Annotated in this window: 52 protein-coding genes and 3 tRNA genes (1 of these 55 cut by a window edge); 26 read left to right on the forward strand and 29 right to left on the reverse strand. The window is 65.4% G+C overall.

Going from position 1 to position 54,840, the window contains the following annotated elements; translation table 11 throughout:
• The 5 genes from AC10V3_RS07035 to AC10V3_RS07055 form a co-directional block, all read left to right on the forward strand.
• Positions 1–248, forward strand: partial view of a hypothetical protein gene (locus tag AC10V3_RS07035; protein ID WP_490923398.1) — the 3' portion only. Its footprint begins 7 nt before the window's first position; only the last 248 of its 255 coding nucleotides appear in the window; its start codon lies beyond the left edge, outside the window; it ends in the stop codon at positions 246–248.
• Positions 249–437: 189 nt separating this feature from the next.
• Positions 438–725, forward strand: a complete 288-nt coding sequence (locus tag AC10V3_RS07040; protein WP_490923399.1) for a glycoside hydrolase family protein — start codon at positions 438–440, stop codon at positions 723–725.
• A complete protein-coding gene (locus tag AC10V3_RS07045; protein WP_490923401.1) occupies positions 722–1,081 on the forward strand; it encodes a ubiquitination-like system serine protease family protein in 360 nt (119 codons plus the stop codon). Before AC10V3_RS07040 ends, AC10V3_RS07045 begins: the two co-directional genes overlap by 4 nt.
• Positions 1,078–1,614: a DUF2514 family protein gene (locus AC10V3_RS07050; RefSeq protein ID WP_490923403.1), complete on the forward strand. Its 537-nt coding sequence runs from the start codon at positions 1,078–1,080 to the stop codon at positions 1,612–1,614. The genes AC10V3_RS07045 and AC10V3_RS07050 overlap by 4 nt, the downstream gene beginning before the upstream one ends.
• Before the next feature lie 2 nt (positions 1,615–1,616).
• Positions 1,617–1,844 carry a hypothetical protein gene (locus AC10V3_RS07055; protein WP_490923404.1) on the forward strand — a complete coding sequence of 76 codons (228 nt, stop codon included), beginning with the start codon at positions 1,617–1,619 and terminating at the stop codon, positions 1,842–1,844.
• Between the two features lie 113 nt (positions 1,845–1,957).
• Here AC10V3_RS07055 and AC10V3_RS07060 read toward each other — a convergent pair whose 3' ends face one another.
• The 6 genes from AC10V3_RS07060 to AC10V3_RS07085 form a co-directional block, all read right to left on the reverse strand.
• Positions 1,958–3,097, reverse strand: a complete 1,140-nt coding sequence (locus AC10V3_RS07060; protein ID WP_490923405.1) for an acyltransferase family protein — start codon at positions 3,095–3,097, stop codon at positions 1,958–1,960.
• Between the two features lie 271 nt (positions 3,098–3,368).
• Positions 3,369–4,004, reverse strand: a complete 636-nt coding sequence (locus AC10V3_RS07065) for an ATP-dependent DNA ligase (protein ID WP_490923406.1) — start codon at positions 4,002–4,004, stop codon at positions 3,369–3,371.
• A gap of 4 nt (positions 4,005–4,008) precedes the next feature.
• Positions 4,009–4,230 carry a DUF2188 domain-containing protein gene (locus AC10V3_RS07070; RefSeq protein ID WP_349609180.1) on the reverse strand — a complete coding sequence of 74 codons (222 nt, stop codon included), beginning with the start codon at positions 4,228–4,230 and terminating at the stop codon, positions 4,009–4,011.
• A 55-nt stretch (positions 4,231–4,285) separates the two neighbouring features.
• A complete protein-coding gene (locus tag AC10V3_RS07075; RefSeq protein ID WP_490923408.1) occupies positions 4,286–4,651 on the reverse strand; it encodes a hypothetical protein in 366 nt (121 codons plus the stop codon).
• Positions 4,652–4,667: 16 nt separating this feature from the next.
• Positions 4,668–4,958 carry a DUF2471 family protein gene (locus AC10V3_RS07080; RefSeq protein WP_490923409.1) on the reverse strand — a complete coding sequence of 97 codons (291 nt, stop codon included), beginning with the start codon at positions 4,956–4,958 and terminating at the stop codon, positions 4,668–4,670.
• A 215-nt stretch (positions 4,959–5,173) separates the two neighbouring features.
• A tRNA-Pro gene (locus AC10V3_RS07085) sits at positions 5,174–5,241 on the reverse strand.
• A 65-nt stretch (positions 5,242–5,306) separates the two neighbouring features.
• On the opposite strand from AC10V3_RS07085, the gene AC10V3_RS07090 reads away from it, so the two are divergent.
• Positions 5,307–6,260: an HNH endonuclease gene (locus AC10V3_RS07090; RefSeq protein WP_490923410.1), complete on the forward strand. Its 954-nt coding sequence runs from the start codon at positions 5,307–5,309 to the stop codon at positions 6,258–6,260.
• 143 nt (positions 6,261–6,403) lie between these two features.
• On the opposite strand, the gene AC10V3_RS07095 is transcribed toward AC10V3_RS07090, so the two are convergent.
• Positions 6,404–6,682, reverse strand: a complete 279-nt coding sequence (locus AC10V3_RS07095; protein WP_022534413.1) for a hypothetical protein — start codon at positions 6,680–6,682, stop codon at positions 6,404–6,406.
• Positions 6,683–6,984: 302 nt separating this feature from the next.
• Between AC10V3_RS07095 and AC10V3_RS07100 the strand changes: the two genes are divergently transcribed.
• A complete protein-coding gene (locus AC10V3_RS07100; RefSeq protein ID WP_022534415.1) occupies positions 6,985–7,206 on the forward strand; it encodes a hypothetical protein in 222 nt (73 codons plus the stop codon).
• A gap of 317 nt (positions 7,207–7,523) precedes the next feature.
• On the opposite strand, the gene AC10V3_RS07105 is transcribed toward AC10V3_RS07100, so the two are convergent.
• Both AC10V3_RS07105 and AC10V3_RS07110 read right to left on the reverse strand, forming a co-directional pair.
• Complete coding sequence (locus tag AC10V3_RS07105; protein WP_490923668.1) at positions 7,524–8,531, reverse strand: RNA-guided endonuclease InsQ/TnpB family protein; 1,008 nt, start codon at positions 8,529–8,531, stop codon at positions 7,524–7,526.
• A 46-nt stretch (positions 8,532–8,577) separates the two neighbouring features.
• Positions 8,578–9,843, reverse strand: coding sequence for an IS256 family transposase (locus AC10V3_RS07110; protein ID WP_022540107.1), 1,266 nt, complete (start codon positions 9,841–9,843; stop codon positions 8,578–8,580).
• Between the two features lie 640 nt (positions 9,844–10,483).
• On the opposite strand from AC10V3_RS07110, the gene AC10V3_RS07115 reads away from it, so the two are divergent.
• Positions 10,484–11,182 (forward strand): GDSL-type esterase/lipase family protein, encoded by a 699-nt coding sequence (locus AC10V3_RS07115; protein ID WP_349604708.1) that lies wholly within the window; start codon positions 10,484–10,486, stop codon positions 11,180–11,182.
• A gap of 177 nt (positions 11,183–11,359) precedes the next feature.
• Here AC10V3_RS07115 and AC10V3_RS07120 read toward each other — a convergent pair whose 3' ends face one another.
• From AC10V3_RS07120 to AC10V3_RS07135, 4 genes are all read right to left on the reverse strand, one after another.
• Complete coding sequence (locus AC10V3_RS07120; protein ID WP_022534418.1) at positions 11,360–11,653, reverse strand: hypothetical protein; 294 nt, start codon at positions 11,651–11,653, stop codon at positions 11,360–11,362.
• A gap of 3 nt (positions 11,654–11,656) precedes the next feature.
• The gene (locus tag AC10V3_RS07125; RefSeq protein ID WP_349604706.1) at positions 11,657–11,905 is read right to left on the reverse strand and encodes a hypothetical protein; all 249 of its coding nucleotides are present in this window, start codon (positions 11,903–11,905) and stop codon (positions 11,657–11,659) included.
• A 174-nt stretch (positions 11,906–12,079) separates the two neighbouring features.
• Positions 12,080–12,595, reverse strand: a complete 516-nt coding sequence (locus AC10V3_RS07130; RefSeq protein WP_041681327.1) for a cupin domain-containing protein — start codon at positions 12,593–12,595, stop codon at positions 12,080–12,082.
• Between the two features lie 42 nt (positions 12,596–12,637).
• Positions 12,638–12,898, reverse strand: a complete 261-nt coding sequence (locus AC10V3_RS07135) for a hypothetical protein (protein ID WP_022534421.1) — start codon at positions 12,896–12,898, stop codon at positions 12,638–12,640.
• A gap of 214 nt (positions 12,899–13,112) precedes the next feature.
• Between AC10V3_RS07135 and AC10V3_RS07140 the strand changes: the two genes are divergently transcribed.
• From AC10V3_RS07140 to AC10V3_RS07155, 4 genes are all read left to right on the forward strand, one after another.
• Positions 13,113–13,496, forward strand: a complete 384-nt coding sequence (locus AC10V3_RS07140) for a hypothetical protein (protein WP_041680993.1) — start codon at positions 13,113–13,115, stop codon at positions 13,494–13,496.
• A 44-nt stretch (positions 13,497–13,540) separates the two neighbouring features.
• On the forward strand, positions 13,541–13,774 hold the full coding sequence (locus AC10V3_RS07145) for a hypothetical protein (RefSeq protein ID WP_022534423.1): 234 nt from the start codon (positions 13,541–13,543) through the stop codon (positions 13,772–13,774).
• 91 nt (positions 13,775–13,865) lie between these two features.
• Positions 13,866–14,054 carry a hypothetical protein gene (locus AC10V3_RS07150; protein WP_022534424.1) on the forward strand — a complete coding sequence of 63 codons (189 nt, stop codon included), beginning with the start codon at positions 13,866–13,868 and terminating at the stop codon, positions 14,052–14,054.
• A gap of 97 nt (positions 14,055–14,151) precedes the next feature.
• Positions 14,152–14,535 carry a hypothetical protein gene (locus AC10V3_RS07155; RefSeq protein WP_022534425.1) on the forward strand — a complete coding sequence of 128 codons (384 nt, stop codon included), beginning with the start codon at positions 14,152–14,154 and terminating at the stop codon, positions 14,533–14,535.
• A gap of 25 nt (positions 14,536–14,560) precedes the next feature.
• Here the strand turns inward: AC10V3_RS07155 and AC10V3_RS07160 are convergent, their stop codons facing one another.
• A complete protein-coding gene (locus tag AC10V3_RS07160; protein ID WP_490923412.1) occupies positions 14,561–19,432 on the reverse strand; it encodes an NAD-glutamate dehydrogenase in 4,872 nt (1,623 codons plus the stop codon).
• 236 nt (positions 19,433–19,668) lie between these two features.
• The gene (locus AC10V3_RS07165) at positions 19,669–20,229 is read right to left on the reverse strand and encodes a hypothetical protein (protein WP_022534427.1); all 561 of its coding nucleotides are present in this window, start codon (positions 20,227–20,229) and stop codon (positions 19,669–19,671) included.
• Between the two features lie 373 nt (positions 20,230–20,602).
• Here AC10V3_RS07165 and scpC point away from each other — a divergent pair, with 373 nt between their 5' ends.
• The gene (gene scpC, locus AC10V3_RS07170; RefSeq protein ID WP_349604704.1) at positions 20,603–22,111 is read left to right on the forward strand and encodes a succinyl-CoA:acetate CoA-transferase ScpC; all 1,509 of its coding nucleotides are present in this window, start codon (positions 20,603–20,605) and stop codon (positions 22,109–22,111) included.
• Positions 22,112–22,192: 81 nt separating this feature from the next.
• Here the strand turns inward: scpC and AC10V3_RS07175 are convergent, their stop codons facing one another.
• From AC10V3_RS07175 to AC10V3_RS07185, 3 genes are all read right to left on the reverse strand, one after another.
• The gene (locus AC10V3_RS07175; RefSeq protein ID WP_022534429.1) at positions 22,193–22,552 is read right to left on the reverse strand and encodes a hypothetical protein; all 360 of its coding nucleotides are present in this window, start codon (positions 22,550–22,552) and stop codon (positions 22,193–22,195) included.
• A 325-nt stretch (positions 22,553–22,877) separates the two neighbouring features.
• Complete coding sequence (locus AC10V3_RS07180; RefSeq protein WP_041680994.1) at positions 22,878–23,858, reverse strand: tripartite tricarboxylate transporter substrate binding protein BugE; 981 nt, start codon at positions 23,856–23,858, stop codon at positions 22,878–22,880.
• Positions 23,859–24,202: 344 nt separating this feature from the next.
• Positions 24,203–24,278, reverse strand: a tRNA-Lys gene (locus AC10V3_RS07185).
• Positions 24,279–24,439: 161 nt separating this feature from the next.
• Here AC10V3_RS07185 and AC10V3_RS07190 point away from each other — a divergent pair.
• Both AC10V3_RS07190 and AC10V3_RS07195 read left to right on the forward strand, forming a co-directional pair.
• Positions 24,440–25,348: a LysR family transcriptional regulator gene (locus tag AC10V3_RS07190; RefSeq protein WP_022534431.1), complete on the forward strand. Its 909-nt coding sequence runs from the start codon at positions 24,440–24,442 to the stop codon at positions 25,346–25,348.
• A gap of 130 nt (positions 25,349–25,478) precedes the next feature.
• Positions 25,479–26,867: an 8-oxoguanine deaminase gene (locus tag AC10V3_RS07195; protein WP_454751784.1), complete on the forward strand. Its 1,389-nt coding sequence runs from the start codon at positions 25,479–25,481 to the stop codon at positions 26,865–26,867.
• Between the two features lie 145 nt (positions 26,868–27,012).
• On the opposite strand, the gene AC10V3_RS07200 is transcribed toward AC10V3_RS07195, so the two are convergent.
• Positions 27,013–27,088 (reverse strand) — tRNA-Lys (locus AC10V3_RS07200).
• Positions 27,089–27,312: 224 nt separating this feature from the next.
• Here AC10V3_RS07200 and AC10V3_RS07205 point away from each other — a divergent pair.
• Positions 27,313–27,576, forward strand: coding sequence for a DUF1488 family protein (locus tag AC10V3_RS07205; RefSeq protein WP_022534433.1), 264 nt, complete (start codon positions 27,313–27,315; stop codon positions 27,574–27,576).
• A gap of 217 nt (positions 27,577–27,793) precedes the next feature.
• Here AC10V3_RS07205 and AC10V3_RS07210 read toward each other — a convergent pair whose 3' ends face one another.
• From AC10V3_RS07210 to folD, 4 genes are all read right to left on the reverse strand, one after another.
• Positions 27,794–29,620, reverse strand: a complete 1,827-nt coding sequence (locus AC10V3_RS07210; protein ID WP_022534434.1) for a SulP family inorganic anion transporter — start codon at positions 29,618–29,620, stop codon at positions 27,794–27,796.
• A 57-nt stretch (positions 29,621–29,677) separates the two neighbouring features.
• Positions 29,678–30,508, reverse strand: coding sequence for an exodeoxyribonuclease III (gene xth, locus AC10V3_RS07215; RefSeq protein WP_022534435.1), 831 nt, complete (start codon positions 30,506–30,508; stop codon positions 29,678–29,680).
• Positions 30,505–32,598: a M3 family metallopeptidase gene (locus AC10V3_RS07220; protein WP_490923414.1), complete on the reverse strand. Its 2,094-nt coding sequence runs from the start codon at positions 32,596–32,598 to the stop codon at positions 30,505–30,507. The genes xth and AC10V3_RS07220 overlap by 4 nt, the downstream gene beginning before the upstream one ends.
• Before the next feature lie 142 nt (positions 32,599–32,740).
• Complete coding sequence (folD, locus tag AC10V3_RS07225) at positions 32,741–33,592, reverse strand: bifunctional methylenetetrahydrofolate dehydrogenase/methenyltetrahydrofolate cyclohydrolase FolD (RefSeq protein ID WP_022534437.1); 852 nt, start codon at positions 33,590–33,592, stop codon at positions 32,741–32,743.
• Positions 33,593–33,712: 120 nt separating this feature from the next.
• Between folD and AC10V3_RS07230 the strand changes: the two genes are divergently transcribed.
• Entirely contained in the window at positions 33,713–34,417 is a 705-nt protein-coding gene (locus AC10V3_RS07230; RefSeq protein ID WP_490923416.1) for a hypothetical protein, read from the forward strand.
• A 115-nt stretch (positions 34,418–34,532) separates the two neighbouring features.
• Here AC10V3_RS07230 and AC10V3_RS07235 read toward each other — a convergent pair whose 3' ends face one another.
• A complete protein-coding gene (locus AC10V3_RS07235) occupies positions 34,533–35,165 on the reverse strand; it encodes a response regulator transcription factor (protein WP_022534439.1) in 633 nt (210 codons plus the stop codon).
• Between the two features lie 157 nt (positions 35,166–35,322).
• Positions 35,323–37,866 (reverse strand): PAS domain S-box protein, encoded by a 2,544-nt coding sequence (locus AC10V3_RS07240; protein WP_374063651.1) that lies wholly within the window; start codon positions 37,864–37,866, stop codon positions 35,323–35,325.
• 482 nt (positions 37,867–38,348) lie between these two features.
• Between AC10V3_RS07240 and aceE the strand changes: the two genes are divergently transcribed.
• The 4 genes from aceE (at position 38,349) to lpdA (ending at position 45,559) form a co-directional block, all read left to right on the forward strand.
• Entirely contained in the window at positions 38,349–41,036 is a 2,688-nt protein-coding gene (gene aceE / locus AC10V3_RS07245; protein WP_022534441.1) for a pyruvate dehydrogenase (acetyl-transferring), homodimeric type, read from the forward strand.
• 168 nt (positions 41,037–41,204) lie between these two features.
• Positions 41,205–42,875, forward strand: a complete 1,671-nt coding sequence (gene aceF, locus AC10V3_RS07250; protein WP_490923419.1) for a dihydrolipoyllysine-residue acetyltransferase — start codon at positions 41,205–41,207, stop codon at positions 42,873–42,875.
• Between the two features lie 178 nt (positions 42,876–43,053).
• On the forward strand, positions 43,054–43,740 hold the full coding sequence (locus AC10V3_RS07255; protein WP_022534443.1) for an Ntn hydrolase family protein: 687 nt from the start codon (positions 43,054–43,056) through the stop codon (positions 43,738–43,740).
• 34 nt (positions 43,741–43,774) lie between these two features.
• On the forward strand, positions 43,775–45,559 hold the full coding sequence (gene lpdA, locus AC10V3_RS07260; protein ID WP_490923420.1) for a dihydrolipoyl dehydrogenase: 1,785 nt from the start codon (positions 43,775–43,777) through the stop codon (positions 45,557–45,559).
• A 503-nt stretch (positions 45,560–46,062) separates the two neighbouring features.
• Here the strand turns inward: lpdA and phaP1 are convergent.
• On the reverse strand, positions 46,063–46,647 hold the full coding sequence (gene phaP1 / locus AC10V3_RS07265; RefSeq protein ID WP_022534445.1) for a TIGR01841 family phasin PhaP1: 585 nt from the start codon (positions 46,645–46,647) through the stop codon (positions 46,063–46,065).
• A 365-nt stretch (positions 46,648–47,012) separates the two neighbouring features.
• On the opposite strand from phaP1, the gene AC10V3_RS07270 reads away from it, so the two are divergent.
• From AC10V3_RS07270 to pbpG, 5 genes are all read left to right on the forward strand, one after another.
• Complete coding sequence (locus tag AC10V3_RS07270; RefSeq protein WP_490923669.1) at positions 47,013–47,939, forward strand: histone deacetylase family protein; 927 nt, start codon at positions 47,013–47,015, stop codon at positions 47,937–47,939.
• Entirely contained in the window at positions 47,936–48,889 is a 954-nt protein-coding gene (locus AC10V3_RS07275; protein WP_490923421.1) for a DMT family transporter, read from the forward strand. Before AC10V3_RS07270 ends, AC10V3_RS07275 begins: the two co-directional genes overlap by 4 nt.
• Positions 48,890–48,973: 84 nt before the next feature.
• Positions 48,974–49,420: an acyl-CoA thioesterase gene (locus AC10V3_RS07280; protein WP_022534450.1), complete on the forward strand. Its 447-nt coding sequence runs from the start codon at positions 48,974–48,976 to the stop codon at positions 49,418–49,420.
• A gap of 23 nt (positions 49,421–49,443) precedes the next feature.
• Positions 49,444–50,157 (forward strand): nitroreductase, encoded by a 714-nt coding sequence (locus tag AC10V3_RS07285; protein WP_490923422.1) that lies wholly within the window; start codon positions 49,444–49,446, stop codon positions 50,155–50,157.
• A 273-nt stretch (positions 50,158–50,430) separates the two neighbouring features.
• Positions 50,431–51,660, forward strand: coding sequence for a D-alanyl-D-alanine endopeptidase (gene pbpG, locus AC10V3_RS07290; RefSeq protein WP_022534452.1), 1,230 nt, complete (start codon positions 50,431–50,433; stop codon positions 51,658–51,660).
• Between the two features lie 70 nt (positions 51,661–51,730).
• On the opposite strand, the gene AC10V3_RS07295 is transcribed toward pbpG, so the two are convergent.
• From AC10V3_RS07295 to AC10V3_RS07305, 3 genes are all read right to left on the reverse strand, one after another.
• A complete protein-coding gene (locus AC10V3_RS07295) occupies positions 51,731–53,143 on the reverse strand; it encodes an FAD-binding oxidoreductase (RefSeq protein WP_349604685.1) in 1,413 nt (470 codons plus the stop codon).
• 15 nt (positions 53,144–53,158) lie between these two features.
• Positions 53,159–53,917, reverse strand: a complete 759-nt coding sequence (locus AC10V3_RS07300) for a FadR/GntR family transcriptional regulator (RefSeq protein ID WP_454751790.1) — start codon at positions 53,915–53,917, stop codon at positions 53,159–53,161.
• A 135-nt stretch (positions 53,918–54,052) separates the two neighbouring features.
• Positions 54,053–54,838, reverse strand: coding sequence for an IclR family transcriptional regulator (locus AC10V3_RS07305; RefSeq protein ID WP_022534455.1), 786 nt, complete (start codon positions 54,836–54,838; stop codon positions 54,053–54,055).
• Between the last annotated feature and the right edge of the window lie 2 nt (positions 54,839–54,840).

Genomic DNA, 54,840 nt, shown 5'->3' on the forward strand with positions numbered 1-54,840 from the left:
AAGAGAACTTTCAGGCGTTGGTAGCACGGGTCAACACAATCGAGTCGGAGCTGAAGCTCAACACCGAGGCGACCGCCCGAGTCGAGTCGAACACTGCGGACATTGTCGAGGCCTTCCAGGCAGCAGCCGGAGCATTCAAGGCGCTGAACTGGATCGGCAGAATCGCGCGCCCGGTGAGCTATGTCGCGGCCGCGGTGGCTGGAGTATCGGCTGCTTGGTCCGCCATCAAGGGCGGAATAGGCCGATGAAATCCGCTATGCGCAATCGCTTGGTTGCCGTTGTCGGGGCGGTGGCTGCCACTGTCCTCATGAACCTCGTGCCAGCGAACGAGGGCACGGTCTACAAGACATATCGGGACATCGGCGGCGTTCTGACTTACTGCACGGGCGCCACAGAGGATGCACAGTGGGGCAAGACCTATACGCCCGATGGGTGCCGTGCGCCAGCTTGAGAAGGACCTGGCGCGGCATGCCGAAGGCGTCATGGCTTGCGTGCACGTGCCCCTGACGGACGGGCAGAAGGTGGCTTTCGTCGATACCGCATACAACATCGGCGTGGACGCCTTCTGCAGCAGCAGCATGGCACGCAAGGCGAACGCGGGCGATATGGCCGGTGCGTGTGCGGCGCTGTCACTCTGGGTCAACGTCAAAGGCAAGGTGGTGCGTGGGCTCGTGGCGCGGCGCCAAATAGCCCGAGCGTTCTGCGAAGGGAGGAAGGCCACATGAGCAAAGCAAAAATCCACCGCGACGGCGAAGGCCGCTTCTACGGCATCCAGATCCGCTGCCCGGGGTGCCTGTACTCGAACGGCAGGCCGCAAGAACACATTCTGCCGATTGCGAATCCTCCCGCCGGCGAAGAGATGTCTCCGCACATCTCGTGGAAGGATCGCTGGGGGTTCAACGGCGACTACGATCGCCCGACATTCACACCGAGCCTGAATACCTGGTGGGGCGGGGAAGGGACGGGAATTCCCTTGCATCGCTGCCACTCGTTCATCACGGACGGCAAGATCCAATTCCTCGGCGACTGCACGCACGCGCTCGCCGGCCAGACGGTCGACCTTCCGGAGATGGAAGAGTGATTCCGATCTCCGCCAACATCCCATGGCGCGCCATCGGCGCCGGCGTCCTTGCCGCCGCGCTGTTCGCCGTCGGCTGGGCGGCCAACGGCTGGCGCAAGGATGCCGAGATTGCCGGCATCGAGGCGGACCGCGCCCGCGAGCGTCGCGATCAGGCGTTCGCTCAGGTCAAGGCGGTGGACGACGCCCGCGTCGAGGAACAACGCCGCACCGCGGCTCAAACGGAGATTGCCAATGCCGCTACGAAGGAACTTGAGGCTGCGCGCGATGACGCTCGCAGTGCTGGCGACGCTGCTGAGCGGCTGCGCGTGCGAGTTGCCCAGCTCATCGCGGCCGCCCGCGCCGCCGGCAATACCGCCGCTGCAGGCACAGGCCAGACAGCCGGCGACCCCCTCGATGTGCTTGCCTACATGTTCAGCCGGCTTGACCGCCGAGCGGGAGAACTTGCTGGGTACGCGGACTCAGCCCGTATCGCCGGCCAAGCCTGCGAGCGGTCATACGACGCCCTGACGAGTGGGGCGAAGCCGGGGAAGTGACCATGCGCCGATACCTCTGGAACCTGCTCATCTCGCTGGACCAGCTCGCCAACACCGTCGCGGGCGGCAGTCCCGACGAGACGATCTCAAGCCGGGCCGGCAAGGCCATGCAGCAGGGCAGGAGATGGGGCTGTATCCTCTGCCGATTCCTGAACTGGATTGATCGCGATCACTGCGCAAAGTCCATTGAGCCGGATGAGGGTGTCGACTCGGCGGTGAGCGCCGAATAGAAAAAGCCCTCCGCCTTTGAGGTCGAGGGCTGCAAGTGTTTCGGGCGGATTGCGAGAACCGCCCGTCAGCGATGATTGCTACAGGCATGGCAGCGGCATCGGAAGCTGCTACTTCAACGAGGTTGGCTTTGGCGGGGACTGTCGTGGCGATCCTGCGCAGTAGCTTCGTTGGTTTGACGGTTGAGCAAGCGTTGGAACAGTTTTCGCCCGGGGCTCTCAATTCCCTTGTGGCAGTAGTAGCTCAGTGTCACGACTGCGGCTAGTGTTGCGATCGTCGATATTGCTGCGGCACCGGGGATGGAAATTGAATGGAGGAGTCCTCCAAGTTGATACTGTGCGGCAACGAAAGGGTGGTGCAGAAGGTAAATCGAGTATGACCAAACGCCAAGCATATAAACTGCTTTACTGCTGAGGATTCTTGCCACAATGTTGTGCTTGTAGGATAGGCCAATTATCAAGACGGGAAAAATCAACACCACCGCTACGTCAGTGTCCTGCACGCACAGGAGGCCAATTACGGTAGCAGCAAGGGTGGTCGTAACTGTAGTGCTACCCACAATCCTTTCCATTTCTCCTGTCTGCCGAACACGATAAGCCAGGACGCCAAGCACAAAACCACTCAGGCATCGCACAATTGGGCCAATCGAATCGAACCAATATAGCGCGAGTGGGCCATCGCGGGTATCTTGTGAGCCCAACACGAGAGGCGAATCCATTACCGAAATCGCCACAAGTGCAGAGACGCAGATCAAGCCGGCAGCAACGGCGAATGCCCTACGGCTATACAGGACGTTTCGGACAATGAATGGAAATAGAAGATAGGCAGCCCATTCTGTGCTGATTGACCATGATGCCAACACAATCGGCATGGCTAGGCCCCATGCCTGCATCATGAGCAAATTCACTACGAAGACGAGTAGAAAATTACTCCCATAAAAACCCGTAACTCCCTTGAGCAGGATGAGCGTTGCCGTGGTAATAGTGAGGAGCAGATAGAGCGGGTAAAGACGTGCAATTCTCTTGATCAAGAAGGCACGATAGGCGATTCCGGAAAATCCGTTGCGAAACATCTCGGCGTAGGTCAATGCCATGACGAAGCCGCTCAGGACAAAGAACAGATCGACTGCTAGGTATCCGTGGAGGATGAACGTCGGAGTTTGTTCGTTGCCTATGGGTCTATGTACATGAAGGATTGCCACGTACATTGCAGCGATGCCTCGGAGACCCGTTAGTGACCTGATTTCGTTTTGCATTTTCGGCTCACCCTCGCTCTAAACTGGCGGATTCTGGCGGCCATGTTACGCGTTCGCTCACGAATCAGTACCATCCATTTGGCTGAGTCGTAGATGGGAGAGTTTCCCCTCGATAGGAGGGTGCCAGCGGACAACGCTGGCACGCGCGCACCCCGCGCGCCTCGACTCGCCTCTTTTGGCGACACGGCGCTGTGGGTCAACTACAAGCAATTTGGCGCGACGCCAATCCTGCTAATCGGCCTGGCGCTGATCGCCCGCAGCATCGTCAATGTCAGGCCAGCGGCTCGCGCGTGAACTTGCCCAGCCTGTGGTAGCCAGGCACCTTGATCTTGCGCCAATCGTCGGATGCGCCGCCCCGGTATAGGCTGCCGGCGCGCTTGGCGACGATGCCCTCCATGCCGAGGGCCCGCACATGCTGATAGAGCCATTCGCCATCGTCCACGGCGCTCACGTACAGTAGGCCCACGGTCACCCCGTCCAGCAGCTTCTGCAGCGCCGCTTTGCGTTTCTCGATGGGCCAGTCTCGGATGTCCCGCCCGCGCAGGACCAGAAGGTCGAAGGCGGCGAGGGCGACAGTGGGCGCGCCGCGATACCAGCGCCTGCGCAGGGCCCGCGCATGGAAGGCGTTGAAGTCGGGGCGGCCGATGTCATCGAACACCACCCCCTCGGCGTCGAGCACGCAGTCGGCGGGCAGGGCCGCCAAGGGGGCGTGCAGTTCAGGGAACCAGCTGGTGGCGTCGCCACCTTCACGCAGGCGTACTGCGGGGTTTCCCGTCCGCGCCAGCAGGCGATATCCGTCGTATTTCAGTTCGTAGAGCCAGTCGTCACCGTGCGGCATCACGCCGCGCTTGGCCAGCATCAGGGGGAAGCTGGCCAGGTTCAGGTGCGCGGCCTCGCGCGGCGGCATGGCGTCAGCCCTTCACATCGCGCGTGTCGTGGCCGAAGCTGTTGCGTTGGCGGATCTGTCCATCGCGGCCGTGGATCAGCAGCTCGACCTTCATCTGCTTTGCTCTCTCGGTACCCGCGGCAACGGCTGCTTCCTGGGTCTCGAACGTTTCCTTGCCATGGCCGCCTTCAACCTCAACGGCCCAGCCGTCACCGGCGGGTACAACGTGGATGTTCTGTCCAGGCATGGCTTGTCTCCTGAAGTTATGGAGCCAGTCTCCGCGCGCCGCGCGGGTGCCGGTATCAGTCGCCGTCCGACAGCGTGCCAGTGCGAGGTAGCGTTCGGTGCACCTTCTCAACCACCCGTCGATGCTTGTCCTGGGCCTCATTCCAGGTCGCGGAGTGGTAGGTGTGATCTAGGCCATTGCCCTTGAGGATGGTCCAGAACGTCGGCGGCTTGTCATCGTGCATGCTGGCCCAGCACGAGAAATAGGTTCGAACGACGACGCCATACTCCGGCAGCTCGTCGCGAAGTGCGTACTGCTTGCCGAAGCTGACCTCCCAGTCGACCTTGACACCGAAGTCGAAGACACGAACGGGGTTGCCGCTGTCGTCGAGGATATAGATCCGGTCCCAGTCCTCAGGGATGGAGTAGTCCGTCTTTTCCATGGGCCGACAGCGCGTGTCAGTTGACCCTGTCCCAGGCGTCCCGGATCGCGCCGAACGTGATCGGCAGCACGTCGCTGCCCGTGAAGTCAGCCGGGCTGTCGTCCTTGGGATATCCCAGCAAGGGCGACGCCTTGAGCATGCGCAACAGCGCCGGCGAGTGTTTGCCGGACTGGCCGACCTCGTGCATCAGCTCATCTTCGATCTGGTGAATCAGCTTCCAGGTCAGGATGCCGGCGGCACGGTGCTTGGCGACGATCGCAGGCGCGACTTCAACGATTGACGATTCTGCTGCTTTGATGTGGTCCATGGGCGTGGTTAGTACTGTATATGCATACAGTATAAATGCCGTTCGCACGGCGTGGGAAGGGGGATTCCGTCCGTATGGCTGTATGAAAATACAGCACTGTATGACCACTGTATTTTAGGGAACCCCGAAATTTTAATTAGGGAAGCCGTTAGGGAATGAAAAAAGCGGCTTAGACGTCACCGTCTAAGCCGCTGTTTCAATTGGGTTTTTCTGGTCGGGGCGACATGATTCGAACATGCGACCCTCTGATCCCAAATCAGAACGTCTGCCAAACTGCTGCCTCGGACTCGCTTAACTATGTGGCGTAAGGCTGGTATCGTTACGTCACATCTCGATTACGAATAAACCATGGCTTTTTACTGGGTTAATCAAGGGCAGTCTTACGAGGCTGAGCGGGTAGCGAATTGCCTCTGGGCACCTATGTGGGACAAGAAAGGTCGTACGCCGGCACACTGGGCAACCATGCAGGAACTTGTCCCAGGTGACATCGTCTTCAATCACTTTCAAGGTACGGTGAAAGGCTGGTGCGTTGTGGAATCGGCGGCAGTCAGTGAAGCCCGGCCGTATTCGGGATCGACCCGGTATGACCCTACTCTGGGGGGGCAACTAGCGCTCGCCACGTATGCTGTGGCCACGAAAGCGCTCTCTCGCAAAGAGTTGTTCGCCATTCCGGGTGTTGAGAGTGGGCTGAGGGAGAAGAGCCGGCCGAAGGTGATGAAGGGGCAAACTCAGCGGTTCAATAGCTTCTACTTGTGTGCGATTGATGAAGTGACTGGGGGGCTCATCCTTGCCGCTTTAGAGGGCAAATCGCCTGGGAGCCGGCCCGTAATCCCTAAGCCTAAGCTGTCTGCGACAACAGTGAAGCGATTGCATGATGCTCGTATCGGGCAAGGGCAGTTTCGCAGAGATCTGATGGATCGTTGGGGGGCAAAGTGTGCAATTACAGGGCTGGGCATCCTGGATTTGCTAATTGCGTCTCACATAAAGCCCTGGAAGTCCAGTTCCCATGATGAGCGGTTGGACGGGAGCAACGGGTTGCTTCTTGCGGCCGGCGTGGACAAGGCTTTTGATAAGGGGCTAATCAGTTTTGACGAAGACGGAAACCTACTTGCTGGGAAGCTCACGGGCAATGATCTTGCAGCCATTGGTCTGCACGAGGCGCCAGAGAGCTACCGGCTAGATGGGTTGACAGAATGGGAACTTAAATACTTGGCCCATCACCGGGATGTCATCTATGCATCCGGCAGTTCTTCTAATAAGAAGGGTGTTGCTACCCGGAGAGCCGCACGGAAGCGTGCCTGATTTGTACGCACACAATTAGAAAGGAAGCCTGGGAGACCGCTCTCAGCTTGGGTTTGCAGCGGTTAGCCCGGCTGCATGGGGTGCAGGTGGTCGGAGGTTCAAATCCTCTCGCCCCGACCAGTATTGACAAGGCCTAGCGAGTTTTACTCGCTAGGCCTTTTGTCTATTTTGGGCGCAAGTGTCTGACTTGACCGCTTCATGGCGACAGGTTTGACGTGCTCAACCTCTCGCGCCTTGGTGCAGTGCGCAGTGATTTCGGCGGTCGTGTGACCCGCCGATGCCTGGGCCGCCGCAGCACCTTCCTGCCGCCCCTTATCCGTCAGCACGTTCGCCCGCAGGTCCTGCAACTCCGACGTCATCTCAATCAGCATCCGCACGCCCGAATCATTCACCGCCTTGGCCGGATGATTGGCGTTCTGCACCGATAGCAGCGCCCGATACTTCTTGCTCGCGTTCGGCTTAGCATTCGAAATGCTTGTTCAAGAAGCGCGCGATATCCTTGGGTCCGACAGACGAGCCACTGGTCATCGACCAGAATGCAGATCTGCTGGCCGGTCGGGGCACATCGTGGATAGCCGCGTTCGAGCGTGACCTGGCACAGGACCTATTCGGCTTTCCGTTGGCGTATTAGCTCCCGGATCGGCGCACACCACGGCGCGGCCGAAGAGCATGGGGTGTTCTTTGGTCATGCTACGATCCAGAGACATTGGAAGAGGAGGCTGCCATGGAAGATGAGCTTTTTGCGACGGACACCCATGTGGCCCGGATAGCCGTGATGGAAACCGCTTCTGGACTGTTCAGAGGCTATGTGTATATCCGCCGGCTGGAAGAAGATCCCGATGCAGAAGTCCCACACCAAACCGTGGAGGATTTCCCAACGAGGGAGGAGGCGAAGGAGGCTGCGACATACCTGGCCACCAGGACGCTGAGAGAACTCGAGTTCTAAGTGGCCCCTCGGGAGTGGTATCAACGCGGGTCGCGTCGGTCATTACCTATACTTTCACAACGGTAAAAGCTGCGTTCGGAGCACCCGCACCGATGGCCTACCTGACCGGGAGATCGACATGGCAAGCTTAAGACTCTTCGTGCGCTCACTGGCGTTGTTGCCCCTGTTGGGGGTGGTTAGCTGCATCTCGGTCAACCGCACCGTCACCGAGCCGCCCGCGCCAAGCGGTCGTACGGTCGTGGTGCCGCCAGGTTCTACCGTGACATGCACGCCTGGTCCGTGCCAGGAGCGTTGACATCCTCTCCTCCCTAAAGTCCCTAAAGGGAGGAGATTCCCTCTGCAGGCGATCGATGTCCCGATCGGGCAAGGATATTTAGCGCAGCGTTCACATCGCGATCATGTACAGCACCGCATCGACTGCATACCCACTGCCTTATTCCAAGGTCTGCGATACCTTTCGGCCTCTCCGGCGGCATCGTGTCACACGAAGAGCAGACCTGGGTGGTGAAACGTTCGTCGACTTCCTCGTACCACGCGCCATGCGCAATCGCCTTGTACGCGAGCATTGTGCGGAAGGACGACCAGCCTGCATCGAGGACGGACTTCGCCATGCTGGTTCTGGCGAGGCTGGCGGCATTCACATTACCCACCGCGATGTAGTCGAAGTCCCGCACGATGCGATGCGAGAGCTTGTGCAGGAAGTCACGCCGCGCGTTGGTGATGCGCGCGTGGACGTTGGTGGCCTGTCGTTTCTTGCGCGCACGCTGCGCTTTGGCAAGGGCTTGCTCAAGTTGGCCAAGGTGGCGCGGATTCCCGATCTTCTCGCCGGTGGAGAGTGTGGCAAGGTCCTTCAAGCCCAGATCGATGCCGACGCCGCGTTCCGGGCAGCGGGCCTGAGTGTCGGCAACTTCAATCACGATGTTCAGGAACCAATTGCCCCGGGCGTCGCGCGAGAAATTCGTGCCGTCCTTGATCTTGCCCTCGGGAAGGGGCCTCGAGTTGAACACGCGAAATGTGCTGCCGGCAAAGCGGAATGCGTCGCCCGAGCGCTTGAGATCCCGGCCCTTGAGCGGCACCCAGCCGAGGGATCTGCGGCCGCGATAGCGCAAATAGGGCCGGCGATGCTGGCTACGCGACTTGGCGTACTGCTCGCAAACCGCATTGACGGTACCCGAATGGATGCCGAGTTCCTTGCTGCTGCCGGTCGTCAGCACGTTCAGATCGAAACCCGTAGGCCATTTTTTGCCCCATTTGAGCGCGTGCTTCTGCGTATCATTGCAGAAGTTCCAGACGTAGTTCACTACGCGGCTCTGCTGATTGAGCAGGAGATAAAGTCAAATCTGGTGTATGAAGGTTGATCGTGGCCGGTCATCAGGCGGCGAGTTTCTGCTGAACCGGCGGATTGTCTTGCGCCGGGGCACCGTCCTTGAAGGGGACGCCCTTCAAGAGCAGTTCGATGTGTTCGGCACCTTTGATGCGGCGCCATGTTTTCTCGGCTTCCTCGATCAGCTTGAAGGCCAGGCCAAGGAAAGTCGCTCGTGACACGCAATTGCGCGTGCGCGTCGTGCGGTGACGCACGGTCGCGAAGGTCGACTCAATCGCGTTGGTCGTGCGGATGTGCTGCCAGTGCTCGGCCGGGAAGTCGTAGAAGGTCAGCAGGCTGTCTCGGTCCTTGGTGAGCACGCCGGTGGCCTTGGGGTACTTGGCGCCGTAGATCGTCGCAAAGCGATCGAAGGCAGCATAGGCATCTGCCCTGGTGGCCGCCATCCAAATCGCCTGCAGATCTGCCTTGGCGCGGCCGTGCTGGGACTTGGGCAAGGCGTTCAGGACATTGCCCATCTTGTGGAACCAGCAACGCTGGGCGCGCGTGGCCGGGAACACCTCCTCCAGGGCAGCCCAGAATCCCATGGCGCCATCGCCGACCGCCGCCAGCGGGCCAGCCTGCAGGCCGCGGGATTTCAGGTCCAACAGTACTTCCACCCACGATGCCTTCGATTCCCGATAGCCGTCACCGATCGCCACGCGCTCCTTCCTGCCGTCTGGCGTAACGCCGATGATGACCAGCAGGCATTGCCCGTCCGATCCCTCGCTACGCAGACCCGTGTGGATGCCGTCCACCCACCAATACACATGGCGCGCCGCCGACAGATCACGCTGATTCCAGCTCGCATGCTCGTCTGCCCACTGCGCCTTCAATCGGCTCACCACGTTGGCCGATAGCCCTTTGGCATCCTCACCAAGCAGCACCGACAACGCCTCGCTCATGTCGCCTGTCGATACTCCCTTCAGATACAGCCAGGGCAGCGCTGCACTCACCCGCGGCGACTTCCTCACATACGGCGGCACGATCGCCGAGTTGAACTTCACGCCAGACCCGGACCGATCGCGCACCTTGGGCACCTTCACGGCAATCGGGCCGGCCCCCGTCAGCACCTCGCGCTCCGGGAGGTAGCCATTGCGAACCACGGCGCGCTGCCCGCTCAACGTCTTGACGTTACTGAACTGCTCAAGCAGCTCTGCCAGCTCCACTTCAATCGCCTCCTGGATGACCCGCCGAGCCCCGCGCCTGATCAGCTCCTCGAGCCCAAGCCCGATTTCCGATAGACCGACTGCTTCTTTCCCTTTATCCTTGCTCATGGTGGACCTTTCTTGTGCTGGTTTCCGATCTCGACAATCAGATTCTCAGCGGAAAGCTCCACCGCCCTCTACTCCGCGCCTCAAATTCCCCGCCCGTACACCAGTTTCGACTTTAGCTCATTGAGCAGGCCGTTCAGCGACTTCACCCGGTAGCGATAGACGAGAAGCATGCCGGCCATTCTAACTTGGGAATGCCGCCTGTCGGCGGCGCTCCTTTCACTCCCCGCCCTGAAAGGCCCTGGAGGCCCTGAAGGGCGGGGTTTCTCGGAGCAAGTCTGATGAAGTGATAGCCATTGGGCGCGTTGAATCCTGAGAAGACGGCAACGAGGTGCCTGCAGTCGCCGGCGCTGGCCCGAAATACATACTCGACCGTCTGGCCGTTGCTGGTGAAAACGCTCGCGGTGGCTTTGCGCGTGTCGGTTGCCGCAGCATTCGGAACGTTCATGAAGGGCCGTGCGTCGATGTCCGATGACTGGTGCATGGAGAATGGCCGGTAAGCAAAGCTGTCGAGTCTCTCCGCGCCACGGCGCGCCCACCTTGATGTCAGTCAATGCTGCAGTTTTGAGAGATTTCAGCCATGCGGCGACCTGTCGTTGCCGGTACAGTCCTCCGGTTCGGTCATCGTTGGAACTGGTTTTACATGCGAAACAAGCGATTAGCCTTATGCGTGTGCGTGGTCTTGCTGGTTTTTCTGCAGGCAGCCCGGGCGGCGCCGGGCGGCACTGACGAAGTTCTTGAATCCCGTCCTTACACCATGCGCGCGGCGCTGTTCAGCGCGCTGACCGCGCACCGCGACTTTGTGATGCTCGGTGACAGCATCACGGCGTCCGGCGAGTGGTCAGAGTTGCTGCCCGATGCAAGCATCGCCAATCGCGGCATAAGCGGAGACACGACGCTGGGCATGCTGGCGCGACTGGCGCCGGTCCTGTCGATGCGGCCTGCGGCGGTGTTTGTCATGGCAGGCATCAACGACCTGCGGCGCCGCCGGCGCAGCGTCGATGAGACCCTCGACACGTATCGATCCGTTATCGAAGCCATCTTGCGAGGCGGCTCCCGTGTGGTCGTGCAGTCGACGCTTCTTGTGAGGCTGCATGGGCGGGAAGACCTGAATGATTCGGTGGGGCGTCTGAATACCAAGTTGCGGGACTACTGCGGCAGCCAGGATGGGTGCGAGTTTGTCGACCTGAACCCAGCGTTGTCGCCTTGCGGCCGGCTCGCGTCCGCCTATACCGGTGACGGCGTTCACCTTAACGGCGCAGGCTACCTGCGCTGGTCTGCCGAGATCCGGGCGTTAGTCGGGCGCATCGCAGATTCGCAGTCCGCTTCGCCAATGCATTGAGGGGTGCCTCTTAGATGCCGCGCCGTTGCACCTATAGTTAGTGCTGCAGCAACCGTGACGCCACGACGGGACAAATGATGCGTCTCCTTTGTGGCAGATGCATCCAGTCTCCGCGCTGTGCCGCGCGACCGGTATCGGGCGCCGTCCGACAGGGATGTGTTGCCTGGTCGACAGCGCCTAGGGAGCCTGCTCGGGCTCCGCGCGGTAGGCCGACCAGAAATAGTGCGTGTACCTGCCGTGGCGTGCCCGTTTCTTTTCGATAAATAGCCGCACGGTGCCGGCATGGCCGGCATCGACCAGCACCTCGCGATGGCTGGGGCCGTCGCGCGTGGCGGAGCCGAGCGTGCGCAGCGCGGCGGCAATGTAGTGGCCCTCGATACGCGCGAGGATGCCGTTGGCGCCGGCCACCGGATAGCTGTCCGGCGCGTCCGGTGGCGCATGGCAGCGGGCTGCGAGCTTGCTGTTGCCCATGGCTCAGCTCCGGCCCGGGCTGACGCTGAGGCCTTCCCGCGTCAGGTCGACGTAAGGCAGGTGGCCGTAGGCGCGCAGGCGGCGGATGTCTTCACGTGCGGAAGCGGGGATGCCGGGGCGGCAGCCTAGGGCGCGGGTACTGATGTGGAAGGTGCCGCAGCTCGGGCAGGTGTAGCGGTAGCCGCGCGGCGCGGCGCGCAGGCGCTCGGCGGCGGCGCCGCAGACAGGGCAGTTGGCGGGTTCGGGTGACATGGGGCGCACAGGTCAGATACTGTATGGATATACAGTATAGCGCTGCTGCGCGAACTGTCGTCAGAAAAGGATACCCGGGTTCTTCGATCTTGGCGCCGTGGCGGCTTGACGTAGACTGGCGCCGCAGTACTCACCGGGCCGCCCGCACCCCGCCACGGCGGGCTGCTTTTTTTGTCAGGACCGCTGGCGCGCAAGCCGGCGCAGCAACGCGTCGTGGCCGCTGGCGAGGCCGGCAAGCGTGTCGCAGCTGGCCAGCTCGAATTCGCTGAACTGGAACGCGGGCGCAACGGTGCAGCCGACCAGTGCAAAGTCGGCGCCATCGCCCGGGTCCACGCGCTCCGCCGCAAACCAGTGGCCCGCCGGCACCATCGCCTGGAAAGCCGCGCCGGCATGCCGCAACGGATCGCCCAGACGGTGCGTGACGATGCCGCCGGCCGCGATCACGTGCAAGTCAACCGGCGAGCCCGCGTGAAAGTGCCAAAGCTCATCGGAATAGATGCGATGCCAGGCGGAATAGTCGCTGCCGCACAGCATGTAGTAGATCGCGGTGGAGGCCTCGCGGGTGCGCCCGTCTTCGTCGACGAGGCGCTGCTGGCTGCGATAGGTTTCGCGGTAGTAGCCGCCTTCAGGGTGCGGCTTCAGGTCGAGCGAGCGGATCAGTTGCGTGGCCGCGGGACTGGGATCTGACATGTCGGCATGGTGGTGGCGCATCTTCGATGCGGGGCCCATAGCTTAAAGCAGGGCAAAGCGTGCCTGGCCCGGGCCGACCAGCGCCGGGCGGCTGACCGGGTAGCGATGGCGCGTGCCGTGCGCGTCGAAGGACAGGAAGTCGGGCGTCCAGCGCAGCGCCTGCAGCTGCTGTGGCGCGATGCCGTGGACGATGATGGCGCCAGCGTCCACGCGGACGCCGTCGCAGGGCAGGCGTACGGATTCGGCGTCGTCGCCAAAGTAATAGGCCTCGAGCAGGATGGAATCGGACGGGTACAAGGGCATGGGGAGGCGTCATTCCGATACTGTATGAATGTCCAGTATAGTCGTCGCCTGCGGTTCGGTCATCCCCACGATTCTCAATTTCGCGCGCGTCCCACCTGCCTGCGGGGGCGACGCGGCAAGCGGTGTGGGCCTGTCTTGGTATAACCTGAAATCGATGCCGGGCCGACACCCTTGTCGTGCCAGCAGGACCGGCAGTGTCGCTACGGGAGATGCCATGGCGGAGTGCGGAAGCAGGGCTTGCTGGTTTGGGCTCGGTATTGTGCTGGGTGCGGCGGTGGGCGGTGCCTGCGCGATGCTCGTGCGCACGGCCGTGGCGCAGGCGCGGATGCAGCCGGATGCACCGGTGGTGCCGTCCGATCCCACCGCGGATCGTGCGTTGACCGATGCCGCGACCGACGTGGTCGAGTATCGCGGCTTCGTGGTCCACGTGTTTTGCCACGCGCTGGGGCCGGAGCGTTTCAAGGCCGTATGCGATATCTGGGAGGCTGGCGCCGTGGTGCTGGAGGGCGGCGGGCCGCCGGCCACGCACGCGACGCCTGACAAGGCGCGCGCAGCCGCTATCGAGTGGGCCCGGCAATGGGTGCAACGCAATGGCTAGCGAGCCGCCGCCCGCGGCGACCATCGCCCTGACAGGAGCTGCCGATGCACGCCTGTGACCTGTGTCACCAGCTGGTGGGCGAACCCTCGAGCGTGCCGCCGCACGAGAACCTGGCGGCGTCGGGCATCGCGGCCAGGAGCAACCGCTGCAAGGTCGACAGTCGCTGGCGCTGCACCGGCTGTGGCGCATGGATGTACCAGAGCACGGCGCTGGGCGAGCCGCCAAATGTGTGGCGCATGGGGACGCGCCCGGACGACTGGCCTGATAATCGCGGCTGAGTTGGCGTGGCCGCCCCCGCAAATCGGCGGACGGCCACGCCCGGATCGCGCCCCGGCTCAGCCGCTCGGGCGCTTGTTAAAAGGAGAATTCATGTTTGTTTGTGGGAACCAGGCTTGCGGCGCACGCTGGGAGCCGGATGAAGTGCAGATCCGCAATGAAGGGCAGGGCCCGGTATTCCGCTGCCCGCAATGCGGAGCACGCAACCACGTCGAGGCGCGCACGGCGCGCGACGGCCGCACGGTCTACCGCCAGGTGTCCGCAAAGCCGGCGCCGCGCTAGCCTCGACCGGCGGCTAACCGTGCCACCCCACGCCTGTGGGGTCAAATTCACACGTTAGCCGCCTTAAGCTCGCTCAGGCGGGACCGTTAAACACAAAATGGACTTTGCCGACCTTCCCCAAGAATCCGCTTCCAATGCTGAACGCATGGGCTGGGCGAACGCTTCGCCGGAAGTGATCGCCAAGGTGTTGAATTCGGCGTTGGCAGCGCAGGACCTTTCCGGGTTTGCCGCGCTGCTGTCGGATATCGCGCGCGACCGCGGGCTCAAGGGCCAGCGCGCCGCGCACCAGTCGATCTACGACATGCCGTACGCCAGCCTGCTGCCCCGGCAGAAGCACCTGCTGTCCGATGCCTTCGACCTGCTGATCCTGCTCGGGCTGGAGCTGCGTCCGCGCCCTGCCGATGAAGATATCGACGCCGACGCGGACAGCGATACGGACACCTATTCGGACACCGACGCGGACACAGACGCGGGCGATTAGCCCCGCGCCTGGGTGCGCCGCCGCGCTAGGCGCGTTCCAGCATGCCGATCTCGCGCACCGCGACCGACAGCATCGACAACCCCGCTGCCCCCGAGGCGCGCTGGTCGGCCAGCATGCGCGTGAAGCGTTCGAGCGCGCCGTGGCGGCTGGCCCGCCACGCGTCGATCATCGCTTCGGGCGTGTCCAGCGCGCCCGCCTGCGACAGCACGCTGCTCGTCAACGCGCGCTTGAGCCGGCCCAGGTCTTCCAGCGTGGTGGTGCGCGCGAGCAGGTCCCAGTGCGTGTCCGAGGGCAGCGCCAGTGCGCGCTCGCGCAGCCAGCTGAAGCTCAGGTGGCTGTCCAGCGCGAAATAGACACCCGCCACCAGGTCGAGGCTGCGATCGCACGCGGCCGCCACTTCCGCGATATCGAGCGCCGCGGCGGAAGTCTCGCTGCCGGCCACGCGCATCGCCAGCGCCTCGCCGACCCCGACATCGATAAATGCCTTGGCGCGCTCAGCCAGCGCCGCCGCATCCGCGGGGGGCAGCAGCCGCTGCAGCTGTGGCACCAGCCACTGCGCGGCCTGGGCAAAGCGCGCCAGGTCCTCGCCGGCCTTGCCGCCCGCACGCAGATAACGGATGAACCACAGGCAGGCACGCTCGAGCAGCAACGCCACGGCGTTGAACATGCGCGCCTGCTCGGCATCGGGCACGCGGTTGTCGAGCGCGTCGATCTCCTGCCACAGCGCGGTCAGGTTGAACACATCGCGCGCGATCAGGCAGGCGCGCACGATATCGGCGGGGCGCGCATCGGTTTCTTCCATGATCCGATGCACAAAGGTGGCGCCGATGCGGTTGACCAGCAGATTGGTCAGGTGCGTGGCCAGGATCTCGCGCCGCAGCGGATGGCGCTGCATCGCATCGCTGTAGCGCTGGCGCAGCGGCACCGGGAAGTAGTCGGCCAGCAGGCCGGCGACCAGCGTGTCTTCTGGCACGTCGGACGCCAGCAGTTCGTCGTACAGCCACATCTTGCTGTAGGCGAGCAGCACCGCGCGCTCGGGCGAGGTCAGCCCTTCGCCGGCCAGCTTGCGCTCGGCGATCTCTTCATCCGAGGGCAGGAACTCCAGCGCGCGGTTCAGCCGCCCGGCGCGCTCCAGCCAGCGCACCAGGCGCGCCTCGCCGTCGAGCAGCGGGACGGTGCTGCGCCCCGCGACCGACAGCGCTTGGGTCTGGTAGTAGTTGTCCTGCAGCACCAGCAGGCCGACTTCATCGGTCATCTCGGCCAGCAGCTTGTTGCGCTGCTTCTCGGTCATCTCTCCGTCCGCGACCACCAGCCCGAGCAGGATCTTGATATTGACTTCGTGATCGGAGCAGTCCACGCCGGCCGAGTTGTCGATCGCATCCGTATTGATGCGCCCGCCCTTGCGCGCGTACTCGATGCGGCCCAGCTGCGTGAAGCCCAGGTTGCCGCCTTCGCCGACCACCTTGCAGCGCAGCTCGCTGCCGTTCACGCGCACCGCGTCGTTGGTGCGGTCGCCGGCCTGCAGGTGTGTTTCCTGGCTGGACTTGACGTAGGTGCCGATGCCGCCGTTGTAGAGCAGGTCTACCGGCGCCATCAGGATGGCGTGGATCAGCTCGGCCGGCGACAGCGCGCTGGCCGTGACGCCGAGCACCGCCTGCACCTGCGGCGACAGCGGGATGGTCTTGGCGGTGCGCGGATAGACGCCGCCACCGGCGGAGATCAGCGTGGTGTCGTAGTCGGCCCAGCTGGAGCGTGGCAGGCTGAACAACCGCGTGCGTTCCTGCAGGGTCTTGGCCGTGTCCGGGTCGGGATCGAGGAAGATATGCCGGTGGTCGAAGGCGGCCACCAGCCGGATATGCGGCGACAGCAGCATGCCGTTGCCGAACACGTCGCCCGACATGTCGCCGACGCCGGCCACGGTGAAGTCGGTGGTCTGGATATCGACGCCCATCTCGCGGAAATGCCGCTTGACCGATTCCCACGCGCCGCGCGCGGTGATCCCCATCTTCTTGTGGTCATAGCCGACCGAGCCGCCGGAGGCGAAGGCATCGCTCAGCCAGAAGCCGTACTCGGCCGAGATCGCGTTGGCAAAGTCCGAGAATGTCGCCGTGCCCTTGTCTGCGGCCACCACCAGGTAAGGGTCGTTGTCGTCGTGGCGCACTATTTCGGGTGGCGGCACCACTTGTCCGCCGACCAGGTTGTCGGTCAGGTCCAGCAGCCCGCGCAGGAAGGTCTGGTAGCAGGCGATGCCTTCCTGCAGGAAGGCGTCGCGCTCCGTGGGCGGTGGCGGGCGCTTGACCACGAAACCGCCCTTGGAGCCGACCGGCACGATCACGGTGTTCTTGACCATCTGCGCCTTCATCAGCCCCAGCACTTCGGTGCGGAAGTCCTCGCGCCGGTCCGACCAGCGCAGCCCGCCGCGCGCCACGCGCCCGCCGCGCAGGTGCACGCCCTCCACGCGCGGCGAATAGACCCAGATCTCGAACATCGGCCGCGGCTCCGGCAGGCCGGGGACCAGCGCCGGGTTGAACTTGAACGACACGTACGGGCGCGGCTGGCCTTCCTCACTCCGGTGGAAATAGTTGGTGCGCACGGTGGCGTTGATCACGCCCAGGAAGAGCCGCAGGATGCGGTCTTCGTCGAGGTTGGGCACCTTGTCGAGCGCGGCTTCGATATCGGCCAGAAGCTTGTCGCAGCGCGCCTGGCGGGCAGGGTCGACGGCTACCTGGCTGAAGGTGTCGAAGCGCGCGACGAACAGCCCCACCAGCATCCCGGCAAGCGACGCGTTGCAGGTCAGCGCGCGCTCGATATAGGCGTCGCTGAAGGTCGAGCCTACCTGCCGCAGGTAGCGCGCATAGGCACGCAGGATGGTGACATCGCGCGCGGCCAGCTCGGCGCGCAGCACCAGCCGGTTGAGGTCGTCGTTCTCGATCTCGCCATGCCAGGCGCGGGCAAAGGCGTCCTCGAACAGCGCCTTGATGCGTGCAATGTCGAAGTCCGCTTCGCTGCCGCCGTCGGCGATCTCCAGCCCGAAGTCGTGCACCCACACCGGCATGCCGCTGTCGGGCTCGATCAGGTACGGGCGCTCTTCATCGACGCGCACGCCCAGGTGCTCGAGCATGGGCAGGCTCAGCGACAGCGCGATCGGCTCGCCCGCGCGGTAGACCTTGAAACGGAAGGCGCCCGGCGCGGCCTCGATCGGCCGGTACAGGTTCATCGCCATGCCCCTGCCGGCACCATTCGCCTGCAGCGCGTGCTCCATCAGTTCGATATCGCGCACCGCGGTGCGCGCCGGGTAGTCCTCGCGGTAGCCGGCCGGGAACGAACCGCCATAGCGTCGCAGCAGCCGGTTGCCTTGCTCTTCGCCGTAGCTTTCGTGCAGGGCCTCGGCCAGGTCGTCCTGCCAGCGGCGGCTGGCGTGGACGATGCGCTCTTCCAGTTCGCCTGTATCGACATGCGGCATGGTGCCGGGCTCGCCGCGCACGGTCAGCTGGATGCGCGCCAGCGGCGACTCCGACAGCAGCGGCTGGAATTCGCAGCTGGAGCCGTGGAAGGCCGCGGTCAGCAGCTTCTGGATCTTCTGGCGCAGATCGGTGTTGTACTTGTCGCGCGGCACGAACACCAGGCACGAGACAAAGCGGTCGAAGCGGTCGCGCCGCACGAACAGCCGTGTGCGCTGGTGTTCCTGCAGCCGCAGGATGCCGATGGTGATGTCGAACAGCTCGTCCTCGGTAGCCTGGAACAGCTCGTCGCGCGGGTATTGCTCGAGGATGGTCACCAGCGACTTGTACAGGTGCCCCTTGGCCAGGAAACCGGCGCGGGCCAGGATGTTGGCGCACTTGCGCCGCACCAGCGGGATCTCCGCGATGGGCGCCGTGTAGGCGGTCGAGGTGTACAGGCCGACGTAGCGCCGCTCGCCAAAGAGCTGGGCCTGCGGATCCAGCAGCTTGACGCCGACATAGTCCAGATAGCCGGGCCGGTGCACCGTGGCGCGCGAATTGGCCTTGGTCACGAAGATCGGCGACGCGCCTTCGATGATGATGGTGGCCGCCGCGGGCAACGGCGTCAGGTCGTCGGCATCGGGTTCGCGCAGGCTCTCGCGCAGGATGCCCGCGCCGGAGCCGGGTACGCCGCGCAGGAAATAGCGCCCGTCCTGCGACACCAGCTGGTAGTCGCGCTGGCCGAGGAAGGTGAAATGGTCGTCCATCATCCAGTCGAGGAAGGCGCGCGCTTCGGCGTTTTCCGGCGAGGCCGCGCCTGGCGTCTGGGCCAGGGCGCTGATGGTGGCCTGGGTGATGTCGCACATCTTGGGCCAGTCTTCCACTGCGGCGCGCACGTCGCCCAGCACCTGGGCGATGCCGCTGCGCAAAGCCTCCAGCCGCGCTGCCTCGCCGCTGCGGTCGATCTCGAAGTGGATAAAGGACTCCAGGCGCGAGTTGTCGCCGGCCTCGCCGGCGCCGCCCGGGGCGATGCGCTCGATGCCGCCGCGCGCATCGCGCCAGACCCGGAACACCGGATGGATCGCCGAATGCAGCGCCAGGCCCTGGCGGTTGATCTCCATCGTCACCGAATCGACCAGGAACGGCATATCGTCGTTGACGATCTCGACCACGGTGTGGTCGGAGTGCCAGCCGTGCTCTTCCAGGTTCGGGTTGTAGACGCGGATGCGGGCAGCGCTGCCGGGAACGAATTTCTGCGCGGTCTGCCAGTGCGCCATCACGGCGCCGTAGAGGTCGTCGACTTCGCGTCGGAGCAGGTCCTCGGCGTCAGTCTGGTCGTAGTAGTGCCGCAGGAAAGGCTCGACCACGGCGAATGTCGCCGCCGGCAGCCGTTCGCTGGCGAAGTTGGCCAGTTCGTCCAGCAGGTGCGCGACTTTGTCTTCGTTCTCCTGCGGCATGATCTCTCCTCGCGGTGTCGATGGGCGACGCCGGGCCGCAGTCCTGTCCGGGGGCGGTCACGGCATGTGCCGGGGCATGCTCATACTTTAGGAAAAAACGGGGCACCCGGCGCGACAAAGTAAGCGAGGGGCGTGGAGGTGGAAGAATCGACGGGAGGGAGGGGAGCCGGTCCCGGCGCAGCCTGGCGGGACCTGCTTGCCGAACGCGTCAGGGCGCTCGCATGAAAGCTATCGCGTCAGAACCGCGCGCGGGCAAGGGTAGGCGTCGAGGCGGGGCGATGCGCGACCGGCGGCAGGCCGGTGCAGGTGACCGCCGGCGCTGCGGCAGGCTTTTCCTGGCGGGCGGCTTCAGTACCCACGCGGATCTGGCGCGTAGTGTGGTCGCTCAGCGTGATCTTCATCCGTTCGAGCAAACTGCCCAGCGCCACGCGCTCTTGCGAACTGAATGGCGCCACCGACACGCTATGCAGCGCGCTCAGGGCCTGCCCGGTGCGCTCCAGCCGGCTCGCCGCGGCGTCGGCAACACGCGGGTGCGGGGCATCGCCATACTCGATCCAGCCGTCGCGCTCCAGGTCTCGCAGCATCAGCTCGGATTGCGCGACATCGATGCGCATCGCGCCCGGCAAGGGGGATCCGCGCACGAAGGCGCCTTGCCGGATGGCTCGCAACAACAGCCATTTGGCGTAATTCAGGCCAGAGGCGGAGAGGGTCTGTTCTAACGCTTCCTGCCAGGCGGTCACGGCATCGACCAGGGCGAGGACAACCGGCTCGTTGGGTTCGAGTGGTCTTGGCTGCATGAATGGCGTCTCCTGTTGTCGTTTGCCGCCACTGCGATGCTCTGGGCCGGAGCATGGCCGGCCCGGGCGGCACGGACGCCGCTGCCTCTTCGGCGGGCGCGGTCGACCGATGGCCAAGACACTATCAGAATCCATTGCAATGTTTGTGACAATTCCAGATTTCCCACGATCGCACAGGGGCATAGTGATGCAAAAGCCGCATGGCCAGGTTTTGTGAGCTATGAAAATAGCGACTGCCGTTCATGACTTTAAATCACAACCGGAATGGAAGCGGCTGGATACACTGCCTTCCGGAGACCCCCGCCAACAAGCCATCAGGCAATCGGGGCGCGCGGCACGGGCAAGGGCCCGCGCCGTCAGACCGGAGATAATGATGTACAAGGAACGCATTCGCCTGGCCAGGCTGCATGACAAAGTAGTCTCGGCCGACGAAGCCGCCGCGCTGATCCGCGACGGCATGACGGTAGGCATGAGCGGATTCACCCGCGCGGGCGACTGCAAGGAAGTTCCGTTCGCGCTGGCGCGGCGTGCGGCAACCGAGCCGCTGCGCATCACCCTGATGACCGGCGCCTCGCTGGGCAACGACATCGACCGGGTACTGGCCGAGGCGGACGTGATCGCGCGCCGCCTGCCGTTCCAGTCCGACGCCACGCTGCGCCGCAAGATCAACGCCGGCGAAGTGATGTTCATCGACCAGCATCTGTCCGAGACCGTGGAGCAGCTGCGCTCGGGCCAGATCGCGCCGGTGGACGTGGCGGTGGTGGAAGCCGTGGCGATCACCGAGCAGGGCGGCATCATCCCCAGCACTTCGGTGGGCAATTCGGCCAGTTTCGCCATGCTGGCGCGCAAGGTGATCGTCGAGATCAACCTGAACATGCCGCTGGAGCTGGAAGGCCTGCACGATATCTACTTCCCGGTGCAGCGCCCGTATCGCCAGCCAATTCCGCTGATCGCTCCCGAGCAGCGCATTGGCCTGCCGTATATCCCCATCGATCCGGAGCGGATCGTGGCCATCGTCATCACCGCCAAGGACGACAGCCCGTCCAACGCGCTGCCGCCGGATGCCGACACGCGCAGCATCGCCGGACACCTCAACGACTTCCTGTTGCACGAGGTCCGCGCCGGCAAGCTGTCGCCGGCGCTGCAGCCGTTGCAGGCGGGCATCGGCACCATTGCCAATGCGGTGCTGCATGGCCTGGTGGACTCACCGTTCCGTGACCTGAAGATGTATTCCGAGGTGCTGCAGGACAGTACCATCGAGCTGCTCGATGCGGGGCGGCTGTCGTTTGCCTCGGCGTCTTCGGTGACGCTGACGCGCGGGGTTTACCGGCGCTTCCTGGACAACCTCGACCGCTACCGCTCGCGTCTGTTGCTGCGCCCGCAGGAGATCAGCAACCATCCGGAGATCCTGCGCCGGCTGGGGCTCATCACCATCAACACGGCGCTGGAGTGCGATATCTATGGCAACGTCAACTCCACGCACGTGGGCGGCACGCACATGATGAACGGCATCGGCGGCTCCGGCGACTTTGCGCGCAATGCGCACCTGTCGGTGTTCGTGACCAAGTCGGTGGCCAAGGGCGGCGATGTCTCCAGCATCGTACCGATGGTGGCGCACGTGGACCACACCGAGCACGACGTCGACATCATCGTCACCGAGCACGGCCTGGCCGACCTGCGCGGCCTGGCACCGCGCGAGCGCGCGCTTACGATCATTGCCAATTGCGCCGACCCGCAATACCGCGAACTGCTGGGCGATTACTTCCGGCGCGCCAGCGCGCAAGGCGGGCAGACGCCGCACCTGCTGGAAGAGGCGCTGTCCTGGCACGTCGGCTTCCGCGATCGCGGCAGCATGCAGCCGGTGCAGGCGCTGGCTGCCTGAAGACGGCCCCGCCAGAATGCAAAACAGCCCGCCGAAGCGGGCTGCTTTACGTTGGTGCCGCCGCGCGGGCGGCGCGCCGGGTTACTGCGCCTTGCCAGCATTGCTGGCGGGAGCCTTGGCGCCGTCGGTGTACGGGTCCGGCTTGCCGGCCTTGGCACCGTCGGTGTACGTATCGAACTTGCCGGCCTTGGCGCCGTCCGTGTTCGGATCGAATTTCTTGCCCGAGCTGGTCAGGTCCGACTTGGTCGACTGCTTGGCACCGTCGGTATACGGGTCGAACTTGCCGGACTTGGCCGCGCCCTGGTTCGGGCCGGCCTTCTTGGTGTGGCTGCCACTGTGGATATCGCCGCCTTCCGTGTAGTTCTTTTGCGCATATACCTGGGTCGCGCCAAGCGCGGCCAGTGCAGCAACGATCAGGGTCGGAACAGTCTTCTTCAGCATGTTTTTCCTCGCGATTGACGGTCGCACAGCGCCTGCGCGAAACCGGAGTTGGGGCGGAGCGATTGCCGGAATGGACCCGGCGCAGTGGCGGAGCACCCGGCTAATGTACCGAGTAGGCGCTTGTCCGCAAAGTGAAAGTTTCTTCTAAGTGTATTGAAGACCATCGGCGGGGGCAGTGTACTGCGCGCGGTCAAGTCCTTACCGATTCCGCGCAAAACACTCCGCAGCAGTGCTTGCCTCGTCATGTGCGCAGGCAGACGACAAAAAAACCGGCTGCCGATGGCAGCCGGTTTGTGACCCCTCTCAGGACAGCTTTGCAGCCGGCTTATTCCAGCGTGATGTTCTGGTCGTGCGCGATTTTCTTGCGCAGGTCCAGTTCACGCTTGATCTGCGCGGCATACTGCGCCGAGGTATTGCCGTCGGCATAGGCGCCGCTGTCAGCCAGCCGGCGCTTGGTGTTCGGGTCCTGCAGGGCCTTGACCGCGGCGTCGTGCACGCGCGTGACGATCGCCGCCGGCGTGCCGGCCGGTGCCACCAGGCCGTACCAGGCCATGTTGTTCATGTCCTTCATGCCCGCTTCGGCGAAGGTCGGCACGTCAGGCAGGCCCTCGACCCGCTTGGGCGCCGCCACCGCCAGCGCGCGCAGCTTGCCGGCCTGAATATGCGGCATCGACGAGGGCAGGTTGTCGAACTGCGCGTTGACCTGGCCGGCCAGCGTGTCATTCAGCGCCGGGCCCGATCCGCGGTACGGGATATGGACCATGTCGGTCTTGGTGATGTCCTTGAACAGCTCGCCGTCCAGGTGCGAGATGCTGCCCTTGCCAGCCGACGCGTAGCTGTACTTGCCGGGGTTGGACTTGAGCAGCGCGACGAATTCCTTCAGGGTCTTGGCCGGCACCTTCGGGTTGACCGTCAGCACGTTGGGCACGTTGACCAGATTGGTGATCGGCGCGAAATCCTTTAGCGGGTCGTACGGGTTTTTCGGGTTGGTGGCGGGGTTGGTCGCCATCGTGCTGACCGTGGCGATGCCCAGCGTGTAGCCGTCCGGTGCCGACTTGGCCAGCGCGTCGGCGCCGATCGCGCCGCCGCCGCCGCCGCGGTTCTCCACCACGACGGGTTGGCCCAGTTCGCGGCCCAGTGCTTCGGAGACTGCGCGCGCGACGATATCGGTGGTGCCGCCGGCTGCGAACGGAACGATCAGGCGGATCGGCTTGTTGGGGTAGGACTGTGCTTGGGCAAGGCCGGCGTGCGCCAGGCCAAGGGCGGCGAGGCAGGCGGCGGCGCCTGCGTGAATGACTGCTTTCAAGGAATGCCTCCGTTCTTCTTTCACTGATTGCTTGCCAGGCGGGCTGCAGGCGTTTTGTCGGGCGATGTTTGCAAGCGTCCCGCACCGTCAGGCGTTCCCACGCTGGCATGACCGGGCCGTGCCGGGGTGCGGCGGTGGCCTGCGCCTTGTGATAGTTCCGCGATACGGAACTATGTTCCACATTGGGCGCGGTAGCGATTCAACCGGGAAAGCGCGTGTAATGGAATTGGTGAGAACCCGCGTATCAAGAAAATGGCGGGCGTGCCGTCAGAGCGGGCAGCAGGTGGGGCGGTAATGACGGTAAAAAAAGCCGGAAGCAAGCTTCCGGCTTTCTATGAATTCGCTGGTGGGGCGTGAGTGACTCGAACACTCGACCTACGGATTAAGAGTCCGCTGCTCTACCAACTGAGCTAACGCCCCAACGAAGAAAAAGATTCTAGCAAGGTACCGCATAAGACGCAATAGCCCGGCGAGATTTTTTGCGGGCCGATTTATGCGAGCCGGTTTTGCGGACCGCTACAATGCGCACGCCGTCATCTGCGCTGCCCGCGGTGCCGTCCGATCCACCAGTCTGCCCAGCCATGCACGCCAGAGTCCTGCGTTATCTCGACGAGGTCGTCCGCCGCGGTTCGATCCGCAAGGCGGCCGAGCACCTGCACGTGGCGCCGACTGCGGTCAACCGGCAGATCCTCGACCTGGAGGCCGAACTGGGCGCGCCGCTGTTCGAGCGCATCAACAAGCGGCTGCGGCTGACGCCGCTGGGCGAGATGGTGCTGGCTCACGTGCGCCAGACGCTGCGCGAGCACGACGCGCTGCGCGAGCGCATCGAGGACTTCAAGGGCGCGCGCCGCGGCGACGTAACCGTGGCCGTGACGGCAGGCCTGGCGGGCTCGCTGATGCCGTCGCTGGTGCACGACTTCCGCCAGCGCTATCCGGGCATCGTTGTGCGCGTCAACGACCTGCCGGTGGCAGCCATCGTCGCCGCGGTGGAGCAGGGTGGCGCCGACCTGGGCCTGGGTTACGACCTGCCCGAGCTGCCGGCCTTCCGGGCGCTGGCCACCAGCGACTGGCAGATCGGCGCGGTGGTGCCGCCGGGCCATGCACTGGCCGCGCAGCCGTCGGCGCTGCTGAGCGAATGCGTGGGTTACCCGCTGATCCTGCCGGCGCCGTCGCTGTCGATCCGCGCGATCCTGGACGATGCCTTTACCCGCAATGCAATCGAGGTGTCGCCGGTGGCCGAGTCCACCTCGACCGTGCTGATCCGGCAACTGGTAATGCTCGGCACCGGCATCGCGCTGCTGAACCCGCTCGACGTGATGGAGGAGCGCGCACGCCAGGCGCTGGTGTACGTGCCGCTGCGCGACCGCCACCTGCAGGGCCAGACGCTGACGCTGGTGGCGCGCGCCAGGGGTTCGCTCAGCGCGGCGGCGCAACTGATGGCGGAGCGTATCGGCGAGGCGCTGGCGGCGCTGTTCGCGCAGGCGCGATAGCAGCCGGTACCAGGCAGTGCTGTCCACTTTTTGTGGACAGCATGGTCGGAATTCTGCGCTTAGGGGTTGGCATGGCCGCACCGTAGACTGGCGGCCATCCCCTCCACCCGAACGCAGAAGGAATCCCGCCATGACCCTGATTGCCCTGAGCGCCGACGTGCTGGTCACGATGGACGCGCAGCGCCGCGAGATCCGCGATGGCGCGCTGGTCGCAGAAGGCCCGGCCGTGCAATGGGTCGGCCCGACCTCGGAGTTGCCGCCGCAGTACCGCCGCATGGCCGACGAAGGCAGCGCGCAGGTGCTCGACATGCGCGGCCGCGTGGTCACGCCGGGCCTGGTCAACACGCATCACCACATGTACCAGAGCCTGACGCGCGCGGTGCCCGCGGCGCAGGATGCCGAGCTGTTCTCGTGGCTGACCAATCTGTACATGCTGTGGTCGCACCTGACGCCGGAGATGATCGCGGTGTCGACCAGAACCGCGATGGCCGAGCTGATGCTGTCGGGCTGCACCACCACCAGCGATCACCTTTACCTCTATCCCAACGGTGCGCGCCTGGACGACTCGATCGCCGCCGCGCAGGAGATGGGCATGCGCTTCCACGCCGCACGCGGCTCGATGAGCGTGGGCCGCAGCAAGGGCGGCCTGCCGCCCGACGCGGTGGTGGAGGAGGAGGCCGCCATCCTGCGCGACAGCCAGCGGCTGGTGGAGCAGTACCACGACAGCGCCCGCCACGCGATGCTGCGCATCGTGCTGGCGCCGTGCTCGCCATTCTCGGTCTCGCGCGACCTGATGCGCGAGTCGGCCAGTATGGCGCGGCACTATGGTGTGTCGCTGCACACCCACCTGGCCGAGAACGACAACGACATCGCCTACTCGCGCGAGAAGTTCGGCATGACGCCGGCACAGTATGCCGAGGACCTTGGCTGGGTCGGCCACGACGTGTGGCATGCGCACTGCGTCAAGCTGGACGAGGCAGGCATCGCATTGTTCGCCCGCACCGGCACGGGCGTGGCGCATTGCCCGTGCTCGAACATGCGGCTTGCGTCCGGCATTGCCCCGGTGCGCGCGATGCGCGACGCGGGCGTGCCGGTCGGGCTGGGCGTCGATGGCAGTGCGTCGAACGACGGCGCGCATATGCTGGGCGAGTCGCGCCAGGCGCTGCTGCTGCAGCGGGTCGGCTACGGCCCGGCGGCAATGAGCGCGCGGGAGGCGCTGGAAATCGCCACGCTGGGCGGTGCACGCGTGCTCAACCGCGACGATATTGGCGCGCTGGCGCCGGGCATGTCGGCGGACTTCGTTGCCTTCGATATGTCCGCGGTCGGGTTTGCCGGCGGCGGCCACGATCCGGTGGCGGCGCTGGTCTTCTGCACGCCGGCCAATGTCGCGGCCAGCGTGATCAACGGGCGTGAAGTAGTGCGCGACGGCGCGCTGCTGACGGCCGATCTGCCGAACGTGCTGCTGCGTCATCGCGCGCTGGCGCGCACGTTGTTCGAGCGCGCCAGCATCGACGCCTGATTGCAGGTGTGGCGGCGCCGGCATGCCCGCCGCCGCTAGCCGATGCGTGCGGCAAGCGCATGACAGCTGCGGTGAAAAATCGCAAATAAGAAAAGAAAAAGCAAAAGGCCGGAAGCATCGCTGCTTCCGGCCTTTCTGTATTCGCTGGTGGGGCGTGAGTGACTCGAACACTCGACCTACGGATTAAGAGTCCGCTGCTCTACCAACTGAGCTAACGCCCCAACGAAGAACGAGATTGTATCAGGATTTTTGGCGCTGTCAAATGTTTGGTGCGAGTCTCTGCAGAACATGCCAACTGCCGCGGAAGCGGCATCGTCACGTGCATGGAACCGAACGCCAGCGCCAAAGGTCTTCGGTTTGAGCGCATTCGCACAAGGTGTACCGGTACGATATCGCCAGAGCCATGTTAGGATTCTTCTCCACTTGCATATGGAGGGCTGCACCGATGGAAATCAAATTCCAAGAGCAAGAGCGCTACGACATCAACAATGAAGGCTTGCTCTTTCAGGCGATCGTCAATGGCGAGAAGGTGACTTGCGTGGTGACACGTGAAGCACTGTGGGAAGGCTTCAGCGCTGATCAGGTGCTGTCGCTGGAAGAGGCATTCCGTGCCGGCCGCGAAACCATCGAACGCGCCGCCGTGGTGCTGATCGAGCAGGGCGCGCCCCAGCCAATCGTCGTCAAGCGCGCCCACGTGGCGCCGATCTGATGAGGATGGATGCCCCGGCCAGCCGTTGGCATGCCGTGGGCGCCCATCCGCTGTCAGCTTCGTTGCCAAGTTCCCCAGCGTAGGGCCGTTCGGTCTTGCGTGCCCCAGCCGGCAGCGCCGGCGCAGGCAATCCCCAGCTTCCCCTTCAATCTTTTTTAAGTCTTTTTTTCAGATCTTTCAGCCACTGCTGGCTGGTCGCTGGCGCGTGCGTGCTGCACTAGCGCGCTGGCGCGCCAGTGCCTGGCGTCACGGGTCCGGCTTGCGCGGCACGGGTGCCGGCGCCAGGCCGTGATGCGCACTCCTCGAAGATCCTGGCGTGGCATTGCGCACAGATTTCCGGCGACAGCTTACCGATGATCGTGTGCAGCGCCTGCCGCTTGGTCGGGAAAATATGGTCGGGCCCGAGCTTGTCGCTGAAGCCGGTCTGCTCCCACGTCTGCAGCACCTGGGTGCGCGGCCGGTGGAAGTACAGGTCGCCGCCCAGCGCGCGCCGCTCGGCCAGTTCGCTCTCCCACATCTCGGCGCCGGCCAGGTCGATGAAATTCATGCTCTTGGTCATCGCCAGCAGGTGGGTTTGGCCGGCGTTGACGGTGCGCAGCCAGTGCAGGCGATCGGTCACGTATTGCACGGCGCCGAAATAAATCGCGCCTTCCATGCGCAGCAGCTTCAGTTGCGGGCATTCAGGCTGCGGGCGGCGCAGTTCGTCCAGCGGCGTGAAGCGCCGGTCCGGATCGTCGGCATCGGGCACCAGGCTGCGCACCGCCGGCCGCGAGGTGCGGTACAGGTAGGCCACCAGCGACAGCACGGTGCCGAGCAGCACCGCCATTTCCAGCCGGATCACCAGTGTGGCGGCGAAGGTGCCGATGGCGATCGCGAACTCGGTGCGGCTCAGCGTGAAGATGCGGCGCAGGCGCGCGATATCGAGCAGGCCCCAAGCCACCAGAAGCAGCATCGCCCCGATCGCGGCCATCGGGATCTGCGCCAGCAGCGGGGCGCTGATCGCTACCAGCGCCACCAGCCACAGCGCCGAGAACACGCTTGCCAGCGGCGTGCGCGCACCGGCCTCGAAGTTCGGTACCGAACGGTTGAGCGAGCCGCACGAGATATAGCCGGAGAAAAAGCCGCCGGCGATATTCGACAGCCCCTGGCCGATGAACTCGCGGTTGGCGTCGATATGCTGGCCAGAGCGCAGCGCCACCGCCTTGGCGATCGAGATCGACTGGCCCAGCGCGACGATGGTCAGCGCCGAGGCGATGCCCAGCAGGTCGGGCAACTTGCGCCAGTCCACGTCAGGTACGTTGAAGTGCGGCAGCGCCGACGGGATCGGCCCGATGACGTTGACGTGCTGGCCGCCCGCGCCGGCCTGGTTCAGCAGCAGCGCCACGCCGTAGCCGGCCAGCAGTCCCAGCAGCATGAACGGCAGCTTGCGCCACAGCCGCTTGCATAGCAGCGTGACGACCAGTGTCACGGCACCCACGGTGACCGCGGCCCAGTTGATCGTATCGACGTTCTCGAACAGGTGGCGCACCACCCCGAACGCGCTGGTGCCGGTCGGTACCTCCAGCCCGAACAGGTCCTTCAGCGCATATAAGCCGATCAGCGTCGCGGCGCCGCAGGTGAAGCCGAGCAGCACCGAGGGCGAGATAAAGTTGGCCAGCGAGCCGAGCCGCAGCGTGCCCACTGCGAGCTGCATCACGCCCACCACCACGGTGACCGCCAGCGCCAGCCCGATATAGGCCGGACTGCCGGCAAACGCCAGCGGGCCCAGCATCGCGAACAGCGCCAGCGAATTGGCATTGGTCGGCCCCGACATCACGTGCCAGCTCGAGCCGAACAGCGCCGCCACGATGCACGGCACCACCGCGCTGTAGATACCGTACTGCGGCGGCAGGCCGGCCAGCGTGGCAAAGGCCACGCCCTGCGGCAGCACCAGCACGGCGCCGAGCAGGCCGGCGACCAGGTCGGCGCGCAGCGTGGTCGGGTCGACGCGCCGGCTCCACGGGAACAGGCGGGTCAGGATGGCTCCGGGATGGGACGCAGGCATGGGGCGCAATGGAAAGAGCTCAGCGCCGCCCGTCGCCGGGCGGCGCCGTGGCGGCGTTCAGCCGCAGTGCAGCGTCGCGACCACCGGCGTGTGGTCCGAGGGCTGTTCCCAGGTGCGCGGCACGCGGTCGATCACGCACGCCGCGCATTGCTCGGTCAGCGCCGGCGACAGCAGGATATGGTCGATGCGCAGCCCGGCATTGCGCCGGAACGCGAGCATGCGGTAATCCCACCACGAGAAGGTCTTCTCGGGCTGCTCGAACTTGCGGAAGGCATCGGCCAGGCCCAGTTCCACCAGCGCGGCAAAGGCGGCACGCTCCGGCGGCGAGACCAGGTTCTGGCCTTCCCACTTCGCCGGGTCGTGCACGTCGCGGTCTTCGGGCGCGATATTGAAGTCGCCCAGCAGCGCTAGGCGCGGATAGCGCGCCATCTCCTCGCGCAGCCACGCGGTCATTGCCTCCAGCCATTTCAGCTTGTAGACGAACTTCTCCGACTCGGGCGACTGCCCGTTCGGGAAGTACGCGCAGACCAGGCGCAGGTCACCATAGGTGGCGGCGATCACGCGCTGCTGCGCATCCTCGAAGCCTGGGATGTTACGCACCACGTCGACCGGGCCGGGCATGCTGGCGTCGCGGGCGAGGATGGCCACGCCGTTATACGTCTTCTGTCCGGTGTAGATGCTGTGGAAGCCCGCGTTCTCCAGTTCGGCCAGCGGGTACTTGTCGTCCGGCAGCTTCAGTTCCTGCAGGCACAGCGCGTCGATCGGCGCGCCGGCCTGGTCCTGCTCGGCCAGCCATTGCAGCACCTGCGGCAGGCGCACCTTGAGCGAGTTGACGTTCCAGCTGGCGATGCGCAGCGGTCCGCTGGTTGGCAGTCCCACCGAACTCATGCCGTCATCCCGCCGTGGCGCAGCAGCGCGTCGATCTGCGGCGCGCGGCCGCGGAAGGCGACGAAGGACTCCATCGCCGGGCGGCTGCCGCCCACCGACAGGATCTCGCGCTGGTAGCGCGCGCCGGTCTCGCTGTCGAGCACGCTGCCCGACAGTTGCGCCGCCTCTTCGAAAGCTGCGTAGACGTCAGCGGACAGCACCTCGGCCCACTTGTAGCTGTAGTAGCCCGCCGCGTAGCCGCCGGCGAAAATATGGCTGAAGGTGTTCGGCCAGCGCGACAGCGGATGCTGCGGCACCACGTGCACGCGGTCATTGATCTGGCGCGACAGCTCCAGCACCGAGGCCTCGCCGGCCGGGTCGAAGTCCGTATGCAGGTGCATGTCGAACGACGAGAACACGATCTGGCGCAGGGTCATCATGCCGTTCTGGAAGTTCTTGGCGGCCAGCATGCGGTCGAACAGCGCGCGCGGCAGCGGCTCGCCGGTATCGACCTGCTGCGTCATGCCGGTCAGCACTTCATACTCCCAGCAGAAGTTCTCCATGAACTGCGACGGCAGCTCCACCGCATCCCATTCCACGCCGTTGATGCCCGACACGCCGAGCTCGCCCACCTGCGTCAGCATGTGGTGCAGGCCGTGGCCGAACTCATGGAACAGCGTGATGACTTCGTCGTGCGTGAATAGCGCCGGCTTGTTGCCGACCGGCGCGGAGAAGTTGCAGGTCAGGTAGGCCACCGGCGTCTGCACGGCGCCGTGCTCCACCACCTTGCGGCCGCGCGCATCGTCCATCCAGGCGCCGCCGCGCTTGCCTTCGCGCGCGTACAGGTCGATATAGAACTGGGCCAGCAGCGTGCCGTCCGGCGTGCTCACGCGGAAGAAGCGCACGTCCTTGTGCCAGGTCTGCGCCTGCTCGGGCTCGATGCGCACCGAGAACAGCTTCTGCACCACGCCGAACAGGCCTTCCAGCACCTTGGGTTCCGGGAAGTACTGCTTGACCTCGTGCTCGGAGAACGCATAGCGCTGCTGGCGCAGCTTTTCCGAGGCATAGGCCACGTCCCACGGCGCGAGATCGGCCAGGCCCAGCTCGGCAGCGGCGAAGGCCTTGAGTTCGGCCCAGTCCTTCTCGGCATAGGGGCGCGCCTTGACCGCGAGTTCGTCGAGGAACTTCAGCACCTCGGCGGGCGACTCGGCCATCTTCGGCACCAGCGAGACTTCGCCGTAGCACTGGTAGCCCAGCATCTGCGCTTCTTCACGGCGCAGCGCGAGCTGGTCGCGCATATTGGCGGTGTTGTCCCAGTCGGCCTGGCCCTGGCCGTACTGCGGGGCGACCTCCGAGCCGCGCGTGACGTTGGCCTCGTACAGGGTCTGGCGCAGCGCGCGGTCATCCGCGTACTGCAGCACCGGGAAGTAGGACGGGAAGTGCAGCGTGAACTTCCAGCCGGCCTTGCCTTCCTTTTCGGCGGCGAGGAGGGCGGCTTCCTTGGCGTCGTCGGGCAGGCCGGCCAGGCGGGCCTCGTCCTCGACGTAGAGCGCGTAGGTGTTGGTGGCGTCCAGCACATGGTCGGAAAAGGCCTTGGACAGCTGCGCCTGCTGTTCCTGGATCTCGGCAAAGCGTGGCTTCTGGTCCTCGGGCAACTCGGCACCGCCCAGGCGGAAACCGCGCAGCTCGTTCTCGATCAACTGGTGGCGCGCAGCGCTCATGCCGGCGAACTCTGGGCTGGCTGCCAGCGCCTTGTACTTGTCGTACAGCGCCAGGCTCTGGCCCAGCGAGGACCAGAACTCGGTCATGCGCGGCAGGTTGTCGGCGTGCGCCTTGCGCAGCTCGGGCGTATCGGCCACGGCGCTCAGGTGGCTGACCACGCCCCAGGCGCGGCCCAGCGGCTCGGTGGCAGCTTCCAGCGCCTGCACGGCATTGGCCCAGTCGGCGGGCGTGGCGGGATCCTCGGCGCGGGCGACGGCCTGCTGCGCGCGCTCGAGCAGCACGTCCAGCGCCGGGCTGATGTGCTCGGGCCGGATTTCGGCAAAGCGGGGCAGGTCGGAAAAGTCCAGCAGCGGGTTCTGAGCCTGATTGGCGTTGGCAGCTTGGTCCATGGCGTGTTCTCGGTTGGGCTGGCCTCGATGGGGCACTGCTTCAGAGGCAATGCCCTGCAGGTGGGGCCGGGGCGCCGGCTTTTCCAGCGCCCCGTGTGTCCCGGTGTGACGTATCGTACTGTACGCCGAACGCGCGCAGGCTTCAGCCCGCGGCGCGCTCCGCGGCTTCCAGCGTGTTGACCAGCAGCATGGTGATGGTCATCGGGCCGACGCCGCCCGGCACCGGCGTGATGTAGCCGGCTACCTCGCGCACGCCGGCAAAGTCGACATCGCCGCACAGCTTGCCGTTGTCGTCGCGGTTCATGCCCACGTCGATCACGACCGCGCCGGGCTTGACCATGTCGGCGGTGATCAGGTTGCGCCGGCCAACCGCCGCGACCACCACGTCGGCTTCACGGGTGTGGGCGCCGATATCGCGCGTCTTGCTGTTGCAGATGGTCACGGTGGCGCCGGCCTGCAGCAGCAGCATCGCCATCGGCTTGCCGACGATGTTCGAGGCACCGACTACCACGGCGCGGGCACCGCGCAGCGGGAACTGGATCGACTCCAGCATCTTCATGCAGCCGTAGGGCGTGCACGGGCGGAACAGCGGCGCGCCGGTCATCAGCGCGCCGGCGTTGGCGACGTGGAAGCCGTCGACGTCCTTTTCCGGGGCGATCGCTTCCAGCACCTTGTGGCTGTCAATGTGCTTGGGCAGCGGCAGCTGCACCAGGATGCCGTGGATATTCGGATCGTTGTTGAGCGCGTCGATGCGGGCCAGCAATTCCGCCTCGGAGAGGTCAGCGGGGTAGCGGTCGAGCGAGGAGTGGAAGCCATTGTCCTGGCAGGCCTTGACCTTGTTGCGCACGTAGACCTGGCTGGCCGGGTCTTCGCCGACCAGGATCACGGCCAGGCCGGGGCGGTGACCGCGTTCGGTCAGGCTGGCGGCGCGCCGGGCGGCTTCGGAGCGGATTTGTTTGGCAAGGGCGTTGCCGTCGATCAATTGGGCAGACATGGAGGAATGGCGGGTTTGTGGCCGGAGGTGGAGCTGCCGCCGCTGGGGGCGGGCAAGGCTAAAGGCGAATTATAAAGGGTGCGTAGGGGCTGCCGCACGGAGCTTGACCGGATACAGGGGTTGCGTGGCGCGGGGCTGGTAGCATCGGCCGTCGCGCTCCCGTCCCTGCTGTCCGATCCCTTGCTGGTGTTCCTGTCCCTGGCCGGGCTGCTGTGGGCGCTGACGCGCCGGCCCTGGCAGCTGCTGCGGCGCCATGCGCTGCAGAACGCCTGGCTGGGCGCGATGCTGCTGGTCGCGCTGCTGTGGACGGTGCGCGCCACGTTGGTGGGCGGGCTGGTGATCCAGTTGCTCGGCGCCACGCTGATGGTGACGTTGTTCGGGCTGCCGCTGGCGTTGCTGTCGCTGTTCGTGGTGGATGTGGTGTCGCTGTTCGGGCTGGAGTACCTGGCGGGCCACGGCTGGGCCCAGTTCGACTGGGCCTCGCTGTGGGTGAGGTACGTCTGGCTGGCGCTGCTGCCGGCGCTGATCTCGGCCGCGCTGCAGGCCCTGATACGGCGCCTGCTGCCCCGGCATCCCTTTGTCTTTATCCTGGGGCACGGCTATTTCACCGCCGGGCTGGCCGCGCTCGGCGCCAGTGCGGCGCAGGCGGCATGGCGCCACCTGATGGCGCCGGGGCTGCCCTTCACCGTGGCCGACACGCTGGCCGCCACGGTGATCCTGGCCTTCGGTGAGGCCTTCCTGACCGGCATGCTGGTGGCGATCTTTGTGGTCTACCGGCCACAATGGGTTGTCACGTTCCGGGATGAGGGATACCTAAGGCGCTGATGGCGGGAGACGTCGTTGCGCCGGGCGGCGCGGGGAGGGCAACCGGTGCGGCCGCGGGCCGCGAGCCGGGAAGTGACGAGCATGGCGCCGGCGGGCTGCCAGGCGCCAGCCGGCTTCAGCTGTTGCGCGACAGCGCCAGGCGCAGCAGGTCGGCGACCGTGTTGACGTTGAGCTTTTCCATGATGTTGGCGCGGTGCGCCTCAACCGTCTTGATGGAAATGCCCAGGTCGTCGGCGATCTGCTTGTTCAGGCGGCCGGCGACGATGCGCTCCAGCACCTGCTGCTCGCGCGTGGTCAGCTTGCCCAGCAGGTCCTTGGCGGCGCGTTGCTCGCGCGCGGCGGAGTGGTCGGTGCGGGCCTTCTGCAGCATGCGCTCGACCAGCGCGCGCAGCTCCGACTCGTCGAACGGCTTTTCGATAAAGTCGATCGCGCCGCGCTTCATCGTCGACACCGCCATTGGCACGTCGCCGTGGCCGGTGATAAAGACGATGGGGATGTCGATCTGCTCGGCCAGCATGCGTTCCTGCAACTCGGGGCCGCTCATGCCGGGCATGCGCACGTCGAGGATCAGGCACGACACCTGGCTGGCGTCGTAGGCGGCGAGGAACTGCTCGGCGCTGGTGAAGCTGCGCACCTGGTAGCCATTGCCCTCCAGCAGCCAGGTCAGCGAGTCGCGCATGGCTTCATCGTCGTCGACGATGAACACGGTCTCGCCGCGGTGGGGCGTGGGGTTTGGCGTTGCGGTCATGTAGTCTCCTCGGGACAACAATTCATTGCTGCGAAGTGTAACCGGCCATGGCCCTCTGTGGCGAGACAGGCCCCCCACGGACGTGGGGGGATGGCGTGGCCGGCGTGCTCCGGATTCTGGGGGGCAGGGACTTGCGGGGCGGGGGCGCTTGCTTCTGTCAGTGCTCGGCCATCACCGGCTGCAGCGGCAGCATGATCTTAAATGTACAGCCGATGCCGTCGATATTGTTCTCCACCCACAGGCGGCCCTGGTGCGACTCGATGATCGAGCGGCAGATGTTCAGCCCCATGCCCATGCCGTCGGACTTGGTGCTGAAGAAGGGTTCGAACAGCCGTTCCTTGGTGGCCTCGTCCACGCCCGGGCCCTGGTCGATCACGTCGATGTGGACGTTGTCGCCGATCTCGCCCGGCTCCATCCGCGCGTGCAGGCGCACCACGCCGCCGGCACGCAGCGCCGGCAGGCCCGACATGGCTTCCACCGCGTTCTTGAGCAGGTTCACCAGCACCTGCTCGATCAGCACCGGATCCACATAGACCGTCATCGGCGGTGGCGGCAGGCGGGTGAGGATGGTGACGCGGCGGCGCGTGGCCTCCAGGTCGGCCAGGCCCACGGCGTCGGCGACGATGTCGTGCAGCGAGGCCTCGCGCCGCTGTGGCTGGCTGCGCTTCACGAAGCCGCGGATGCGGCTGATGATGGTGCCGGCGCGCACCGCCTGCGCCGACGTCTTCTCCAGCACCGGGATCAGGTCTTCCGGCGTGCTGCGGCCCGAATGAAGCCGCGCCACTGCCCCCATGCAGTAGTTGTTGATCGCCGCCAGCGGCTGGTTCAGTTCGTGCGCCAGCGACGACGCCATCTCGCCCATGGTGGTCAGGCGGCTGGTGAACTGCAGGCGCTCTTCATGCTGGCGCGCCATTTCCTCGGCGGCCTTGCGCACCGTGATGTCGGTGGCGATCTGCATCTGCGCCAGGTGGCCGTCGACCCACTGGATATAGCGGCGGCGCACTTCGAACCACTTCTGCATGTCGGGCACGAACACTTCGCGCGCGTCCGATGCGTACGGCATCAGCTCGGATGCGGGCAGGCCGGCGTAGGCGTCGACATAGTCGGTGTTGTCGCTCGAGACCTGGTCCTTGTCGAGCTCGTCGCCGGCCAGCTTGACGTGGCCCTCGGCCTCCCAGCCGAACAGCTGCCGGTAGTAGCGGTTGGCGAACAGCAGCTCGGCCTTGTCGGTGGCCAGCACGGAGACGGCTGCGTCCAGGCTCTCCAGCACCGTGGTGAAGCGGTCGTGCGCCGCGGCCAGTTCCTCGCGTGCGCGCTTGGGCTCGGTGATGTCCGTCATCGAGCTCATCCAGCCGGTATGGCGGCCGCGGCTGTCCACCAGCGGCGACACGTACATGCGCGCATAGAAGCTGCTGCCGTCGCGGCGCATCGCGCGCATCTCGTAGCCGCCCGCGGGCGACTTGCCCTGCAGCGTCAGGTCGATCTGCTTCTGCATCTCCTGCTGGTCGTTGGGCGGCCAGTAGGGGAAGGGCGGCAGGCGCCCGACCAGGTCGTTCTCCTGCCAGCCGGTCATGCGACAGAAGGCCGGGTTGACGTAGGTGATGCGGCCGTTCAGGTCGAGCGCGCGCAGGCCGATCAGCATCGAGTTTTCCATCGCGCGCCGGAACGAGGTCTCGGCCAGCAGCGCGCGCTGCGCTTCGGAGCGCCGGCTGGTGTGGCGCCACATGCTCCACAGGCTCCACAGCAGGAAGCAGGACAGGCCCACCACCAGCCACAGCAGCATGTTGTTGGGCAGGTTGGACGGCGGCGGGTAGGCGTCGGCGCGCAGCGACAGCGAGTGGCCCGGCGGGTCGAGCAGAACCTCATACGACAGCGCGTTGCCTGGCACCGGCCGCAGCGAGGTGCTGGCGCGGGTCTGGTTGTTCTTGTCAATCAGCGAGAAGCGGTAGCGCTCGGTCAGCTCCGGCGGCAGCAGGTGCGTCAGGATGCCGTTGATCGAGTAGAGCGCGCCGAGCGTGCCGAGGAACTCGTTGTCGCGCACGATTGGCACTTGTACCAGCATGAAGCTGTCGCCGCGGTCGTTGACCAGCGGACGCGAGTAGACCACGCGCTGGGTTTCGCGGGCGGCGTCGAAGGTGTCGAGCACTTCCGGCTCGAGCGGTTGGTCCTGGTTCTCGCGCAGGCGCACGGCAAACTCGGACGTCGACGGCAGCGACCAGCGGCCGCGCTTGGTGGCGTCGAGCCAGTTGATAAAGACGATCTCGGGGTTCTCGCGCAGGATTTCCTGCGCGGCGGTGCGGTACGCGCCTTGCTCGAGCTGGGCGGCGGCAATGTCGCGCGCCAGCGAGGCGAGCTGGTCCTGGTTGCTCAACAGGGACAGGCGCACGCGCTGCTGCGCCCAGGCGGCGTCGCGGTAGAGCGCGTCGCGCTGCTGCTGGCGCTCGGTCTCGTGCAGCGACCACAGGATCACGCCCATCGCCACCGTGAACAACACGATCGCGACCAGCGGGATAAACATAAACCAGCTGGTAGCCACCAGGTTGCGCCAGCGCAGCCACCACAGCCCGCGCGGGGCGGCGACCGGCGCGCCGTCCTCGGGTCCCAGTGCCTCGATCGGACCTAGCCCGGCCGCCGGGGGAGGGGCGTGTCCGGCATCGCCACCGGCCGCCTTGGCTGAGCCCGACGCATCGGGGGATAGCATGGCTGCACGCAGGCGGGAAAGAAAGCGGTCGAGAAACGAGGCGAAAAACGGCATGGGAGGGATTGACGGCTGACCGACCAGTGTACCGAGATTATTGCGGTGCGTCGCTTGGGGAAAGCGCCAATGCACCCCAGGTTTTGCCTGCCGGCGCCAGCCGCCTTGCGGCACGGGAGCACCCCATCAGAAGGTGATTGTTGCTGCGCTGCCGCATAATTTCACATTATAAAAAACGATATCGCAATTTGAAAATTTCACTTGTGTTGCACTTTGGGCTTCCATAGAATCGGTTCGACCCAAGAATGCGGGCGGTAGTCATGCGCCTGCCGCGCGGAGGAACCGGAACAGGTTCCCCGGCGGCGGCTCCGATGCAGGGCGCAGCAGCGCCGGACCCGCAAGAGTTAGAGTCACACCGTAGACCCTGCCCGAGGCCAAAAGCGCGGGCGCGGAAGCACGAATTCAACGAATTCACCCAGGAGACAGTCATGTCCGCCGTACCAGAGCAGATTCTCGGCGCGTCCAGCGCCAACGACGCCGATCCCCAGGAAACGCATGAATGGCTTGACGCCCTGCAGGGCGTCCTCGCCGCTGAAGGCCCCGCGCGCGCCGCGTTCCTGATCGACAAGCAGATCGAATACGCACGCGTGAACGGCGTCACCCAGCCGTTCCACGCCGAGACGCAGTACATCAACACGATCCCGGTCGACCAGCAGGCCCGCATCCCCGGCGACCAGGACGTCGAGCACCGCATCCGCTCGTACACCCGCTGGAACGCGATGGCGATGGTGCTGCGCGCCAACAAGCACACCAACGTCGGCGGCCACATCTCCTCGTTCGCTTCGGCCGCGACGCTGTATGACGTCGGCTACAACCATTTCTGGCGCGCGCCGTCCGAACAGAGCGGTGGCGACCTGGTCTTCGTGCAGGGCCACTCGGCTCCGGGCGTGTACTCGCGCGCCTTCCTGCTGGGCCGCCTGACCCAGGACCAGCTCGACAACTTCCGCCAGGAAGTCGACGGCAAGGGCATCTCGTCCTACCCGCACCCGTGGTTGATGCCGGACTTCTGGCAGTTCCCGACCGTGTCGATGGGCCTGGGCCCGATCATGGCCATCTACCAGGCCCGCTTCATGAAGTACCTGGACAGCCGCGGCCTGGCCAAGGCCGGCGACCGCAAGGTCTGGGCCTTCCTGGGCGACGGCGAGACCGACGAGCCGGAATCGCTGGGTGCGATCGGTATGGCCGGCCGCGAGAAACTGGACAACCTGGTCTTCGTCATCAACTGCAACCTGCAGCGCCTGGACGGCCCGGTGCGCGGCAACGGCAAGATCATCCAGGAACTGGAATCCGAGTTCCGCGGTGCCGGCTGGAACGTGATCAAGGTGGTCTGGGGCAGCAAGTGGGATTCGCTGCTGGCGCGCGACACCAAGGGCTTGCTGATGAAGCGCATGATGGAATGCGTGGACGGCGAATACCAGACGATGAAGGCCAAGGACGGCGCCTACGTCCGCGAGCATTTCTTCAACACGCCTGAACTGAAGGCGATGGTGGCCGACTGGTCCGACGACGACATCTGGCGCCTGAACCGCGGCGGCCACGATCCGCACAAGATCTACGCCGCCTACAAGGCCGCCAGCGAGCACAAGGGCCAGCCCACGCTGATCCTGGCCAAGACCATCAAGGGCTATGGCATGGGCGACGCCGGTCAGGCCATGAACGTGGCCCACCAGCAGAAGAAGATGCCGGTGGACGCGATCCGCAAGTTCCGCGACCAGTTCAATCTCCCCGTTGCCGACGACCAGCTGGAAGAGGTGCCGTACATCACCTTCCCGGAAGGTTCGAAGGAACTGGAATACATGCGCCAGGCGCGCCAGAACCTGGGCGGCTACCTGCCGGCCCGCCGCCAGAAGGCCGAAGCCCTGCCGATCCCGCAGCTGTCCGCGTTCGAGGCGCTGCTGAAGGCCACCGGCGAAGGCCGCGAAGTGTCCACCACCATGGCCTTCGTCCGTATTCTGAACACGCTGCTGAAAGACAAGCAGATCGGCAAGCACGTGGTGCCCATCGTGCCGGACGAGTCGCGCACCTTCGGCATGGAAGGCCTGTTCCGCCAGGTCGGCATCTGGAACCAGGAAGGCCAGAAGTACGTACCGGAAGACCATGACCAGCTGATGTTCTACAAGGAATCGCAGACTGGCCAGGTGCTGCAGGAAGGCATCAACGAAGCCGGCGCCATGTGCGACTGGATCGCCGCCGCCACGTCGTACTCGACGCACGGCGTGCAGATGATCCCGTTCTACATCTACTACTCGATGTTCGGCATCCAGCGTATCGGCGACCTGTGCTGGGCCGCTGCCGACATGCGTTCGCGCGGCTTCCTGCTGGGCGGCACCGCCGGCCGCACCACGCTGAACGGCGAAGGCCTGCAGCACGAAGACGGCCACTCGCACGTGTTCCACGCCGCGATCCCGAACTGCATCTCGTACGACCCGACCTTCCAGTACGAGCTGGCGGTGGTCATGCAGGACGGCCTGCGCCGCATGTACGCCGAACAGGAAGACATCTACTACTACCTGACGGTGATGAACGAGAACTACGAGCATCCGGAAATGCCGGCTGGCGTAGAGCAGGACATCGTCAAGGGCATGTACCAGTTCCGCAAGGGCGTCGAGAACAGCAACGCGCCGCGCGTGCAGCTGCTGGGCTCGGGCACGATCTTCCGCGAGGTGATCGCCGCCGCCGAACTGCTGAAGAAGGACTGGGGCGTCGAGTCCGACCTGTGGGGCTGCCCGAGCTTCACCGAGCTGGCCCGCGAAGGCCAGGCCACCGAGCGCTACAACCTGCTGCACCCGACCGAGACCCCGCGCGAGTCGTTCGTCGCGCAGAAGCTGAAGTCGGCCCGCGGTCCGGTGATTGCCTCGACCGACTACGTGCGCGCCTTCGCCGAACAGATCCGTCCGTTCGTGCCGCGCCGCTACGTGGTGCTGGGCACCGACGGCTTCGGCCGCTCGGACACCCGCGAGAAGCTGCGCCACTTCTTTGAAGTGGATCGTCACTGGGTCACGCTGGCCGCGCTCAAGGCGCTGGCCGACGAGGGCGCGATCGGCCGCGACAAGGTGGCCGAGGCCATCAAGAAGTACAACCTCGACCCGAGCAAGCCTAACCCGATGTCGGTCTGATCCGGCAGCCTGCACCAACCCCCCGCAGTACGGCGACGCCGTGCCGCGGGCGCCCCGGCCCAGTGCCGGACGGCGCCTTGCGGCACGGCGGCGTGACAGAAGCGGGCGGCGAGGGTAATCTCGCCGCTTGCGGACGTCGCGCGTGCCGGCCTGCCCAGGAGACACTGAATGAGTCAAGCGATTGAAATCAAGGTGCCGGATATCGGCGACTATGACGCCGTTCCCGTCATTGAAGTGCATGTGAAGCCCGGCGACAGCATCGACGCGGAAGACGCGCTGGTGACGCTGGAGTCGGACAAGGCCACCATGGACGTGCCCTCGCCGCAGGCTGGCGTGGTCCAGGACGTCCGCATCAAGGTGGGCGACAACGTATCCGAAGGCTCGGTGCTGGTGATGCTGCAGCCGGCCGGGCAGGGCGCCGCGGCGGCTCCCGCTCCGGCCCCGGCCGCCACAGCGCCGGCTCCGGCGCCTGCCGCCGCAGCCCCCGCACCGGCTCCCGCTGCTGCCGCTCCGGCCGCGGCGCCCGCCGGCGGTGGCGGCACCATCGAAGTGAAGGTGCCCGATATCGGCGACTACGACGCCGTGCCGGTCATCGAAGTCCACGTCAAGCCGGGCGACACCATCAGCGCAGAAGACGCGGTGGTCACGCTGGAATCCGACAAGGCCACCATGGACGTGCCCTCGCCGCAGGGCGGCGTGGTCAAGGAAGTCAAGGTCAAGGTCGGCGACAACGTGTCCGAAGGCACGCTGCTGCTGATCCTGGAAGGCGCCGCCGCGGCTGGCGCTCCGGCTGCGGCCGCCGCCGCACCCGCCCCTGCGGCCGCCAGCGCGCCCGCACCGGCTCCGGCTGTTGCAGCTGCCCCGGCGCCCGCCGCAGCCCCGGTTGCCGCGCCGGCACAGGCTGGCGTCACCGGCAAGGCTGCACACGCCAGCCCTTCGGTGCGCAAGTTCGCGCGCGAACTGGGCGTCGACGTGTCGCGCGTGCCGGGCACCGGCCCCAAGGGCCGCATCACCCAGGAAGACGTGCAGCAGTACGTCAAGGGCGTGATGTCCGGCCAGGCGGCCGCGCCGGCCCAGGCTGCCGCGGCTGGCGGCGGTGGTGGCGAGCTTGGCCTGCTGCCGTGGCCGAAGGTCGATTTCACCCGTTTCGGCGAAGTGGAAAGCAAGGCCCTGTCGCGCATCAAGAAGATCTCGGGTGCCAACCTGCACCGCAACTGGGTCATGATCCCGCACGTCACCAACCATGACGAAGCGGACATCACCGACCTGGAAGCCTTCCGCGTCCAGCTGAACAAGGAAAACGAGAAGGCCGGCATCAAGGTGACGATGCTCGCGTTCATGATCAAGGCAACGGTTGCGGCGCTGAAGAAGTTCCCGAACTTCAATGCCTCGCTGGACGGCGACAACCTGGTGCTGAAGAAGTACTTCAACATCGGCTTCGCCGCCGACACCCCGAACGGCCTGGTCGTGCCGGTGATCAAGGACGCCGACAAGAAGGGCGTGTTCGAGATCAGCCAGGAAATGGGCGAGCTGGCCAAGCTGGCGCGCGACGGCAAGCTCAAGCCCGACCAGATGCAGGGCGGCTGCTTCTCGATCTCGTCGCTGGGCGGCATTGGCGGCACGTATTTCACGCCGATCATCAATGCGCCGGAAGTGGCGATCATGGGCGTGTGCAAGTCGTTCCAGAAACCCGTGTGGGACGGCAAGCAGTTCACGCCGCGCCTGACGCTGCCGCTGTCGCTGTCGTGGGACCACCGCGTCATCGACGGGGCCGAAGCGGCGCGCTTCAACACGTACTTCGCGCAACTGCTGGCGGACTTCCGCCGTATCCTGCTCTAAGGCGGCTGCTTAAAAATGATTCTGGCGTCGTTGCGCGGCCTTGCCGTACCAGTTGTACTGTCTGCGGCCGCGCGCCTAGCCAGAACCGCTTCGCTTCATATTGAAGCAGCTGCAACGCACACCGGCTTTGCCGGTGTGCGAAAAGGCCGGCGCCTGCGTTGAATCATAGGAGCGAGCCATGACTACCTGTGTTGTCGTAAGGAAGGGCGCCGAGGTGGCGATCGCGGCGGACGCGCTGGTCACCTTCGGCGATACGCGCCTGTCACGCGCCTACGAGCGCAACCAGAAGGTATTCCCGGTGGGCGACGGCTTTATCGCGCTGGCCGGGACCACCGCGCACTTTCCGGTCATGCGCACGCTGCTGGCAGGCCTGGGTGAGGAGTGCCGGCTGGGCTCGCGCGACGACGTGTTCCGCACCTTCCTGAAGGTGCACGACAAGCTGAAGTCGGATTACTTCGTCAACACCAAGGAAGACGATGACGATCCCTACGAGTCGTCGCAGATCGTCTGCCTGATCGCCAATCCGGCCGGCATCTTCGGCGTCTACTCGTACCGCGAGGTGTTTTCGTTCGACCGCTTCTGGGGCATCGGCTCGGGCCGCAACTACGCGCTGGGCGCGATGCATGCGGTGTATGACCGGCCGGACCTGGATGCGGGCGAGATCGCGCGCATCGGTGTCGATGCGGGCGTGGAGTTCGACAAGAGTTCGGCCGGGCCGATCGAGGTCCATACCGTGCGGCTGCACGAGGGCGGCACCGCGGCAGTAGCAGCCGAGGATGCGGCAGAGACGGCGCCGGAAGACGAGGCGGTGGCAGGCCACGCGGCAGAAGACAACCCGGCAACCAACAACGACGGCGCGCCCTGAAGCCAGATGGCGGGCGCGCATTGAGGAGCAAAGCATGAGTGTGATCGAAGTCAAGGTGCCGGATATCGGCGATTTCGACGCGGTGGAAGTGATCGAGGTACTGGTCAAGGCCGGCGATACGGTCGAGATGGAACAGTCCCTGATCGTGCTGGAGTCCGACAAGGCGAGCATGGACGTGCCGTCGTCGGCCACCGGCAAGGTGGTGGAGGTCAAGGTCAAGGTGGGCGACAAGGTCGGCCAGGGCGCGGTGATCTGCACCGTCGAAGCCCAGCAGGCCGCCGCCGCTCCTGCGCCCGCGCAAGCGCCGGCCCCGGCGCAGGCCCCCGCGCCGGCTGCGGCCGCGCCGGCTCCGGCACCCGCGGCAGCCAGCCACAGCGGCGGCGCCGACATCCAGTGCGAGATGCTGGTGCTGGGCGCCGGTCCCGGCGGCTACTCGGCCGCCTTCCGCGCCGCCGACCTGGGCATGAATACCGTCCTGGTGGAGCGCTACAGCACGCTCGGCGGTGTCTGCCTGAACGTCGGCTGCATCCCGTCCAAGGCACTGCTGCACAACGCCGCAGTGATCGACGAAGCCAAGGCGCTGGCCGCCCACGGCATCCTGTTCGGCGAAGCCAAGATCGACCTGGACGGCCTGCGCCACTACAAGAACCAGGTGGTCGGCAAGCTGACCGGTGGTTTGGCCGGCATGGCCAAGGCACGCAAGGTGCAGGTGGTGCGCGGCATCGGCAACTTCCTCGACCCGCATCACCTCGAGGTCGAGCTGACCGAGGGCGAGGGCAAGCGGGCCACTGGCAAGAAGACCGTGATCCGTTTCGAGAAGGCCATCATCGCCGCCGGCAGCCAGGCGGTGAAGCTGCCCTTTATCCCGGAAGACCCGCGCATCGTCGACTCGACCGGCGCGCTGGAACTGCCCGAGGTTCCCAACAAGATGCTGGTCATCGGCGGCGGCATTATCGGCCTGGAAATGGCCACGGTGTACAGCACGCTCGGTGCGGAAATCGATGTCGTGGAAATGCTCGATGGCCTGATGACCGGCGCTGACCGCGACCTGGTCAAGGTCTGGGAAAAGAAGAACAAGGACCGCTTCGGCAAGGTCATGTTGAAGACCAAGACGGTCGGCGTGGAAGCGCAGCCGGACGGCATCTACGTCAGGTTTGAAGGCGAGCAGGCCCCGGCTGAGCCGCTGCGCTACGACCTGGTGCTGGTGTCGGTGGGTCGCGCGCCCAATGGCAAGCGCATCAGCGCCGAGAAGGCCGGCGTGGCCGTGACCGACCGCGGCTTCATCAACGTCGACAAGCAGATGCGCACCAACGTGGCGCATATCTTCGCGATCGGCGATATCGTCGGCCAGCCGATGCTGGCGCACAAGGCGGTGCATGAAGCCCACGTTGCCGCCGAGGTGGCACATGGCGAGAAGGCCTACTTCGATGCCAAGCAGATCCCGTCGGTGGCCTTCACCGATCCGGAAGTGGCCTGGGCCGGCCTGACCGAGGACGAGTGCAAGGCGCAGGGCATCAAGTACAGCAAGAGCGTGTTCCCCTGGGCCGCTTCGGGCCGCGCCATCGCCAACGGTCGGGACGAAGGCTTTACCAAGCTGATCTTCGACGAGGAAACCCATCGCGTGATCGGCGGCGGTATTGTCGGCATGCATGCGGGCGACCTGATCAGCGAAGTCTGCCTGGCGGTTGAGATGGGCGCGGATGCGGTGGATATTGGCAAGACCATCCATCCGCACCCGACGCTGGGCGAGTCGATTGGCATGGCGGCTGAGATTTACGAAGGTACGTGTACTGACGTGCCGCCGCCGCGGAAGCGTTGAGGTTCGGAATGGCAGCAGGAAGCCCACCTTGATGGTGGGTTTCTTTTTGCCTGATTATGCAATTAACCGCCAGCACGTTGCGCCGACCACGAATGCCGAATGGCTGGCAGGGCGAGGCGGTTCAGTATGGTTTTCGGGCCGGACCCAGGATTCGCTTGGATCCAAGCTGTGCGGGGACGCGGCAGAAGGGCGGTTCAAACAACGACAACATGTCACCAGCAGCGAGAGCCATCGAGCATCGACCGCATGCATGCCGCAGGCCAAATGCACATCCCCCAGACCAGATCCCAAAAAAAACCCGACCTAAAGAGGTCGGGCTTAACGATACCTTTGGACAAGGAGACCGCGGTACCGAGGAGACATCGGCAGAAAAGGCAGCGCCGGTTCACTCGGTCGGGACACTACCTCATCGTTGGCAAAACACACCGGCATTCTTGACCGCAATCCGATGCGCTTTGCCAACGGACCGGCCGGAGCCGGTCCATCTTCAACCCTTGCAGCTATCAGGCAGCAGTGGTCTTCTTCACCGGAGCCGTGGCCGTGCGGGCCGTGGCGCTGGCTTGCTGGGCAGCCTTCGTGGCAGCCGAAGCAGCAGCCTGGAAGTTGGTTTCAGCGATTTCGACCGCTTGCTTGGTCGCCTTCTGCACCGACTCGTAGGCGTTGTTGGCGGCGGAGATCGCCGACTTCACGATGGCCACGGTCGATTCCGAACCGGCCGGGGCGTTCTTGGCGAAGTTTTCGACCAGAGCCTGGACGTTCTTCGAGCCTTCGGCCAGTTGGGCCTCGGCCACCTTGGCGAATTCGCTCTGGGTTTCCGAAGCGATTTCGTACAGGTGACGGGTGTAGGCCAGGGTCTTTTCGGCGACCGGCTGCACGGCTGCGGCCTGGATGGCCAGCAGTTCTTGTGCGTCCTTGGCCGACAGGGCCTTCTTGGCGTTGTCGACGTTCTCAGCGAACGAGGTCTTGACGACCTGCAGGTTCAGCTCGACGAGCTTTTCGACGCCTTCGAACGCCTTGGTCGTCAGGCCGAACAGCGTTTCGAGGTTAGCCTTTTGCGCTGCCGCGACTTGTTCCGGGGTAAGGATCATTGCTGGTCTCCAGTGGTGAACTTCAAGGTCAAGCAAAATTAAGCTGCCTAGATGTCAGGGCCGTGACGGTGTTGTTTCCCGCGTCGGCCAGCCCAGGCGTGTGGGTGGGTCAGGACGCATCCGAAAACTTTGGTGCGCCGCAACAATTGCCATTCTAGGGATACCGTTTTTAATGTCAAGTGAATTTGGTGCATTGCACAATAAAGTTCTGCTTAAATGCCCGCCGGTGTGACGCCGGCGCCATCGGAGGTGCCTCCCGGCGAGGGTGCGGCCGGGGTGCTACCATCGCGGCTTGCCTTCGCCCGCACGGCCGGCCGCCGCCGCGATACCGAGAAGACGTGAACAGAACCGCCCAGGCCACACCCATGCTTGCCTTCTACGCCGACCATTTTGTGCTGCCATTGCCACCCGGGCACCGCTTCCCCATGCGCAAGTACAGCATGCTACGCGACATGGTGTCGGCCCAGGTGCCCGGATTACGCCTGGCGGAGGCGCCGCGCGCGGGCGATGACGCCCTGCTGCTGGCACATACGCCAGAGTATGTGCAGGCGGCTTCGGCAGGCACGCTCGACGCGGCGCGCCAGCGCGAGATCGGCTTTCCGTGGTCCGAGGCGATGGTGGAGCGCTCGCGGCGTTCCGCAGGCGCCACCATCGCGGCCTGCCGGGCAGCGCTGCGCGAAGGCATCGCGGTGAACCTGGCAGGCGGCACCCACCACGCCTATGCCGACAAGGGCGGCGGCTTCTGCGTGTTCAACGACGCCGCCATCGCCGCGCGCGTACTGCAGCGCGATGGCGACGTGCGCCGTGTGGCGGTGGTCGACCTGGACGTGCACCAGGGCAACGGCACCGCGTCGATCCTGCAAGGCGATCCGTCGGTATTCACGCTGTCGCTGCACGGCGAGAAGAACTACCCGTTCCGCAAGGAGGCCAGCGACCTGGACGTCGGCCTGCCGGACGGTTGCGACGACGACACCTACGCGCAAGCGCTGCAGGCAGCGCTCGACACGCTGTTCAGCCGTTTCGATCCCGACCTGTTGATCTACCTGGCCGGCGCCGACCCGCATGAAGGCGATCGCCTCGGACGGCTCAAGCTGACCATGGCCGGCCTGGCACAGCGCGATCGCCTGGTGTTCGATGCCGCCTTCGCGCGCCGGCTGCCGGTCGCGGTGGCGATGGCGGGTGGCTACGGCAACCAGATCGAGGACACCGTCGCCGTGCACGCGCAGACCGTGCGTCTGGCCGCGCAGTATCACGCCCGCCACGCCCAAGCGCAGCTGGCGGTGGCGTCATGAGCGGCGTGGCGGAGCAAGGACGTACGGCGGCGGCAGGCCCCCGCGCCACGCTGTGGCTGGCGGCGATGCCGTGGCTGTTCGTGCTGATCTGGAGCACCGGCTTTATCGTCGCCAAGTACGGCATGCCCTATGCCGAGCCGATGACTTTCCTGTTCCTGCGCTTTGCCGGCGTGCTGGTGCTGATGGTGCCGTTCGTGCTGCTGGCACGCGTGCCGCTGCCGCAGTTGCAGAATCCGCCAGCGGCGGCATCGGCAACCCCGGCGCGGCGGACTGACTGGCGCGTGGTCGGCCATATCGGCGTGGCCGGCCTGCTGCTCCAGGCGGGCTACCTGGGCGGCGTTTGGGCGGCCATCAAGCTCGGCATGTCGGCCGGGGTGTCGGCGCTGCTGGTCGGCATGCAGCCGATCCTGACCGCCCTGATCGCTAGGCGCATGGGCGAACGCATCGGCGCGCGCCAGTGGCTGGGCCTGCTGCTGGGAATTGCCGGCGTGGCGCTGGTGGTGGCCAACAAGCTCGGTACCAGCGGGCTGACGCCGGCGAGCCTGGCGCTGGCGGGCGGCGCCCTGCTCAGCATCACCGTGGGCACCGTCTACCAGAAGCATTTCTGCCCGGTGTTCGACCTGCGCATGGGCTCGGTGATCCAGTTCGCCGCAGCCGCGCTGGCGTGCCTGCCGTTCATGTTCCTGTTCGAGACCCGCGAGGTTCAGTGGACTGCCGCCATGTTCGGCGCACTGGCCTGGTCGGTGGTGGCGCTGTCGATCGGCGCGATCTCGCTGCTGTTCCTGCTGATCCGGCAGGGCGCGGCCACCAAGGTGTCGAGCCTGATGTACCTGACGCCGCCCACCACCGCGGTGATGGCCTGGCTGCTGTTCGGCGAGCGCTTCCCGCCGCTGGCCGCTGCCGGCATGGTGCTGGCGGCGCTTGGCGTCGCGCTGGTCATCCGCCGCTAGCCTCCGCGCGTTCGTGTCGCGTATGCGGCCGTTTCAGCGCTGTCCTTCCGAGCTTTCCGATCCGTCCTGTTCCGTTCACGTCCCATGAAACCGCAAGCCGAGTCGCGCAGTGCCTATCCGTACTTCCAGCCGATCACGACGCGTTGGATGGATAACGATGTCTATGGCCACGTTAACAACGTTGTCTACTACAGTTACTTTGACACCGTGGTGAATTCCTACCTGATCCGGCAGGGCGTGCTCGACATCGAAGCGGGCAGCACCATCGGGCTGGTGATCGAGACGCAGTGCAACTACTTCTCGTCGCTCAGCTTCCCGGAGACCGTGGTAGCGGGCCTGCGCGTGGCCAGGCTGGGTACGTCCAGCGTGCGCTATGAGGTAGGCCTCTTCAGCGGCGACAACGAGCTTGCCGCCGCGCAAGGGCATTTCATCCACGTCTATGTCGATCGCGCCACGCGCCGCCCGGTACCGCTGCCGGCGCCGCTGCGCGAGGCGCTGCTGCCGCTGGCGGTGGCCGGCGCACAGCGGTGACGGGGCAACAGGAGACGAACAAGATGTCCCTCGAGAGGCAATTCGGTTCGCAGGATGCCGTGGACTGCGTGGATCGCGCGATCCTCACGCGGCGTTCGGTGCGGGCCTTTCTCGATACGCCCGTGCCGCGCGAGACCGTGGAAGAAATCCTGGCCGTGGCCAGCCGTGCGCCGTCGGGCACCAACACGCAGCCGTGGCGCGTCTACGTGCTGTCGGGCGAGGCCAAGGTCAAGCTGTGCGCCGACGTGCTGGCTGCCTATGAGGACCCCGAGCGCGACAGCAAGTACATGCAGGAGTATCCGTACTACCCGCGCGAGTGGGCCGATCCCTACCTGGCGCGGCGGCGCAAGGTGGGCTGGGACCTGTATGGCCTGCTGGAGATCAGCCGCGAGGACAAGGTGCGCATGCACGAGCAGCACGCGCGCAACTTCCGTTTTTTCGATGCGCCGGTGGGGATGATCTTCACCATCGACCGCATCATGGAGCAGGGCAGCTGGCTGGACTACGGCATGTTCCTGCAAAGCATCATGGTCGCCGCCAGGGCGCGCGGGCTCGATACCTGCCCGCAGGCGGCGTTTACGCAGTTCCACAAGATCATTGCCAGCCACTTGCGACTGCCACCGGAAGAGATGGTGGTATGCGGCATGTCGCTGGGTTTTGCGGATCCGGAAGCGCTCGAGAACCGGCTGACCACTGATCGCGAGCCGGTCAGCGGATTTGCGCGTTTCCTCTCATAGTGAGCTTTGTATCAATGTGTAACGATTGGTGCCGATATACCAGATGAGGTCCCCGTATCGGCAGGGTCGTTGCCTTGGGGAGTGGCATGTGATTTGAGGTGAGCCCTAAGACAGTTCGTTTTCAAACACGGGTGGACGTGATGAGACGTCAACTTTTTCCACATCGTGGAAATGTTTGCAAATCGAACTTTAAGGAGCGACTGTAAGTCTTTAATCTTGCTAACAATTTCTTTATTTCCTACACTAGCGCCATTCTTATGCGCTGAACGAATCATGTTCCGGTCTGATTCCATTTTTTCCAGATTCTTCGGCTCCACGCCCTTGTCCGCCGTCGCCGCCGCGGTCCTGGTGTCGGTGTCGATGGTCGCGGCGCCCGTGGCCGAAGCGGCCACCAAGTCCGCAAGCACCCAAAAAACGTCTAAAAAGCAGGCTAAATCGGCTAACGTCGAGAAAAAGAGCGCTTCAAAGACTGTCTCGGCAAAGTCTCGCAGCACCAAGGTAGCCAAGCGTGACGCCAGCTCCTCGCGCAAGGTCATCGTGCTGAAGAACGGCAAGCGCCAGGTAGTGGCCTCGCATCGCGCGGCGCCAGTGCGTGCCGCCTTTACGCCGCCCGCCAAGCCCTCGCTGGGCGAAGCCATGGGCCTGCGCGATACCGCCGACGCGCTAGCGCTGCGTTCCAGCGTGGCGCTGGTGATGGACCAGGGCTCCAACGAGGTGCTGTTCCAGAAGAACGCCAGCGCGGTGCTGCCGATCGCCTCGATCACCAAGCTGATGACGGCGCTGGTGGTCATGGACGCGCGTCTGCCAATGGACGAGATGCTGACCATCACCGAGGAAGACCGCGACAACGAGAAGCACAGCAGCTCGCGCCTGCGCTTCGGCACGCAGCTCACGCGCCAGGAACTGCTGCTGCTGGCGCTGATGTCGTCCGAGAACCGCGCCGCGTCGGCGCTGGGTCGCCACTATCCGGGCGGCCTGCCTGCGTTCGTGCAGGCGATGAACCGCAAGGCGCGCGAGCTGGGCATGAACGACAGCCACTTTGTCGATTCCAGCGGGCTGTCGAGCAGCAACGTGTCGAGCGCGATGGACCTGGTGCGCATGGTCAACGCCGCCTACCGCAACCCGACCATCCGCGAGTTCTCGACCCAGACCGAGCATGAAGTCAACGTGCTGGGCCGCACCCAGCACTACGTCAGCACCAACCGCCTGGTGCGCGGCGGCAACTGGGAGATCGGCCTCCAGAAGACCGGCTTTATCTCCGAGGCCGGCCAGTGCCTGGTGATGCAGGCCAAGGTCCAGGGTCGCAACGTGGTGATGGTGTTCCTGGATTCGGCTGGCAAGCTGTCGCGTTTTGCCGATGCCAACCGCGTCAAGGACTGGCTGGAACACTCGCCGTCGCAGTCGTCCCCGCAGCCGCATGGCTTCCCGTCGTCGCCCAACCTGACGCAGGGGCCGCACGGCGCGCATGCGATCCTGGCCTCGCAGCAAGCGCGCGGCATCTGATTCGGATCGCCTGACCGGAAAAAAAACGCGCTGTCCTGCGGCGCGTTTTTCTTTTTGCGATCCCGCTCTGTCAGAGCAGCTTGCCGGGATTCATAATCCCGGCCGGATCGAACACGGCCTTGATCTCGCGCATCAGCCGCAGCTCCAGCGGATCCTTGACCGCGAGGAAGGCGTGGCGCTTGAGCTGGCCGATGCCGTGCTCGGCGCTGATGCTGCCGCCATAACGCATCACTTCGTCCAGCACCGCGTCGGTCACCGCATCGCCTTGCGTGGCCGCCCAGTCCTTCGGCGCACCGGCCGGGCGCGACAGGTTGTAGTGCAGGTTGCCGTCGCCGAAGTGCCCGAAGATAAACGGCCGGATGGCCGGATCGAGCGCGCGCAGCCGGGCATCCATCGAGGTCATGAACGCCGGGATCTGCTCGATCGGCAGCGACACGTCGTGTTTCAGGTGCGGGCCGTCGGCGCGCTGCGCTTCGGAAATCTCCTCGCGCAGTTTCCACAGTGCCTGCAGTTGCGCCAGCGAGGCGGACACCGCGGCATCGAGGCATAGCTCGCGTTCCAGCGCTGCGCCGATCACGCGCTCGAGCAGTGCGTTGAGCGCGTCTGCATCCGTGGTATCGGCCAGTTCCACCAGCACGTAGGCGGGGTAGCGTTGCGCGAACGGTTCCTGCACGCCTTCCGCGTGCGTGAGCACCAGGTCCAGGCAATCGCCGGTAAAGAACTCGAACGCCTGCAGGCGCGCGCCGCATTGCTCGAACAGCAGTTCATAGAGTTCCAGCGACTGCGCCGGCGAGGCCACCGCCGCCAGCACTACGCTGCGCGTATCGGTGCGCGGGAACAGCCGCAGCGCGGCCGCGGTGATCACGCCCAGCGTGCCTTCCGAACCGATCAGCAACTGCTTCAGGTCGTAGCCGGTATTGTCCTTGCGCAGCGTGCGCAGGCCGTGGAAGACCTCGCCGTTGGGCAGCACCGCTTCCACGCCGAGCACCAGCTCGCGCGCCATGCCGTAGCGCACCACGTTCACGCCGCCGGCATTGGTCGCGAGGTTGCCGCCGATCTGGCAGGAGTCTTCGGCCGCCAGCGACAGGGGCAGCAGGCGGTTGGTGTCTTCCGCGGCGCGACGCAGGTTGCCGAGGATGCAGCCGGCTTCTGCCACCATGGTGTTGGCGATGGTGTCGAGCGAGCGCACCGCGTTCATGCGGTCCAGGCTCAGCACCACGTTCTGCGCCTGGGCATCGGGCGTGGCGCCGCCGCACAGGCCCGTGTTGCCGCCGCGCGGTACCACGGGCACCACCGCCTGCTGGCACAGCGCGAGGGCGCGCGACACCTCGTCCACCGTGCGCGGCCGTACCACGGCCTGGGCCTGGCCGCGGTAGATGCCGCGCCAGTCCGACAGCCACGGAGCGATGTCGTCGGGGTTGCTCAGGACGGTGTCGGCGCCGAGGGCCTCGGTGAGGCGTTGCGCGAATTGGCTGGTTTGCATGATGGCGGTGTCGTCTTAAGAGAGAGAAGGGCGGGCGGGATCCGTTGCTGCGGATGCGCCCGGCGCATCGGCGGCGCGCGGGCGCAATGTCAGTCCCAGCCGGCGTGCGGCGCATTGCAGGTGCGTGACCGCGGCCGCGCGCGCCGCCGTGGCATCGCCGCGCCGGATCGCGTCGACGATGGCTTCATGCTCGGCATGCACGTTTTCGGCCAGTCCGGCCTGGCGCAGCGTATTGGCACGCGCGGTCGCGACGGCCTGGTGCAGCTGCAGGTTCAGGTACTGCAGCAGCTGGCGGTAGTACGGGTTGTGCGTGGCGGTGGCAATGCCGATATGGAAGGCCGCGTCGATATCGGCGGCGGGCTGTGGGTCATAGAGATGGGCACGCAGGCGCTGCAGCAGCGCACTCAGCGTGTCCACGTCCTCCTCGGTGCGGCGCACCGCGGCCAGTGCGGCGGCGGCGCCTTCCAGGTCGATCCGCAGGTCATACAGATCGGCCAGCTCGGCGGCATCGATATCCGGCTCGCGCGGCAACTGGAAGCCCGCCGCGCCGGTGCGCGAGCGCACCGTGCAACCGACGCCCTGGCGCGTTTCCACAAAGCCCTGCGAGCGCAGGTGTTCGGTGACTTCGCGGATCACTGCGGCGCTGACGCCATACTGCTCAGCGAGCTGGCGGCCGGTAGGCAAGCGGGTGCCGACCGGGTAGGCGCCGCTCTCGATGTCGGCGCGAAGCTGGCGGGTGACCTGTTCTGTAAGGGTGACGGCACGGGTACGCATGGGTGCCGATTATAAGGTTTGCTGGTTATCTGAAAACTCAGGGTAAACCAGTGTTTGATTCGTGACGCGGCCACCAAAGCAAAACGCGCGGACTGCCGTGGCCGGCCGCCCGCGCGTCGTTCCCGCTTGCCGTGCTCAGGCCGCAGCTTCGGACACGTAGCCCATGCCGCGCGAGATCTGCAGCGCGGTGTCCTTCAGGTTCTGCAGCCAGCTGTCCTGCAGCCGGTCGGCCGGCGCCGACAGCGACAGCCCCGCCACCAGCCGGCGCGAATCGTCATAGATGCCGGCGGCGATGCAGCGCACGCCCAGTTCCAGCTCTTCGTTGTCGCGCGCGTAGCCGTTGGCGCGGACCCAGTTCAGCTCGCGCTCCAGCTTGGTCAGGTCGGTGATCGAGGTGCGGGTGTGGCCGGCCAGCCCGGTGCGGGTGGCGTAGTTGCGCACGCGCGCACTCTCGTCGGCCGCCAGGAACAGCTTGCCCACCGAAGTCAGGTGCAGCGGGGCGCGGCCGCCGATGGCGCGCACCACCTGCATGCCCGAGCGCTCGCTGTAGGCGCGCTCGATATAGACGATCTCGTCGCCCTGGCGCACCGACAGGTTGACGGTCTGGCCGGTGACGCGGTGCAGCGCGCGCATCGGCGCCAGCGCCGCGTCACGCACGGACAGGCGTGCCTTGACCAGGTTGCCTAGTTCCAGCAGGCGCATGCCAAGCCGGTAGCTGCCCGGATCGGAACGGTCCACGAAACGGCAGGCCACCATGTCGTTCAGGATGCGGTGGGCGGTGGAAGGATGCAGCCCCGTGGCCAGCGAAAGCTCCTTCAGGCTGACGGGATCGGCGTGCTGCGCGAGGGCGTCCAGCAGGGTCATCATGCGCTCGATGACCTGGATGGACGTCTTGCCGGGTGACTTGTCTGCGTCGGACATAG

Source organism: Cupriavidus sp. PB-02, assembly GCF_058252315.1.

What these genes read in the sequence shown, in the direction of transcription:
- AC10V3_RS07045 (WP_490923401.1), top strand. Translation starts at nt 722, where the DNA reads ATGAGCAAAGCAAAAATCCACCGCGACGGCGAAGGCCGCTTCTACGGC.
- AC10V3_RS07055 (WP_490923404.1), top strand. Translation starts at nt 1,617, where the DNA reads ATGCGCCGATACCTCTGGAACCTGCTCATCTCGCTGGACCAGCTCGCC.
- AC10V3_RS07060 (WP_490923405.1), bottom strand. Translation starts at nt 3,097, where the DNA reads ATGCAAAACGAAATCAGGTCACTAACGGGTCTCCGAGGCATCGCTGCA.
- AC10V3_RS07065 (WP_490923406.1), bottom strand. Translation starts at nt 4,004, where the DNA reads ATGCCGCCGCGCGAGGCCGCGCACCTGAACCTGGCCAGCTTCCCCCTG.
- AC10V3_RS07070 (WP_349609180.1), bottom strand. Translation starts at nt 4,230, where the DNA reads ATGCCTGGACAGAACATCCACGTTGTACCCGCCGGTGACGGCTGGGCC.
- AC10V3_RS07075 (WP_490923408.1), bottom strand. Translation starts at nt 4,651, where the DNA reads ATGGAAAAGACGGACTACTCCATCCCTGAGGACTGGGACCGGATCTAT.
- AC10V3_RS07080 (WP_490923409.1), bottom strand. Translation starts at nt 4,958, where the DNA reads ATGGACCACATCAAAGCAGCAGAATCGTCAATCGTTGAAGTCGCGCCT.
- AC10V3_RS07090 (WP_490923410.1), top strand. Translation starts at nt 5,307, where the DNA reads ATGGCTTTTTACTGGGTTAATCAAGGGCAGTCTTACGAGGCTGAGCGG.
- AC10V3_RS07100 (WP_022534415.1), top strand. Translation starts at nt 6,985, where the DNA reads ATGGAAGATGAGCTTTTTGCGACGGACACCCATGTGGCCCGGATAGCC.
- AC10V3_RS07110 (WP_022540107.1), bottom strand. Translation starts at nt 9,843, where the DNA reads ATGAGCAAGGATAAAGGGAAAGAAGCAGTCGGTCTATCGGAAATCGGG.
- AC10V3_RS07115 (WP_349604708.1), top strand. Translation starts at nt 10,484, where the DNA reads ATGCGAAACAAGCGATTAGCCTTATGCGTGTGCGTGGTCTTGCTGGTT.
- AC10V3_RS07120 (WP_022534418.1), bottom strand. Translation starts at nt 11,653, where the DNA reads ATGGGCAACAGCAAGCTCGCAGCCCGCTGCCATGCGCCACCGGACGCG.
- AC10V3_RS07125 (WP_349604706.1), bottom strand. Translation starts at nt 11,905, where the DNA reads ATGTCACCCGAACCCGCCAACTGCCCTGTCTGCGGCGCCGCCGCCGAG.
- AC10V3_RS07130 (WP_041681327.1), bottom strand. Translation starts at nt 12,595, where the DNA reads ATGTCAGATCCCAGTCCCGCGGCCACGCAACTGATCCGCTCGCTCGAC.
- AC10V3_RS07135 (WP_022534421.1), bottom strand. Translation starts at nt 12,898, where the DNA reads ATGCCCTTGTACCCGTCCGATTCCATCCTGCTCGAGGCCTATTACTTT.
- AC10V3_RS07140 (WP_041680993.1), top strand. Translation starts at nt 13,113, where the DNA reads ATGGCGGAGTGCGGAAGCAGGGCTTGCTGGTTTGGGCTCGGTATTGTG.
- AC10V3_RS07145 (WP_022534423.1), top strand. Translation starts at nt 13,541, where the DNA reads ATGCACGCCTGTGACCTGTGTCACCAGCTGGTGGGCGAACCCTCGAGC.
- AC10V3_RS07150 (WP_022534424.1), top strand. Translation starts at nt 13,866, where the DNA reads ATGTTTGTTTGTGGGAACCAGGCTTGCGGCGCACGCTGGGAGCCGGAT.
- AC10V3_RS07155 (WP_022534425.1), top strand. Translation starts at nt 14,152, where the DNA reads ATGGACTTTGCCGACCTTCCCCAAGAATCCGCTTCCAATGCTGAACGC.
- AC10V3_RS07160 (WP_490923412.1), bottom strand. Translation starts at nt 19,432, where the DNA reads ATGCCGCAGGAGAACGAAGACAAAGTCGCGCACCTGCTGGACGAACTG.
- AC10V3_RS07165 (WP_022534427.1), bottom strand. Translation starts at nt 20,229, where the DNA reads ATGCAGCCAAGACCACTCGAACCCAACGAGCCGGTTGTCCTCGCCCTG.
- scpC (WP_349604704.1), top strand. Translation starts at nt 20,603, where the DNA reads ATGTACAAGGAACGCATTCGCCTGGCCAGGCTGCATGACAAAGTAGTC.
- AC10V3_RS07175 (WP_022534429.1), bottom strand. Translation starts at nt 22,552, where the DNA reads ATGCTGAAGAAGACTGTTCCGACCCTGATCGTTGCTGCACTGGCCGCG.
- AC10V3_RS07190 (WP_022534431.1), top strand. Translation starts at nt 24,440, where the DNA reads ATGCACGCCAGAGTCCTGCGTTATCTCGACGAGGTCGTCCGCCGCGGT.
- AC10V3_RS07195 (WP_454751784.1), top strand. Translation starts at nt 25,479, where the DNA reads ATGACCCTGATTGCCCTGAGCGCCGACGTGCTGGTCACGATGGACGCG.
- AC10V3_RS07205 (WP_022534433.1), top strand. Translation starts at nt 27,313, where the DNA reads ATGGAAATCAAATTCCAAGAGCAAGAGCGCTACGACATCAACAATGAA.
- AC10V3_RS07210 (WP_022534434.1), bottom strand. Translation starts at nt 29,620, where the DNA reads ATGCCTGCGTCCCATCCCGGAGCCATCCTGACCCGCCTGTTCCCGTGG.
- xth (WP_022534435.1), bottom strand. Translation starts at nt 30,508, where the DNA reads ATGAGTTCGGTGGGACTGCCAACCAGCGGACCGCTGCGCATCGCCAGC.
- AC10V3_RS07220 (WP_490923414.1), bottom strand. Translation starts at nt 32,598, where the DNA reads ATGGACCAAGCTGCCAACGCCAATCAGGCTCAGAACCCGCTGCTGGAC.
- folD (WP_022534437.1), bottom strand. Translation starts at nt 33,592, where the DNA reads ATGTCTGCCCAATTGATCGACGGCAACGCCCTTGCCAAACAAATCCGC.
- AC10V3_RS07235 (WP_022534439.1), bottom strand. Translation starts at nt 35,165, where the DNA reads ATGACCGCAACGCCAAACCCCACGCCCCACCGCGGCGAGACCGTGTTC.
- AC10V3_RS07240 (WP_374063651.1), bottom strand. Translation starts at nt 37,866, where the DNA reads ATGCTATCCCCCGATGCGTCGGGCTCAGCCAAGGCGGCCGGTGGCGAT.
- aceE (WP_022534441.1), top strand. Translation starts at nt 38,349, where the DNA reads ATGTCCGCCGTACCAGAGCAGATTCTCGGCGCGTCCAGCGCCAACGAC.
- aceF (WP_490923419.1), top strand. Translation starts at nt 41,205, where the DNA reads ATGAGTCAAGCGATTGAAATCAAGGTGCCGGATATCGGCGACTATGAC.
- AC10V3_RS07255 (WP_022534443.1), top strand. Translation starts at nt 43,054, where the DNA reads ATGACTACCTGTGTTGTCGTAAGGAAGGGCGCCGAGGTGGCGATCGCG.
- lpdA (WP_490923420.1), top strand. Translation starts at nt 43,775, where the DNA reads ATGAGTGTGATCGAAGTCAAGGTGCCGGATATCGGCGATTTCGACGCG.
- phaP1 (WP_022534445.1), bottom strand. Translation starts at nt 46,647, where the DNA reads ATGATCCTTACCCCGGAACAAGTCGCGGCAGCGCAAAAGGCTAACCTC.
- AC10V3_RS07270 (WP_490923669.1), top strand. Translation starts at nt 47,013, where the DNA reads ATGCTTGCCTTCTACGCCGACCATTTTGTGCTGCCATTGCCACCCGGG.
- AC10V3_RS07275 (WP_490923421.1), top strand. Translation starts at nt 47,936, where the DNA reads ATGAGCGGCGTGGCGGAGCAAGGACGTACGGCGGCGGCAGGCCCCCGC.
- AC10V3_RS07280 (WP_022534450.1), top strand. Translation starts at nt 48,974, where the DNA reads ATGAAACCGCAAGCCGAGTCGCGCAGTGCCTATCCGTACTTCCAGCCG.
- AC10V3_RS07285 (WP_490923422.1), top strand. Translation starts at nt 49,444, where the DNA reads ATGTCCCTCGAGAGGCAATTCGGTTCGCAGGATGCCGTGGACTGCGTG.
- pbpG (WP_022534452.1), top strand. Translation starts at nt 50,431, where the DNA reads ATGTTCCGGTCTGATTCCATTTTTTCCAGATTCTTCGGCTCCACGCCC.
- AC10V3_RS07295 (WP_349604685.1), bottom strand. Translation starts at nt 53,143, where the DNA reads ATGCAAACCAGCCAATTCGCGCAACGCCTCACCGAGGCCCTCGGCGCC.
- AC10V3_RS07300 (WP_454751790.1), bottom strand. Translation starts at nt 53,917, where the DNA reads ATGCGTACCCGTGCCGTCACCCTTACAGAACAGGTCACCCGCCAGCTT.
- AC10V3_RS07305 (WP_022534455.1), bottom strand. Translation starts at nt 54,838, where the DNA reads ATGTCCGACGCAGACAAGTCACCCGGCAAGACGTCCATCCAGGTCATC.